At 71.0% G+C, this 57,671-nt stretch carries 48 protein-coding genes (2 of these 48 cut by a window edge); 28 read left to right on the top strand and 20 right to left on the bottom strand.

All coding sequences use genetic code 11. The annotated features are described in order from the left end of the window. The 5 genes from ACI2L1_RS14085 to ACI2L1_RS14105 form a co-directional block, all read right to left on the bottom strand. A protein-coding gene (locus tag ACI2L1_RS14085; RefSeq protein ID WP_404739591.1) for an SDR family NAD(P)-dependent oxidoreductase crosses the window boundary here: on the bottom strand, positions 1-6,690 show its 5' portion. 1,005 nt of this gene lie to the left of the window's left edge; 6,690 of the gene's 7,695 nt are visible here — the first part of the coding sequence; it begins with the start codon at positions 6,688-6,690; its stop codon lies off the left edge, out of view. Positions 6,691-6,942: 252 nt separating this feature from the next. Beyond that, positions 6,943-7,350, bottom strand: a complete 408-nt coding sequence (gene msrB, locus ACI2L1_RS14090; RefSeq protein ID WP_404739592.1) for a peptide-methionine (R)-S-oxide reductase MsrB — start codon at positions 7,348-7,350, stop codon at positions 6,943-6,945. A 13-nt stretch (positions 7,351-7,363) separates the two neighbouring features. Then, positions 7,364-8,755, bottom strand: a complete 1,392-nt coding sequence (gene murC / locus ACI2L1_RS14095) for a UDP-N-acetylmuramate--L-alanine ligase (protein ID WP_404739593.1) — start codon at positions 8,753-8,755, stop codon at positions 7,364-7,366. 45 nt (positions 8,756-8,800) lie between these two features. Further along, entirely contained in the window at positions 8,801-9,274 is a 474-nt protein-coding gene (locus ACI2L1_RS14100) for an indole-3-glycerol phosphate synthase (protein WP_404739594.1), read from the bottom strand. A gap of 161 nt (positions 9,275-9,435) precedes the next feature. After that, entirely contained in the window at positions 9,436-10,191 is a 756-nt protein-coding gene (locus tag ACI2L1_RS14105) for a pyrimidine reductase family protein (protein ID WP_404739595.1), read from the bottom strand. 325 nt (positions 10,192-10,516) lie between these two features. On the opposite strand from ACI2L1_RS14105, the gene zapE reads away from it, so the two are divergent. From zapE to ACI2L1_RS14190, 17 genes are all read left to right on the top strand, one after another. Then, positions 10,517-11,620 carry a cell division protein ZapE gene (zapE, locus tag ACI2L1_RS14110; RefSeq protein WP_404739596.1) on the top strand — a complete coding sequence of 368 codons (1,104 nt, stop codon included), beginning with the start codon at positions 10,517-10,519 and terminating at the stop codon, positions 11,618-11,620. Positions 11,621-11,804: 184 nt separating this feature from the next. After that, positions 11,805-12,200: a hypothetical protein gene (locus tag ACI2L1_RS14115; RefSeq protein WP_404739597.1), complete on the top strand. Its 396-nt coding sequence runs from the start codon at positions 11,805-11,807 to the stop codon at positions 12,198-12,200. Between the two features lie 87 nt (positions 12,201-12,287). Further along, complete coding sequence (locus ACI2L1_RS14120; RefSeq protein WP_404739598.1) at positions 12,288-12,866, top strand: carbonic anhydrase; 579 nt, start codon at positions 12,288-12,290, stop codon at positions 12,864-12,866. Positions 12,867-12,871: 5 nt separating this feature from the next. Further along, positions 12,872-14,353 carry a SulP family inorganic anion transporter gene (locus ACI2L1_RS14125; protein ID WP_404739599.1) on the top strand — a complete coding sequence of 494 codons (1,482 nt, stop codon included), beginning with the start codon at positions 12,872-12,874 and terminating at the stop codon, positions 14,351-14,353. Between the two features lie 149 nt (positions 14,354-14,502). Further along, complete coding sequence (locus tag ACI2L1_RS14130; protein ID WP_404739600.1) at positions 14,503-15,279, top strand: slipin family protein; 777 nt, start codon at positions 14,503-14,505, stop codon at positions 15,277-15,279. Between the two features lie 100 nt (positions 15,280-15,379). Further along, a complete protein-coding gene (locus ACI2L1_RS14135) occupies positions 15,380-16,759 on the top strand; it encodes a PhoX family protein (protein WP_404739601.1) in 1,380 nt (459 codons plus the stop codon). Positions 16,760-16,839: 80 nt separating this feature from the next. Further along, complete coding sequence (locus ACI2L1_RS14140) at positions 16,840-17,736, top strand: PPK2 family polyphosphate kinase (RefSeq protein WP_404739602.1); 897 nt, start codon at positions 16,840-16,842, stop codon at positions 17,734-17,736. Positions 17,737-17,757: 21 nt separating this feature from the next. Beyond that, positions 17,758-19,275, top strand: a complete 1,518-nt coding sequence (locus tag ACI2L1_RS14145) for an FAD-dependent oxidoreductase (protein WP_404739603.1) — start codon at positions 17,758-17,760, stop codon at positions 19,273-19,275. Positions 19,276-19,332: 57 nt separating this feature from the next. Further along, the gene (locus ACI2L1_RS14150; protein WP_404739604.1) at positions 19,333-20,154 is read left to right on the top strand and encodes a polysaccharide deacetylase family protein; all 822 of its coding nucleotides are present in this window, start codon (positions 19,333-19,335) and stop codon (positions 20,152-20,154) included. Between the two features lie 24 nt (positions 20,155-20,178). Next, positions 20,179-20,895, top strand: coding sequence for a peptidyl-tRNA hydrolase (locus ACI2L1_RS14155; RefSeq protein WP_404739605.1), 717 nt, complete (start codon positions 20,179-20,181; stop codon positions 20,893-20,895). Continuing rightward, complete coding sequence (locus ACI2L1_RS14160; RefSeq protein ID WP_404739606.1) at positions 20,892-21,494, top strand: TetR/AcrR family transcriptional regulator; 603 nt, start codon at positions 20,892-20,894, stop codon at positions 21,492-21,494. The genes ACI2L1_RS14155 and ACI2L1_RS14160 overlap by 4 nt, the downstream gene beginning before the upstream one ends. A gap of 95 nt (positions 21,495-21,589) precedes the next feature. Then, a complete protein-coding gene (locus ACI2L1_RS14165; protein ID WP_404739607.1) occupies positions 21,590-22,003 on the top strand; it encodes a hypothetical protein in 414 nt (137 codons plus the stop codon). Then, complete coding sequence (locus ACI2L1_RS14170) at positions 22,003-22,590, top strand: TIGR03086 family metal-binding protein (RefSeq protein ID WP_404739608.1); 588 nt, start codon at positions 22,003-22,005, stop codon at positions 22,588-22,590. The genes ACI2L1_RS14165 and ACI2L1_RS14170 overlap by 1 nt, the downstream gene beginning before the upstream one ends. Before the next feature lie 149 nt (positions 22,591-22,739). Beyond that, the gene (locus ACI2L1_RS14175) at positions 22,740-24,041 is read left to right on the top strand and encodes a DUF692 domain-containing protein (protein ID WP_404739609.1); all 1,302 of its coding nucleotides are present in this window, start codon (positions 22,740-22,742) and stop codon (positions 24,039-24,041) included. Between the two features lie 289 nt (positions 24,042-24,330). Continuing rightward, positions 24,331-25,119 (top strand): DUF4142 domain-containing protein, encoded by a 789-nt coding sequence (locus ACI2L1_RS14180; protein WP_404739610.1) that lies wholly within the window; start codon positions 24,331-24,333, stop codon positions 25,117-25,119. Positions 25,120-25,219: 100 nt separating this feature from the next. After that, positions 25,220-26,062 carry a TIGR04222 domain-containing membrane protein gene (locus ACI2L1_RS14185; protein ID WP_404739611.1) on the top strand — a complete coding sequence of 281 codons (843 nt, stop codon included), beginning with the start codon at positions 25,220-25,222 and terminating at the stop codon, positions 26,060-26,062. Between the two features lie 116 nt (positions 26,063-26,178). Next, positions 26,179-27,789 (top strand): alpha/beta hydrolase, encoded by a 1,611-nt coding sequence (locus tag ACI2L1_RS14190; RefSeq protein ID WP_404739612.1) that lies wholly within the window; start codon positions 26,179-26,181, stop codon positions 27,787-27,789. On the opposite strand, the gene hemQ is transcribed toward ACI2L1_RS14190, so the two are convergent. Both hemQ and hemG read right to left on the bottom strand, forming a co-directional pair. Beyond that, positions 27,790-28,521: a hydrogen peroxide-dependent heme synthase gene (gene hemQ, locus ACI2L1_RS14195; protein WP_402272953.1), complete on the bottom strand. Its 732-nt coding sequence runs from the start codon at positions 28,519-28,521 to the stop codon at positions 27,790-27,792. A gap of 5 nt (positions 28,522-28,526) precedes the next feature. After that, a complete protein-coding gene (gene hemG, locus ACI2L1_RS14200; protein WP_404739613.1) occupies positions 28,527-29,966 on the bottom strand; it encodes a protoporphyrinogen oxidase in 1,440 nt (479 codons plus the stop codon). 157 nt (positions 29,967-30,123) lie between these two features. Between hemG and ACI2L1_RS14205 the strand changes: the two genes are divergently transcribed. After that, positions 30,124-31,122 carry a DUF4349 domain-containing protein gene (locus tag ACI2L1_RS14205; protein WP_404739614.1) on the top strand — a complete coding sequence of 333 codons (999 nt, stop codon included), beginning with the start codon at positions 30,124-30,126 and terminating at the stop codon, positions 31,120-31,122. Between the two features lie 55 nt (positions 31,123-31,177). Further along, positions 31,178-32,572 carry an FAD-dependent oxidoreductase gene (locus ACI2L1_RS14210; RefSeq protein WP_404739615.1) on the top strand — a complete coding sequence of 465 codons (1,395 nt, stop codon included), beginning with the start codon at positions 31,178-31,180 and terminating at the stop codon, positions 32,570-32,572. A 158-nt stretch (positions 32,573-32,730) separates the two neighbouring features. Here ACI2L1_RS14210 and ACI2L1_RS14215 read toward each other — a convergent pair whose 3' ends face one another. Beyond that, positions 32,731-33,051 (bottom strand): hypothetical protein, encoded by a 321-nt coding sequence (locus ACI2L1_RS14215; RefSeq protein WP_404739616.1) that lies wholly within the window; start codon positions 33,049-33,051, stop codon positions 32,731-32,733. Between the two features lie 137 nt (positions 33,052-33,188). Between ACI2L1_RS14215 and ACI2L1_RS14220 the strand changes: the two genes are divergently transcribed. Continuing rightward, positions 33,189-34,016 (top strand): rhomboid family intramembrane serine protease, encoded by an 828-nt coding sequence (locus ACI2L1_RS14220; protein WP_404739707.1) that lies wholly within the window; start codon positions 33,189-33,191, stop codon positions 34,014-34,016. A gap of 1 nt (position 34,017) precedes the next feature. Here ACI2L1_RS14220 and hemE read toward each other — a convergent pair whose 3' ends face one another. Then, positions 34,018-35,085 carry a uroporphyrinogen decarboxylase gene (gene hemE / locus ACI2L1_RS14225; protein WP_404739617.1) on the bottom strand — a complete coding sequence of 356 codons (1,068 nt, stop codon included), beginning with the start codon at positions 35,083-35,085 and terminating at the stop codon, positions 34,018-34,020. A gap of 158 nt (positions 35,086-35,243) precedes the next feature. On the opposite strand from hemE, the gene ACI2L1_RS14230 reads away from it, so the two are divergent. From ACI2L1_RS14230 to ACI2L1_RS14240, 3 genes are all read left to right on the top strand, one after another. Then, on the top strand, positions 35,244-35,870 hold the full coding sequence (locus ACI2L1_RS14230; protein ID WP_404739708.1) for a DUF3000 domain-containing protein: 627 nt from the start codon (positions 35,244-35,246) through the stop codon (positions 35,868-35,870). Positions 35,871-36,107: 237 nt separating this feature from the next. Beyond that, on the top strand, positions 36,108-36,770 hold the full coding sequence (locus ACI2L1_RS14235) for a LuxR C-terminal-related transcriptional regulator (protein WP_404739618.1): 663 nt from the start codon (positions 36,108-36,110) through the stop codon (positions 36,768-36,770). Between the two features lie 151 nt (positions 36,771-36,921). Continuing rightward, a complete protein-coding gene (locus tag ACI2L1_RS14240; RefSeq protein ID WP_404739619.1) occupies positions 36,922-38,202 on the top strand; it encodes an HRDC domain-containing protein in 1,281 nt (426 codons plus the stop codon). 84 nt (positions 38,203-38,286) lie between these two features. Here ACI2L1_RS14240 and ACI2L1_RS14245 read toward each other — a convergent pair whose 3' ends face one another. Genes ACI2L1_RS14245 through ACI2L1_RS14255 form a run of 3 tightly spaced genes read right to left on the bottom strand, consistent with a single transcriptional unit; the run spans position 38,287 to position 41,368 of the window. Continuing rightward, complete coding sequence (locus tag ACI2L1_RS14245) at positions 38,287-39,117, bottom strand: carbohydrate ABC transporter permease (protein ID WP_404739620.1); 831 nt, start codon at positions 39,115-39,117, stop codon at positions 38,287-38,289. Beyond that, positions 39,114-40,055: a carbohydrate ABC transporter permease gene (locus ACI2L1_RS14250; protein WP_404739621.1), complete on the bottom strand. Its 942-nt coding sequence runs from the start codon at positions 40,053-40,055 to the stop codon at positions 39,114-39,116. Before ACI2L1_RS14250 ends, ACI2L1_RS14245 begins: the two co-directional genes overlap by 4 nt. Beyond that, positions 40,055-41,368, bottom strand: coding sequence for an extracellular solute-binding protein (locus ACI2L1_RS14255; protein ID WP_404739622.1), 1,314 nt, complete (start codon positions 41,366-41,368; stop codon positions 40,055-40,057). Before ACI2L1_RS14255 ends, ACI2L1_RS14250 begins: the two co-directional genes overlap by 1 nt. Positions 41,369-41,522: 154 nt before the next feature. Between ACI2L1_RS14255 and ACI2L1_RS14260 the strand changes: the two genes are divergently transcribed. From ACI2L1_RS14260 to ACI2L1_RS14275, 4 genes are all read left to right on the top strand, one after another. Continuing rightward, entirely contained in the window at positions 41,523-43,892 is a 2,370-nt protein-coding gene (locus tag ACI2L1_RS14260) for a glycoside hydrolase family 2 protein (protein ID WP_404739623.1), read from the top strand. Next, positions 43,889-44,926 carry a LacI family DNA-binding transcriptional regulator gene (locus ACI2L1_RS14265; RefSeq protein WP_404739624.1) on the top strand — a complete coding sequence of 346 codons (1,038 nt, stop codon included), beginning with the start codon at positions 43,889-43,891 and terminating at the stop codon, positions 44,924-44,926. Before ACI2L1_RS14260 ends, ACI2L1_RS14265 begins: the two co-directional genes overlap by 4 nt. 118 nt (positions 44,927-45,044) lie before the next feature. Continuing rightward, positions 45,045-46,271 carry a thiolase family protein gene (locus ACI2L1_RS14270; protein WP_404739625.1) on the top strand — a complete coding sequence of 409 codons (1,227 nt, stop codon included), beginning with the start codon at positions 45,045-45,047 and terminating at the stop codon, positions 46,269-46,271. Further along, positions 46,268-48,394 (top strand): 3-hydroxyacyl-CoA dehydrogenase NAD-binding domain-containing protein, encoded by a 2,127-nt coding sequence (locus tag ACI2L1_RS14275; RefSeq protein ID WP_404739626.1) that lies wholly within the window; start codon positions 46,268-46,270, stop codon positions 48,392-48,394. The genes ACI2L1_RS14270 and ACI2L1_RS14275 overlap by 4 nt, the downstream gene beginning before the upstream one ends. 51 nt (positions 48,395-48,445) lie before the next feature. Here the strand turns inward: ACI2L1_RS14275 and ACI2L1_RS14280 are convergent, their stop codons facing one another. The 3 genes from ACI2L1_RS14280 to ACI2L1_RS14290 all read right to left on the bottom strand — a co-directional run bounded on the left by ACI2L1_RS14280 (position 48,446) and on the right by ACI2L1_RS14290 (position 50,444). Beyond that, on the bottom strand, positions 48,446-48,586 hold the full coding sequence (locus tag ACI2L1_RS14280) for a hypothetical protein (protein ID WP_404739627.1): 141 nt from the start codon (positions 48,584-48,586) through the stop codon (positions 48,446-48,448). A gap of 11 nt (positions 48,587-48,597) precedes the next feature. Beyond that, positions 48,598-49,311, bottom strand: a complete 714-nt coding sequence (locus tag ACI2L1_RS14285) for a hyaluronoglucosaminidase (RefSeq protein ID WP_404739628.1) — start codon at positions 49,309-49,311, stop codon at positions 48,598-48,600. 104 nt (positions 49,312-49,415) lie between these two features. Further along, a complete protein-coding gene (locus tag ACI2L1_RS14290; protein ID WP_404739709.1) occupies positions 49,416-50,444 on the bottom strand; it encodes a hypothetical protein in 1,029 nt (342 codons plus the stop codon). Between the two features lie 70 nt (positions 50,445-50,514). Here ACI2L1_RS14290 and ACI2L1_RS14295 point away from each other — a divergent pair, with 70 nt between their 5' ends. After that, positions 50,515-50,880 (top strand): NTP pyrophosphohydrolase, encoded by a 366-nt coding sequence (locus ACI2L1_RS14295; RefSeq protein WP_404739629.1) that lies wholly within the window; start codon positions 50,515-50,517, stop codon positions 50,878-50,880. A gap of 121 nt (positions 50,881-51,001) precedes the next feature. Here ACI2L1_RS14295 and ACI2L1_RS14300 read toward each other — a convergent pair whose 3' ends face one another. The 5 genes from ACI2L1_RS14300 to ACI2L1_RS14320 all read right to left on the bottom strand — a co-directional run. After that, entirely contained in the window at positions 51,002-52,486 is a 1,485-nt protein-coding gene (locus ACI2L1_RS14300; RefSeq protein ID WP_404739630.1) for an amino acid permease, read from the bottom strand. Positions 52,487-52,623: 137 nt separating this feature from the next. Further along, complete coding sequence (gene dxs, locus ACI2L1_RS14305; RefSeq protein ID WP_404739631.1) at positions 52,624-54,543, bottom strand: 1-deoxy-D-xylulose-5-phosphate synthase; 1,920 nt, start codon at positions 54,541-54,543, stop codon at positions 52,624-52,626. 131 nt (positions 54,544-54,674) lie between these two features. After that, positions 54,675-55,997, bottom strand: coding sequence for a sugar ABC transporter permease (locus ACI2L1_RS14310; protein WP_404739632.1), 1,323 nt, complete (start codon positions 55,995-55,997; stop codon positions 54,675-54,677). Then, on the bottom strand, positions 55,994-56,785 hold the full coding sequence (locus ACI2L1_RS14315; protein WP_404739633.1) for an ATP-binding cassette domain-containing protein: 792 nt from the start codon (positions 56,783-56,785) through the stop codon (positions 55,994-55,996). The genes ACI2L1_RS14310 and ACI2L1_RS14315 overlap by 4 nt, the downstream gene beginning before the upstream one ends. A gap of 289 nt (positions 56,786-57,074) precedes the next feature. Then, positions 57,075-57,671 carry the 3' portion of a sugar ABC transporter substrate-binding protein gene (locus tag ACI2L1_RS14320; RefSeq protein ID WP_404739710.1) on the bottom strand. Its footprint extends 495 nt past the window's final position, so the window shows 597 of its 1,092 coding nt (coding positions 496-1,092); the start codon falls outside the window, past its right edge; its stop codon occupies positions 57,075-57,077.

Below are 57,671 nucleotides of genomic sequence, written 5' to 3' on the forward strand. Positions count from 1 at the left end.
GCGGAACTGAAGGGCCGTCAGTGAGTCGAAGCCGAGCTGCCCGAACTCGCGGTCGGCGGGGAACGCGTCCTGGTCCAGGAAGCCCAGTACCGCGGCCAGTTCCGCCCGGAGCAGCCCGGCCAGTACGGTCTCGCGGTCGCCCTCGGGTGTCGCCGCGAGTCTCTTGCGCCAGGAACCGGGGGTTTGGGCGGCCGCGGACGCGACGGCGGCCGGGGCCGGGCGCGCCGGAAGCAGGTCCGAGAGCACCGGCGGCATGGCCGATCCGCTCGCGGTCGCCCGGCCGAACGGCACGGGTACCAGCGCCGGTTCCGCCGTGCGCAGCGCCGCGTCCAGCAGTTCGATGCCCTCCTGCTCGGTGACCGCGGGCACGCCTCCCTCGGCCAGCAGGTTCGGTGCGACCCGGCCGGCCATGCCCTCGTCGTGCGCGGTGGCCCACGGACCCCACGCCAGCGACCGCGCGGGAAGGCCACGGGCGGCCCGGTACTCGGCCAGCGCGTCGAGGAAGCCGTTGGCGGCCGCGTAGTTGGACTGCCCCGGTCGGCCCAGCACCCCGGCGGCCGAGGAGTACAGGACGAACGCGGACAACTCCAGGGCCGCCGTCGCCTCGTGCAGATGCCAGGCGGCGTCCGCCTTGGGCGCCAGCGCCTCCGTCAGCCGCTCCGGCGTCATCCCGTCCACCACACCGTCGGCCACCACTCCGGCGAGATGGAACACCGCGGTCAGGGGCGGCTCGCAGGACGCGACCAGTGCGTCGACGGCGGTCCGGTCGCTCACGTCACAGGCCACCACCCGTACGTTCGCGGGCAGTTCGGCCACCCAGTCGGGGGTACGACCGCTGCGGCTCGCCAACAGCAGGTGCCGTACGCCGTGTTCGGCCACGAGATACCGGGCGAGGCTCGCGCCGAGCGCTCCGGTGCCGCCGGTGATCAGCACGGTGCCGTCGGGGTCGAGAGCGGGTGGCTCCGCGGTCGCCGCGCCCGTGGTGGTCAGCCTGGGCACCATGACCGTGCCGTCGTGCAGGGCGAGTTGGGGCTCACCGGTGCGCAGGGCCGCGTCCAGTGCGGCGGGAGTGGCGGTACCGCCTCGGAGGTCGATCTGCACCAGCCGGCCGGGATGCTCGGACTGGGCGCTGCGCACGAGTCCGGCCACCGCTGCCTCGGCCGGGTCCGGTTGGTCTCCGGTGGCGTGGTGGGTGAGCACCAGCAGACGGCCGGGGCGGGCGTCGGCGACCCAGTCGCGTACGCGGGTGAGGGTGGCCGTGAGGAGGCTCCGGACGCGGCTCGGCATGTCGTCGGACGGGCCGTCCGGCAGGGCTGCCACATCGAACAGTTCGTGCTCGGTGCCGGCCTGTCCTGCCTCGACGGCGGGCCGCCAGGCCACCTTGTGGAGCTGCGCGGACCGGACCTTGATCACCCGGGTGACCAGGGACTCGACGGTGGCCAGCGGTCGCCCGTCCACACCGGTCAGCGTCACCCGTACCTCGTCCGGCCCGAGCCGCTCCAGACGGGCCCTCGCCGCGGTGGCCCCGGTCGCGTGCACGGTCACACCGGTACAGGCGAGCGGGACCCGTGCCTCGCCCGGCCCCTCGGCCAGCAGTGCGGCGTGCAGGGCAGCGTCGAACAGGGCCGGATGCAGGGCGTACTTGCCGACGTCCGCCGCCTCGGTGGGCCGGAGCGCCAACTCGGCGTAGATCTCGGTGTTCCGCCGCCACAGCCCGGTGACCGCGCGGAACGCCGTTCCGTAGTGGTGGCCGTACCCGGCGATCCGCTCGTAGTCGACCACGACCTCCTCGGCGCCGACGGGGGGCCATGTCTCGTCGGTGGTCGTGGCGGGGGTGGTGTGGACGGCTGCCGGAGCAACCGCCGCGCGGGCGTGGCGAGTCCACGCTCCCGCCGTCCTCGCCCAGACGGAGAGCGGGCGGTTCCCGTCCTGATCGGGCGCTTCGGCGACCACCTGGATCCGCACCTCGTCCGACGCGGGCAGCACCAGCGGCTCGTGGAAGGACAGTTCGGCCAGCCGTACGGAGCCCTCGGCGGCCCGGAACGCCAGTTCGGCGAAGACCGTCGCGGGCACCAGCACCCGCTCACCGATCACATGGTCCGCGAGCCACGGCTGACGCTTCGTGGACAGCACCCCGCTGTACCGGGTCCCGGGCCCGTCGGCGTCGGGCTGCGCCTCGCCCACGAGCGGGTGGCCGTCACCGTCCTGGCTCCGGCGGACGTCCAGCCAGTAGCGCTGCCGCTGGAAGGGGTACGTCGGCAAGGGACGCCGCCGGGCACCGGTACCGGCGTACACGTTCCGCCAGTCCACCGGCACCCCGTGCACATGCAGCTCCGCCAGCGCCACGGCCGTATCGGCAGCCGAGGTGAACAGCGCCCCGGCGTCCGGCTCGACGCACTCCTCGGCCGCCGCGGTCAGCGCCGCTGACGGACCTGCCTCCACATACGCCGTCACCCCCGCCCGCGCCAGCCACTCCACCGCGTCGGCGAAGCGCACGGTCTCGCGCGCCTGTCGTACCCAGTACTCGGCGGTCCCGAAGGCGTCCGGCTCCGGGCGACCGGTCAGCGTCGACACCAGCGGTACGGACGGCCGGTGGTAGGTCACCGACTCGGCGACCTCCCGGAACCCGTCCAGCATCGGGTCGAGCAGCGGCGAGTGGAAGGCGTGACCGACCCGCAACCGGGTCGCCGTACGCCCGAGTCGACCGGCCAGGGCGGTCACCGCCTCGTCGTCGCCGGACAGCACCACGGACTCGGGCCCGTTGACGGCTGACACGGCGACCCGGGCACCGGGCATCTCGTCGAGCCGCTTGAGCACGTCGGCCAGCGGCGCCCGTACGGCGATCATGGCGCCCCCTGCGGGCAGTTCGGCCATCAGCCGGCCCCGCGCCGCGACCAGCCGCACCGCGTCGGCGCGCGAGAACACGCCCGCGATGTGGGCGGCGGCCAGTTCGCCGACGGAGTGGCCGACCAGGAAGTCCGGCCGTACGCCGCAGTCGGCGAGCAGGGCGTGCAGCGCGACCTCGTAGGCGAACAGGGCCGGTTGGGCGTAGTCGGTGCGGTGCAGCAGGTCGCTGTTGTCGGGGTCGTCGATCACCTCGCGCAGGGGCCGGTCGAGCAACGGAGTGAACGCGTCGCACAGTTCGGTGAAAACGGTGGCGAACACGGGGAAGGCGGCGGACAGTTCACGTCCCATTCCGGTGCGTTGGGTGCCCTGCCCCGCGCAGAGCAGCGCCGCCTTGGGGTTGCCGCGTACGGTGCCCCTGCGCAGTGCGGGGCTGTCGACGCCGTCGGCCAACTCCCGCAGCCCGGCGAGGAGTCCGTGGGCGTCGGCGGCCAGCACTGCGGCGCGGCGAGGCAGCGCGGTCCTGGTGGTCGCGAGCGAGTGGGCGAAGTCCAGTGCGTCCGCCTTCCCGTCCACATCCGCCAATGCGACCGCCAACTCGCGTGCGTGGGCGCGGAGTCCGGCCTCGTCGCTGCCGCTGACAAGCCAGCTGACGGCACCGGACGGGCCGGAACGGATGTCCTCGGCCTGCTCCGGCTGCCGGGGCTCCTCGATGATCACGTGCGCGTTGGTCCCGCCGATACCGAAGGACGACACCGCCGCCCGGCGCGGCCGGTCCCGTTCCGGCCAGGGCCGGGCCCGGTCCAGCAGCCGTACCGCCCCGTCGGCCCAGTCCACGTGCCGCGAGGGCCGCTCCGCGTACAGCGACCGGGGCAGTTCGCCGTGGCGCATCGCCTCGATCATCTTGATGACACCGGCGACTCCGGCCGCGGCCTGGGTGTGCCCGAAGTTCGACTTGACCGAGCCGAGCCAGACGGGGTCGGCCGGGTCGCGGTCCTGGCCGTAGGTGGCGAGCAGGGCGCCCGCCTCGATGGGGTCGCCGAGCGCGGTCCCGGTGCCGTGGCCCTCGACGACGTCGACGTCGGCGGAGTCCAGCCCGGCGTCGGCCAACGCCAGCCGGATCAGCTCCCGTTGGGCCTCGCCGTTGGGTGCGGTCAGGCCGTTGGACGCGCCGTCCTGGTTGACGGCGGAGCCGCGCAGCACGGCAAGGACGGGGTGGCCGTTCCGGCGGGCGTCGGACAGCTTCTCCAGCAGCACCAGGCCGACGCCCTCGGCCCACGCGGTGCCCTCCGCGCCGTCCGCGTAGGACCGGCACCGGCCGTCCGCGGACAGCCCCCGTTGCCGGCTGAACACGACGAACGGCTTGGGACTGGCCAGCACGGTCACCCCGCCGGCCAGCGCGAGCGTGCACTCGCCCGCCCGCAGCGCCGCGGCGGCCAGGTCCATGGCGACCAGCGAGGACGAGCAGGCCGTGTCGACGGTCAGGGCCGGGCCGCGCAGTCCCAGCACATAGGAGATCCGCCCGGAGGCCACGCTGCCCGCCGACCCGACGCCGATGTGCGACTCCAGCGCGTGCGCCGAGGCCCCGCCGCCGTATCCGCCGTGCATCAGACCGACGTAGACACCGGTGGCGCTGCCCCGCAGCGCGGGCGCGGGGATACCGGCCCGCTCCAGCGTCTCCCAGGCGACCTCGAGCAGCAGCCGGTGCTGCGGGTCGGTGGCCGTCGCCTCGCGGGGCGAGATACCGAAGAACAGCGGGTCGAAGTCGGCGGCGTCGGTGAGGAAACCGCCGCGTCGGGTGTACGTCGTCCCGAGCCGGTCGGGGTCGGGGTCGTACAGGGCGTCGACGTCCCATCCGCGGTCGGTGGGGAACTCCCCGGTGGCGTCCACACCGTCGGACACCAGCCGCCAGAGGTCCTCGGGGGAGCGCACCCCGCCCGGGTAACGGCAGCCGACGGCCACGATCGCGATCGGCTCGGCGGCCGGTCCGCGGCGCGGGGCCGAGGTCGCGGGCGCGCCCCCGTGCAGCCGCGCGTCCAGGTGGGCGGCGACCGCGGCGGGCGTCGGGTGGTCCCAGACCAGGGTGGCGGGCAGCCGCAGCCCGGTACGGAGACCGAGCCGGTGCCACAGGGTCATCGCCCCCATGGAGGTGAGCCCGAGATCGGCGAAGGCGGTGTGGGGGTCGATCGCCGCCGCGTCGGTCACGGGCGCCTCGGGGCCGCCCACCGCCCCACCGATCGCCGCCGTCTCCGCGCACACCAGCTCGGTCAGCGCCGCCTGCCGCTCCCCCGGGGACAGGTCGGCGAGCCCCGCGAGGGCCTCCTCGGCCGGGCGTGCGGCGAGGCCCTCCCGGAGGACGGCCCGCCGTGTCTTGCCGGCCGCGGTGCGAGGGATGGCCGGGATGAACGACACCTCGTCGGGCACCTTGTGCGCGGAGAGCACCTCGGCGCAGGCCCGCAGCAGACCGCCCGTGTCCAGAGCCCGTTCCCCCGGTACGACGAACGCGACCGGGACCTCGCCGAGCAGCGGATGCGGCCGCGCCACCACGGCCGCGTCCAGCACTCCGGGCAGTGCGCGCAGCACCTGCTCCACCTCGACGGGGTCGACGTTCTCGCCGCCGCGGACGATACGGTCGTTCGCGCGCCCGGTGATGGTGAGCGTCCCGTGCTCGCCGAACCGCCCCAGGTCACCGGTGCGGTACCAGCCGTCGCCGCCCGCCCCGGCTCCGTCGTGGTAGCCCAGCATCATGCCGGGCCCGCGCACGCAGATCTCCCCCTCGGCGCCGACGACCTCCTCCCCGCTCCCGGGATCGAGGAGCCGCACCTCCATCCCGGGAAGCACCGCCCCACTGCTCCCCCGCACCCGCGGCCCCGCCAGGGATTCCATCGCGATCTTGCCGCAGGTCTCGGTGCTGCCGTACCCGTCGAGCAGCGGTGCCCCGAACCGTCGCTCGACCAGCTCCCGCAGCTCCGGCCCGCTGGGCGCCCCGGCGGTGACACACACCCGCAGCGAGGGCACCTGCACCTCGCTGAGCCCGGCGTCGAGCAACTGCTGATACGTGAGCGGCACTCCCCCCAGCACGGTCGGCCGGAATTCCCCGATGAGCCCGACCAGAGCCGCCGGTTCACGCGCGGCGGTGATCCGCGCGCTCGCCCCCGCCACGGTCGTGCCGAGCAGACAGAGCGAGTGGGCGTAGGTGTGGGCGAGTGGCAGCGGCCACAGCAGCCGGTCGTCCGCCGAGAGGCCCAGCCGGGGCACATAGCAGGCGACCGGCGACCAGAGCGCGGACCGCTGACTGGCGACGGCGGCCCGCGGGGTCCCCGAGGTGCCGGAGGTGTAGAGCAGCCAGGCGGGCTCGTCCAGCCCGAGGTCGTCACGGGGTTCAGGTGAACGGCTGTCCGCCACCAGGTCGTCGAAGTGCACGACCCCCTCCGGCACCGGCCCCTCCCCGGTCACCACCAGCCGCGGCGACCGCTCCCCGAGCACACTGGCGATCCGCGCCAACTGCCGCCGGTCGACGACCAGTACGTCCGGATCGCAGTCGGTGAGCAGTGCCGCGAGCTCGGCATGGGTCCCGCGCGGACTCAACGGCACCCCGACCGCGGCGGCTCGGACGGTGGCGAGCAACCCCTCGACCAATTCCACGCAGTTGTCGAGACAGAACGCCACCCGGGCCCCCCGCCCGACGCCGAGCGCTCCTGCCAACCGCCGCGTCCGCGCCTCCAGTTCGGCCCAGCTCACCTCCCGTCGATCATCGGCGAACGCGAGCTTCCCGCCGTACCGGGAGGAGTTCCCCACCAGTGACTCCACCACGGGCCCAACCTCGGCCACTCCCCCGACACGCATCCGGGCCCTCCCTCTGGATCACCGAGTCCGTACCGTATCCCGCCCGCACGGCGGACACCGCGTCGCAAAGGGTGTGCGCAGGCCGGAGTTGACCGGTCGGTGTCAAGGACCCAGGTAACCGTCGGCCGCCCGGGGCCGACCCACCCCATGCCGCAGCACCCCGTGGCGGGTATCACGGCCAGGCCCCGACCGCACGGCCGCGGCCCTCCGCGCCCGCGAGGCGGGCCTGGGCCGTGACCCCTTAACGCTCGCTCAGTCCTCGGCCGACGTCAGCCGGAGCGAGATGCTGTTGATGCAGTACCGCTGGTCCGTGGGCGTCGCGTACCCCTCGCCCGCGAACACGTGTCCGAGGTGCGAGCCACACCGGGCGCAGCGCACCTCGGTGCGGACCATTCCATGCGACCGGTCCTCGATCAGCTCGACCGCGTCGGTGTCCTTCGGGTCGTAGAAGGACGGCCAGCCGCAGTGGGACTCGAACTTCGTGGTGGAGGTGAAGAGTTCGGCGCCGCAGGCGCGACAGGAGTACACGCCCTCGGTCTTGGTGTTGGTGTACTCACCGGTGAAGGCGGGCTCGGTGCCGGCCTGGCGGAGTACGGCGTACTCGGCCGGGCTCAGCTTCGCGCGCCACTCCTCGTCCGGCTTTTCGACGTCGTACGACATGAAGATCGGCCCCTTACTTCGCGAGACGGTCCAGGATCAGTGGGCCGAGGTCCGTGACGTCGCCCGCGCCCATGGTGAGAACGAGATCACCGGCCTTCGCCATTCCCGCTACCACGGACGGCACGTCCGCCTTGTCATGGACCGGCGTCACGTCCGCGCCCGCGGCCCGGGCCGCCTCGATGATCAGCTCGCTGGTCACCCCGGGGATCGGGTCCTCGCGGGCCGGGTAGATGTCCAGGACGACCGAGGCGTCCGCGAGCCCCAGCGCCTCGCCCATCTCCTTGCCGAGCTCCTGCGTCCGCGAGAACAGATGGGGCTGGAAGACGACGAGGATGCGGGCGTCACCGGCCGCCGCGCGCATGGCCTCCAGGTCCGCCGTCATCTCGGTGGGGTGGTGGGCGTAGGAGTCGATGACCTGCACCCCCGCCGCCTCGCCCTTCAACTGGAGGCGCCGCTTGACGCCGGTGTAGGCGGCCAGGGCCGGCGCCAGCTCGGCGGCAGGGACCCCGAGGGCCACACCGGCGGCCAGGGCGGCCACCGCGTTGTGCGCGTAGTGACGGCCGGGGACGGAGACCGTGAAGGTGAGCTCCACGCCGTCGAGGAGCACGGTGACCTCGCTCTTCAGGCCTTGCGGGACGACCGACAGGACGCGTACGTCGGCGTCCTCGGCGTCGCCGTACGTCACCACGCTCACGTCGCCCGCCGTCACGCGCCGGGTCAGCTCCCGTGCCCCCTCGTGGTCGGCGTTGATCACCAGCGTGCCGGCCTCGGCGACGCGGTCCACGAAGGTCTCGAAGGACTCGTAGATCTCGTCCATCGACGCGTAGTTGGCGTGGTGGTCGAGCTCGACGTTGAGGACGATCGCGACCTCGGGGGCGTACTTGTGGAAGCTGCGGTCCGATTCGTCCGCCTCGGCGACGAAGATCTCGCCCTCGCCGTGCAGGGCGTTGGAGCCGGGGGCGTCCAGGTCGCCGCCGATCGCGTACGACGGCTTCAGGCCCAGCTCGGACAGGGAGACCGCCAGCATCGAGGTGGTGGTCGTCTTGCCGTGCGTGCCCGCGACCGCGATCGGCCGCAGGCCGTCCATCAGCGAGGCGAGGGCGTCCGACCGGTGGACGACCGGGATGCCCAGCTCGGCCGCGCGGGCCAGCTCGGGGTTGTCGGCCCGGATCGCCGACGACACGACCACGCAGGTGGCGTCGGACGCCAGATGCTCCGCCGCGTGCCCGATGTGCACGGTCGCACCGAGCGCGCGCAGGGCTTCGGCGGTCGCCGACTCCTTGGCGTCACTGCCCGCCACCTCGGCCCCGCGCTGGGCGAGGATCTTCGCGATCCCCGACATCCCGGCCCCACCGATCCCGATGAAGTGCGGTCGGTCCATGGCGGTAGGAAGGCCGGGTGCCATGCGTGTGTCTCCCCAGAGTGGTGCGGTACGGATGCGGGGGCCAGCCTATGCCTTGCTGTGCGAGAACAGCTTCAGCACCGGGACGCCCACCTTGTGACGGGCCCGGGAGGCCCAGTCCCGGTGGAAGAACTCCTCCACATAGTGGGGGTCGGTCAGCACGATCACCTCGTCGGCGCCGATCTCCTCGACGACGGCCTTCAGCGCGTCCAGAGGGTGGTCCTCGATGAGCCGCCCCTCGGCCTGGCTCCCGGAGGCTCTGAGAGCCTGCAGGGACACTTCGAGGGCCCGCTCCCCCATTCCCTTCGCGGCCTCGCCCTCGGGCGTCTCCCGCTCCCGTACGGCCTCGTCCAGCTCGCCCAGCGCCACGTCGTCGATGGCCCGCAGCAGGCGGTCGGCCTGATCCCCCCGCGGCTGGAGCAGCACATGGAACGCGACCGACTCGTCGCCGTGCAAGGTGGTGACGAACTCCACGTCGGCGGACGTCAGGGCCTTCTCGATCATCAAAACGCTTGTGAACACCGGGCGTCCCCTTCTCTGCGCTCTGCGGAAACCATCCTGCCCCGTGATCGCACGGGTACTGCCGGTTTCAGTGTGCCCGCCGGAAACTAAACGGAACGGTGGATTCCATCGATGTCGGCTACTGCGGTACCAATCGAACCCCTATACCCACCCGCGGGCGCTCAAGGCCTGCGGTACCTGCTGAAGAGGAATCCGTCCTCCTCCAGCAGGGAGTCCAGTACGAACCGCGCCGGGACCGCGACCGACGGCCCCCCGGCGATCCGCTGCGCGTCCCCCGCGGTCAGCATCGGGGACAGGGTCAGACAGAGCTCGTCGAGTACGCCGGCGGCCACCAGCTGCCCGAGCAGCCGGGGGCCGCCCTCGGTCAGCAGCCGGGTGTGCCCGAGCTCGGCCAGCGCCCGTACGGCCCGCACGGGGTCCACGCCGACGCCGTCGCCCGCGATCACCACCCGGGCCCCCGCCTTCTCGGCCGCGGCGATCCGGTCCGGGGCCGCCGCGGCACCCGTGAGGATCAGCGTGGGCACCAGGGGCGAGGTGTACAGCGGAAGCGAGAAGTCCAGGTCCAGGCTCGCGGTGATCACCGCGATCGCCGGGACCGGGCCCTGTCCGGCCGCCTCCCGCATCTCCGCGAACTCGGCACGCACGCGTGCGGGCCGGTACCCCTCCTGGCGGACCGTTTCCGCACCGGCGATCACCACGTCCGCCAGCGCCCGCAGCGTCCCGAAGATCCGCATGTCGGTCGCGGTGGAGATGGGCTGCGAGCGGCCGTCGTGCTGGGCTGCACCGTCGAGCGTGGAGACCATGTTGGCGCGCAGCCAGACCTCCGGAGCACCGGAGCCGGGCCCGAGCTCGGGGTACGCGTAGGCGGCGGCCAGCTCGGCGAGGCTCCACTCGCGCTCTCCGGCACCAGGGGTCACGCCGGCGCCGGAGCCCCCGCCGGTCCCGGAGGCTTCCTCAGCCCCGGAAATCCCGCCTGCCCCGGCGGCTCCACCAGACTCGCCGGCCCCCATAGCTCCACCAGACCCGCCGGCCCCCATGGCTCCACCAGACCCATCTGCCCCGATGGCTCCACCAGACCGGTCGGCGCCAGGAATCCGGCCGCCCCCGGAGGTAACGTCGGCCCCGCCGACCCCGGGGGCCCCACCGCCCGCCTCCTCCGAGGTCCGGGCCACTGTCTCGTCGATCACAGGGAACAGGCGTCGCATGTCGTGCAGTGTGGCACGGCCCTTAGCATGGTGAACCGTGTCTACTTCCCCCGCCGCGTCCGGGTTCGGCCCGACAGCCGACACCGCCCCGCTGTCCCTGTGCGCCCGTGAGCCGCACGTCCCCGCGGACCGGCTGGTCGCCGAGATGGTGCCGCCGCCGCGGTTCGACTCGGTGCGCTTCGACACGTACATCCCGGATCCGAACCAGCCCAGCCAGACCGAGGCCGTACGGGTCCTGGAGGGCTTCGCGACAGGCCTCGGCGGCGCGCACGCGATCGGCGGCGGCAAGCGCGGCTTCTTCGGTCTCGGCAGGTCCCGCGACCGGGCCAAGGCCCCGACGGGCCCCCGCGGCGTCTACCTCGACGGCGGCTACGGCGTCGGCAAGACCCACCTGCTGGCCTCCCTGTGGCACGCCACCCCGGCCGAGCCCTCCCTGAAGGCCTTCGGCACCTTCGTGGAGCTGACCAACCTGGTCGGTGCCCTCGGCTTCCAGAAGACGGTCCAGACGCTCTCCGGCCACCGCCTCCTGTGCATCGACGAGTTCGAGCTGGACGACCCCGGCGACACCGTCCTCGTCTCCACCCTGCTCGGCAAGCTGGTCGACGCGGGCGTGGCGCTCGCCGCCACCTCCAACACCCTGCCGGGCAAGCTCGGCGAGGGCCGGTTCGCGGCCGCCGACTTCCTGCGCGAGATCCAGGGGCTCGCGGCGCGCTTCCGTCCCCTGCGCATCGACGGCGAGGACTATCGCCACCGAGGGCTGCCCGAGGCGCCCGCCCCGTTCGCCGACGAGGAGGTCACCAAGGCGGCGCACGCAACCGAGGGCGCCTCGCTCGACGACTTCCCGCAGCTGCTCGCACACCTCGCCAAGGTCCACCCCAGCCGGTACGGCGCTCTGACCGACGGCCTGAGGGCGGTGTGCCTCACGGACGTCCAGCCGGTTCCCGACCAGTCCACGGCGCTGCGCCTAGTGGTGCTCGCGGACCGCCTCTACGACCGCGAGGTCCCGGTCCTGGCCTCCGGCCTGCCCTTCGACCGGCTGTTCAGCGAGGAGATGCTGAACGGCGGCTACCGCAAGAAGTACTTCCGTGCGATATCGCGGCTGACCGCGCTCGCCCGCGACGCCAAGGGTCTCGTCGCATAACCACGCCGAAAGCCCGCACGTCAAGGGCCATTTCGCGTCAACCACCCCGTACGCTTCAGCCTCTCTTCAGCCGGAAACGTTGAGTTAACCCTGCAAACAACTTTGCCGGGCTAATGTGTTTCTTGACCAGTCATTGACCGGGCTTTGGTCCGGACTAGAAGTGCGAGTTGACGAAGGGGGGCGCATGTTCCGAGGTAAGACGGTGCGGACTGCGCTCGCGACCCTCGCCGCCCTCCTGTTCGCCCTCCAGTTCTTCGCACCCGTCGAGTGCTTCGCATCCGCGCACACAGGCCGTCAGGTTGAGGCCAAAGCCCCTGCCGGAATCAAACTCTCCGGCAAGGCCCTGCGCGCCGAAGCCGCCACCAAGCGCCACTGCAACCCGGCCGGGGATCCGACCGGTCCCCTGCACGCCCGCGACCGGCATCGCGCCGTCGACTTCGCCCCCGGGGGGCCCGAGCGCCCACTGCCGGCCAAGGAGTCGGCGACCGCACCCAGAAAACAGGTCGTACCGGGCGGCTTCCCGCTGTCGAGATCCTCGACAGCCCATGCTCCGGCGGCACTTCAGGTCTTCCGCTGCTGACAGCGGAGCAGTCCCCCCCCCACATCACCTGATCACCTGTCATGTAAGTCCGACGCGCCTTCAGTGCGCGCCAGGAGGAGTCACCACATGCAGCCCCTCATCGACAACGCCCGTACGTTCGGACAGCGCCCTGAGGAGTTCGCCAAGCTGGCCGAAGGCCAGTCCCCCCAGGTTCTGTTCATCACCTGCTCGGATTCCAGGGTCGTCCCGGCCCTGATCACGGGCGCCCGCCCGGGCGAGCTCTTCGAGCTGCGCACCGCGGGCAACATCGTTCCCCCCTACGCCTCCGAGCACCCCACCAGCGAGGCGGCCACCATCGAGTACGCCGTGGAGGTGCTGGGCGTCCGCGACATCGTGGTCTGCGGACACTCGCACTGCGGCGCCGTCGGCGCCCTCGTCCGGGGCGACGACCTGGACGCCGTACCGGCCGTCCGCGACTGGCTCCGTCACGCCACTCCGCGTCCCGCCGGAGCGGCCGAGGACCCCGAGGTGGCCGAGGGCGTGCAGAGCCACGTCCTGGCCCAGGTACTGCGCCTGAGGTCGTACCCGTTCATCGACAAGAAGCTGGCGGAAGAGCAACTGACCCTGCACGCCTGGTACTACGAGGTGCACACCGGCGGAGTGCGCGTCCACCGCGCCGAGACCGACGCGTTCGAGGGTCTGTGATCGGCATGATGACCAAATACCCTCACCTGCGGCAGGACTTCGCCGCCTCCCTGGTCGTCTTCCTGGTCGCGCTCCCGCTCTGCGTGGGCGTGGCCGTCGCCTCCGGTGTCCCGGCAGAGCTCGGGCTCGTCACCGGGATCGTCGGCGGTCTGGTCACCGGTTTCCTGCGGGGCAGCAGCCTGCAGGTCTCCGGTCCCGCCGCCGGTCTGACCGTCCTCGTCTTCGAGGCGGTCCACGAGTTCGGACTGTCCGCGCTCGGTGTGATCGTGCTGTCCGCCGGTCTGATCCAGCTCGCCATGGGCGCTCTCAGGCTGGGCCGCTGGTTCCGGGCGATATCCGTGTCCGTCGTCGAGGGCATGCTGGCCGGTATCGGCCTCGTGCTCATCGCCGGTCAGCTGTACTCGGCGGCCGGCCTGAAGGCGCCCACCACCGGTATCGACAAGATCCTGGGGCTGCCCGGTGCCGCCGCCGACGCGCTCGGCAGCACCACCGCGCTAGCCTCGCTCGCCGTCGGCGCGGGCACCATCGCGGTGCTGGTGCTGTGGAAGAAACTGCCCAAGAAGGCGCAGACCGTGCCGGGCGCACTCGCCGCGGTCCTGCTGGCCACCCTGGTCACCCAGGTCTTCGGTCTGTCGATCGCCACCGTCGAGGTGAACGGCCTGCTGGACTCCATCCAGCCGCCCGGCACAGAGGCGTTCGGCGAGCTGGCCAACCCGGCCATCTTCGGCACCATCCTCGCGTTCACCCTGATCGCCTCCGCCGAGAGCCTCTTCAGCGCCGCCGCGGTGGACCGGCTGCACGACGGTCCGCGCACCGAGTACGACAAGGAGCTCATGGCCCAGGGCGCGGGCAACGCGGTCTGCGGCGCTCTCGGCGCCCTGCCGATGACCGCGGTCATCGTGCGCAGCTCCGCCAACGTCCAGGCGGGCGCGAAGACCAAGGCGTCCCGGGTCCTGCACGGCGTGTGGCTGCTGCTGTTCGCAGCTCTGCTGCCGTCGACCCTGGCGCTGATCCCGCTGCCCGCGCTCGCCGGCATCCTGGTCCACGCGGGCTTCAAGCTGATCCCCTTCCGCGGGATCGTGTCGATGTGGCGCGGCCACCGCGGTGAGGCACTGATCCTGGTGGTCACGGCCGTCTCAATCGTCGCGGTGAACATGTTCGAGGGCGTGCTGATCGGTCTGGCGCTGTCCGTGGCCAAGACCGCCTGGGAGGCCTCGCACCTCAAGCTGGAGGTCATCGACAAGGGCGCCGGCCCCGTCCAGGCCTACCTGTCGGGCAACGCGACCTTCCTCAGGCTGCCGAAGATCCTCGACAGCCTGGAGGCGCTGCCCCAGGACCGGCCCGTGGAGCTGGACCTCTCCGGTCTGCACCACCTGGACCACGCCTGCCGTACGGCGCTGGAGAACTGGGCCGAGCGGCACAGCTCGGTCGGCACGGAACCGGTCCGGGTCACCGAGCCGGAGCCGGTGGTCCCCACCGCCCCGTAGCCGGTGAGGGCCACCACCCCGTAGCCGGTGGGGGCCACCGCCCCGTGACCCCCACCCGCCTGGTCCGGAGCCGTTCGTGGCCCCGGACCAGGCATCGGGCATATCGTTGCAGGAGCAGACATAAGCGCCTCTCGACAAGGAGGGTCGCGATGCTCCCAGAGCTGTTGACGGCGGCCGTGGCGACCGCTACCGCGGGGCTGGTCTATATCGGGGCGGCGGCACGCGTCGTCAAGCAGTACGAGCGCGGGGTGGTCTTCCGTCTCGGGCGTCTCGCGGGCCAGGTGCGCGAGCCGGGGTTCACTCTGATCGTGCCGTTCGCGGACCGGCTGCACAAAGTGAACATGCAGATCGTCACGCTGCCGGTACCTGCCCAGGAGGGCATCACCCGGGACAACGTGACGGTGCGCGTGGACGCGGTCGTCTACTTCCGGGTGGTCGACGCGGCGAGTGCCCTCGTCAAGGTCGAGGACTACAAGTTCGCCGTCTCCCAGATGGCCCAGACCTCACTGCGGTCGATCATCGGCAAGAGCGAGCTGGACGACCTGCTGTCCAACCGCGAGAAGCTCAACGAGGGCCTGGAGCTGATGATCGACAGCCCGGCCGTCGGCTGGGGCGTACAGGTCGACCGCGTCGAGATCAAGGACGTCTCCCTGCCGGACACGATGAAGCGCTCGATGGCCCGCCAGGCCGAGGCCGACCGTGAGCGGCGGGCCCGGATCATCAACGCCGACGCCGAACTCCAGGCCTCCAAGAAACTCGCGGAGGCCGCCAAGGAGATGTCCGAGCAGCCCGCCGCCCTCCAACTCAGGCTGCTCCAGACGGTGGTGGCCGTGGCCGCCGAGAAGAACTCGACGCTCGTCCTGCCCTTCCCGGTGGAGCTGCTGCGGTTCCTGGAGAGGGCGCAGGAACACCCGCCCGGGACGTGAGCGGCGAGGACACGCCATGCGCGTGGTTCCCGGAGTCCGACCCAGGTGATAGACACTGCGGAGTCACAGTCCTGTCCGCCAGCAGGAAGGTTGCTTCGTCATGTCCGCAACACGACGTCAGGTCCTCTCCCGCTCGGCCGCCGTAGGGGCCGGCATCGCCTTCAGCGGGGCTCTCTCCGAACTCTTCGCCGGCACCGCCGCCGCCCAGTCCGTCGGCCACACCGGCTACGGCCCCCTCGTACCCGACCCGAAGGGCCTGCTGGACCTGCCGAAGGGCTTCCGCCACAAGGTCCTCTCCCGCGAGGGCGACCAACTCCGCTCCGGCGAGGGCAAGGTCCCCTCCAACCACGACGGCATGGCTGCCATCGCCGGGGCCTCGCCCGGCAGACACGGTCGTGTGCACCTCGTCCGCAACCACGAGAACCGCCCCACCGCCGCCATCGCCGTCCCGACCGTCGCGGGCCTCACCTACGACCCGGCGGGCAAGGGCGGTTGTACGGCCCTCACGCTGGACTCCCGCAACAACGTGCTGTCGGAGCGGGTCGCCATCGCCGGTACGGCCGTCAACTGCGCGGGCGGGCCCACCCCTTGGGGCACCTGGCTGACCTGCGAGGAGACCGAGGACAAGGCCGGCACCAACGGCTACACCAAGGACCACGGCTTCATCTTCGAGGTCGACCCGGCCGACCCGCACCGCTCAGGGGCCGTACCGCTGACCGCGATGGGCCGCTTCCAGCACGAGGCCATCGCGATCGACCCGAGGCGCGGCATCGTCTACGAGACCGAGGACGCCTTCCTCAAGCCCTTCGGCCTCTTCTACCGCTTCCTGCCCAACCGGCCCGAGGGCGGCCTCGGTTCGCTGCGCGCGGGTGGCCGGCTCCAGGCGATGCGGGTGCCCGGCGTACCGGACCTGTCCGTGGTCCAGGAGACCGGTGCCTCTTTCGAGGGCATCGAATGGGTCGACGTACCGGACCCGCTGGCCGCCGAAACCCCCGTCCGCCTCCAGGACTTCGGCCCCAAGGGCATCACGCACGCCCAGAAGCTGGAGGGCTGCTACTGGGGCGGGAAGTCCGTCTACTTCGTGTCCTCCTTCGCGCACAGCGCCGAGGGTTCGGCCGCCGACCACTACGGGCAGATCTGGCGCTACGACCCCTCGGCGCGCCGGCTGACCCTGGTGATCGTCTTCGGCCCGGACACCGACGTCCAGCTGCCCGGCGAGTCCCCCGACAACATCTGTCTCGCCCCCAGCGGCGGCCTGATGGTGTGCGAGGACGGCAACGGCGCCCAGCACGTCTTCGGTGTGACGAGGCACGGTGAGGTGTACGCGATGGCCCGCAACGCGCAGAACATCGGGACGGCGGACGCCCCGGAGTGGGGAGAATTCGCCGGCGTCACCTTCTCCCCCGACGGGCAGACGATGTACGTCAACTGCTACACGCCCGGGACGACCTTCGCGGTGACGGGCCCCTGGCGCGGGTAGCCGCCCTCCGCGACGGCTGGCGCGCCCCGGTCCCCCGGCGCAGGATCGAGGGACCGGACCCGGACCGGAAGGGGTACCCCATGGCGAAGAAGGGCTCGAAGTCCCGGGCCACCGCGAAAGGCTCGAAGTCCCGCGGCGACCTCGCCCTGCGCGAGCTGCTGCGGGTACCCGGAGGCAAGCCGGTGGACCTGGCCGCGTACGACGCCCGGGAGACCCCCGCCGGGCCCCGCGACAAGCAGACGGGTCTGGCCTCGATGACCGACCTGGCCACTCCGCTCGCCGACCTCCAGGAACGTCTGTGGGCGGCGAGCACGGCGGGCGACCGGCGCCGGATCCTGCTGGTGCTGCAGGGCATGGACACCAGTGGCAAGGGAGGCACGGTCAAGCACGTCATCGGCCTGTTCAACCCGTCCGGCTGCCGTATTCAGGCCTTCAAGGCCCCCACGCCCAAGGAACTCGAACACCCCTTCCTCTGGCGCGTGAAGCGGGCCCTGCCGAACGCCGGCGAGCTGGGCATCTTCGACCGTTCGCACTACGAGGACGTCCTCATCGCCCGGGTCCGCGAACTCGTCGAGCACGCCGAGATCGAGCGTCGCTACGACGAGATCAACCGCTTCGAGAAGTCCCTCGCCGACGACGGCGTCACGGTGATCAAGTGCTTCCTGCACATCTCGTACGACGAACAGCGCGACCGCCTGCTCAAGCGGCTGGACCGCCCGGACAAGCACTGGAAGTTCAACGTCTCGGACATCGACGAGCGCGCCCTGTGGCCCGCGTACCAGCGGGCGTACGAAATCGCCCTCGAACGCTGCTCGGCATCGCACGCCCCCTGGTACGTGATCCCCGCCGACCGCAAGTGGTACCGCAACTGGGCGGTGAGCCGTCTCCTCCTGGAACACCTTTCGGAGCTGGACCCGCGCTATCCGGAGGCGGACTTCGATGTGTCGGAGGCCCGGAAGCGGCTGCTGGAACGGTGAATCCCGGGGTACTCGGCCCGCATGACCGAGAACCGGCACGTCAAGGGCTCGTACTGGCTTCAGACGGCACCCGGCGGACCCCAGCCGCCACTGACCGAGGACCTCGACGTCGACGTGGCCGTGATCGGCGCGGGCATCGCCGGGCTGAGCACGGCGTGGGAGCTGGCACGGGCGGGCCGGCGGGTGGCGGTCCTTGAGGCCGGAAAGGTGGCCGCCGGGGTGACCGGGCACACCACCGCCAAGCTGACGGCCCTGCACACCCTGATCTACGACAGGCTGCGCCGCACCCGCGGCCCCGAGGGCGCCCGGCTGTACGCCCGCTCCCAGTCCGAGGCGATCGAACGGGCTGCCGAGATCGCGGACGAGCTGGGTGTCGACTGCGACTGGGAGCGCCGTAGCGCCTACACCTACGCCGGTGACACGGGCCGGGTCGAGGAGCTGCGGGCCGAGGCGGCGGCCGCCCGGGAGGCGGGGCTGCCGGCGTCGTTCGTGACGGAGACCGGGCTGCCGTTCCCGGTGGCGGGCGCGGTGCGGGTCACGGATCAGGCGCAGTTCCATCCGCGCAAGTACCTGCTGGCCCTGGCCGAGGATCTGGTCGCCTCCGGAGCGGCCGTCCACGAGCACACCGCGGTCCTCGGCCTCGACGAGGGCGAGCCGTGCCGCCTGACGACCGACACCCGGGCGACGGTCACGGCGCGTGATGTCGTGGTCGCCACGCACTACCCGATCTTCGACCGGGCTCTCCTGTTCACCCGGCTCTCCCCCCGCCGCGAGCTGGTGGTCGCCGGCACGATCGACCGGGCCCAGGACCCGGACGGCATGTACATCACGCCGGACGAGGGCACCCGCTCGATCCGTACGGCTCCCTTGGACGACGACCGACGCCTGCTCATCGTCACGGGCGAGCACTTCACGCCCGGCACGGGCGACACCCGGACCCGTTTCGACCATCTCGCCGCCTGGGCCACCCGGCACTTCCCGGACGTGGACCTCACCCACGCCTGGGCCACCCAGGACAACGATCCCACCGACACCGTGCCCCTGGTCGGCCTCCTGCATCCGGGCGCCCGGCACACCTACGTCGCCACCGGCTTCGGCGGCTGGGGCCTGAGCGGCGGAATCATGTCGGGCCGACTGCTCACGGCGTTGATCACCGGCGAGGAATGCGCGTGGAGCGAGCTGTACGACCCCCGCCGCCTGCGCTCGACAGTCCGCGAGGCCCCGTCCTTCCTCAGGCACCAGGCACAGGTCGCCCGTCACTTCGTCGGCGACCGCCTGCGCCCCGCACCCCCGCTGGAGTCCCTCCCGCCCGGCGAGGGCGCGGTCGTCCGCGTGAACGGCGACCGTCTCGCGGTCTACCGCGACGACGCAGGCACCCTGCACGCCGTCTCCCCCCGCTGCACCCACCTCGGCTGCATGGTCTCCTTCAACACGGCCGAGGACGCCTGGGAATGCCCCTGCCACGGCTCCCGCTTCGACACGAACGGCAAGGTGATCCAGGGCCCTGCGACCAAGGCGCTGGAGCGGCGGGACATCTGAGCGGGTGACGCCCCGGCGGGGATAAAGGGCAAATGGAGCGGTTCACCATATTTTCATATGGTGATCACTCTTGTACGTCGAGTCGCCGCCGCCTGTGTCCTCGGCGCCGCCCTCACGGCCTGCGCCGCCACCCCACAGACCCCCCGGTTGGCTCGTCCGGCCCCCTCCGCGACCACCGCGCCGCCCACTCTCGCCCCCGGCCCTGGCGGTCTGACCCCCGTCTTCAAGAACGGCTCCCGTACCCACGGCAGGACCGTCGCGCTCACCTTCGACGCCGACATGACCGCGGACCAGGGCGTGCGGGCGGCAAGAGGCGAGCACTTCGACAATCCCGGACTGATCTCCGCGCTGCGGGCGCTGGAGGTGCCGGCCACCGTGTTCATGACCGGGCGGTGGGCCGAGCAGTATCCGGAGCAGGCCCGTTCCATCGGGCGGGACCCGCTCTTCGAGGTCGCCAACCACTCCTACAGCCACTACGCCTTCACCGACGACTGCTACGGCCTGCCGACGGTCTCCGGTGACAAGATGCGGGCGGATGTGGAGCGGGCGTACACGGCGTTCCGGAAGGCGGGCGTGCCGGACACGATGCCGTACTTCCGCTTTCCCGGCGGGTGCTACGACCGACGGGCGCTGAAGGCGCTCACCCCGGCCGGTGTGACCGCCGTCCAGTGGGACGTGGTGAGCGGGGACGCGTTCGCGACGGATGCGGAGGCGGTTTCCCGGCAGGTGCTGGAGGGGGTGCGGCCGGGGTCGGTGGTGGTGCTGCACTGCACGCGGAGTGCCGCCCCCACGACGGAGCGGGTGGTGCGGACCGTGGTGCCCGAACTGCGTCGGAAGGGGTTCCGGTTCGTGAAGGTGTCCGAGCTGATCGGGTCCTGAGGTCGCCCCTTAGGGTTGGTCCACGTGAGCCCTGATTCCCATACCCCCGCTGACAGCCCTTTTCGTTCTGAGCGCACCGTCCGCGACGAGGCGCCGCAGTTTGTGATGCCCCTCGTGGTGCGGATCGAGCGAGGGGCTCCACCCGCCCGTACCGATGCCCTGGAGACCGCCGCTCGTGCCGTGCTCGTCATGCTCAGCGACGAGCGGTCCGTCGGGGACGGCGAGTGGGCCGAGGTCATGCGGGACTGGCAGGACGCCCGGATTCGCAAGGTCGTACGGCGGGCCCGGGGGGCCGAGTGGCGGCGGGCCGAGACGTTGCCCGGGATCACCGTGACGGGGAAGTCGGCGGAGGTGCGCGTGTTTCCGCCGGTGCCGCTCGACGGGTGGCCCAAGGAGCTGGCCAAGCTGCAGGTCTCCGGGACCGATCTCGACGATCCCGAGCCGCCGGTGGAGGCGGATGCGGCGGCGCCCGTCCTGTGGCTCAGCCCTGACCTCGACATGTCGGCCGGCAAGGCGATGGCCCAGGCCGGTCACGGTGCCCAACTGGCCTGGTGGGCACTGTCGGAGGAGGAGCGGAGCGCTTGGCGGGACGCCGGGTTCCCGCTCGCCGTACGGACCGCGGATCCCGGGCGCTGGGGTGAACTCACCGGCAGCGGGCTGCCGTTGGTGCGTGACGCCGGTTTCACCGAGATCGCGCCCGGCTCCTGCACGGTCGTCGCCGACCATCCGGCGCTGCGATGACCCGGCCGGACGGTCGCGTCGAGCGCGGCAACCGGACCCGGCGCACGGTGCTGCGACGGGCCGTCGACATCGCCTCCGTGGAGGGGCTGGAGGCGTTGTCCGTGGGTCGGTTGGCCGGGGAGCTGGAGCTGAGCAAGAGCGGGGTGTTCGCCCTGTTCGGGTCCAAGCAGGAGCTGCAACTGGCGACCGTGCGGGAGGCCTCGCGCATCTTCGTCGCCGAGGTGCTGGAGCCCGTCTCCGAGGCGGCCGAGGGGATCGCCCGACTGTGGGGGCTGTGCGAGGGCTGGCTGCGGTACTCGGAGCAGCGCGTCTTCCCCGGGGGTTGCTTCTTCTACGGCGTGATGGCCGAGTTCGACGCACGTGAGGGGCCGGTTCACGACGCCCTGGTGGCGGCCCAGCGGGCCTGGCTCGCGGAGTTGGAGAGGTGCGCCGAGCAGGCAAGAGCGGCGGGTGAGCTGAGCGCGGACTCCGATCCGGCGCAACTCGCCTTCGAGGCGGTCGCGTTGATGGAGACGGCGAACGCGATGTCGGTGCTGCACGGCGAGTCCACGCCCTACGTCAGGGCTCGGCGGGGCATCGCCTCCCGGTTGCACATCTGACCCCCTGGGCACTCCGGGCCTTCGGCCGGTCACCCCGGTTGTTCCGAGGTCGAAAACTAGTAGCACGATCGTTCGTTTAGTTTTATGGTCGGGACATGAGTACTCCCCGACCGCGCATCCTTCGCTCCCGCTGGAAATCCGGGCCCGCGATCCCGCTCGACGGTCCCGTACTGGTCGGCGCCACCGACTTCACCGCCCTCGGCCATGGACAGTCGGTCGCCGTCGCGATGGCCGGGATGCGGTTGCGCCGCACCTGGCCTTCGACTCCCGGCGCGGTCGGGATGTGGCTGTGGACGGACCCGTTCCGCCGGCGCTCCGGGTCCGTGTCCGTGTCCGTGTGGGCCGACGAGCGGGGGCTGAAGGAGTTCACCGGCCGCCCCGACCATGTGCGGATCGTCCGCGCGCATCGTGGGCGCGGTGAACTGCGGTCGGCGCAGCGGGAGTTCGAGACGTTCGATCCCGATGCCGTGTGGGCGTACGCCCTGGATCTGATCACCGAGGAGCGCTGATGGATGTCGTGGAGCTGGACCGGATGGCCGTACAGGAGGCTGTCCGGGTGGTGGAGGCGGCCCGGGACGGGGACTGGGAGCGGGACACGCCTTGTGCCGGGTGGACCCTGCGGCGGCTCGTGGCACATATGACCGCGCAGCACCACGGGTTCGCGGCCGCCGCCCGGGGCGCGGGCCGCGAGCCGGGGTACTGGCGCGAGCCGGAAGGTGCGGGTGAGCCGGCCCGGGCGCATCGGGCGGCCGCGGACGACGTGCTCGGGGCGTTCGCCGGACCGGGCGTGCGGGAGCGGGAGTTCGTGCTGCCGGAACTGGGCGGAGGGTTCTCCGGTCGTACGGCGATCGGCTTTCACTTCGTCGACTACGTGGTGCACGCGTGGGACGTGGCGGCCACGCTCGGCGTGCCGCTCCGGCTGGCGGATGACGTTCTCGTCGCGGCGTCGGCCGTGGCCCGGCTGGTTCCGACGGATCCGGCCGGCCGTGGACCGGGGTTCGCGTTCGCGCCCGCGCTGAAGGTCCCGGACGGGGCCGGGCCGCTGGAGGAGACGCTGCGGCTGCTGGGCCGGGAGCCCGAGGCGTGGCCCGTGTGAGGTGGCCGGCCGCTCGTGCCCGAACCTCAAATGTTGCTCTGAAGGCCCCCCGGGCACGGTTCGGGCCCGGCACCCGGGGCCATACCTCCGTCACGCCGCGCGGGCGGCCACCGGAGCGGATGCGGGAGCGGCCGAGGAGGGGACGGACCATGCAGCGACTGGGAACGGGTATCGGATGGCGGCCGGAGATCGCGGACGCCGTGGAGAACATGCCGGGCATCGACTGGGTCGAGGCCGTGGCCGAGAACGTCTGTCCCGGGCATCTGCCCGAGTCGCTGCGGCGGCTGCGCGAGCGCGGGGTGACCGTGGTGCCGCACGGCGTGTCGCTCGGGCTCGGCGGAGCGGACCGGCCCGACGAGGGACGGCTGGTCGCTCTCGCCGAGCGCGCCGAGGCGCTCGGCTCGCCGCTGGTCACCGAGCACATCGCGTTCGTCCGTGCGGGCGGCCCGCTGACCGCATCCCCGCGCCTGGAGGCCGGGCACCTGCTGCCGGTCCCCCGCACCCGGGACGCCCTCGACGTCCTGTGCGAGAACGTCCGTATCGCCCAGGACGCGCTGCCGGTGCCGCTCGCCGTCGAGAACATCGCCGCGCTGGTCTCGTGGCCGGGCGAGGAGATGACCGAGGCGCAGTTCCTGTACGACCTCGCGGACCGGACGGGAGTGCGGCTGTTGATCGACGTGGCCAACCTGCACACCAACCACGTCAACCGCGGTGAGGACCCGGCCGAGGCGCTCGCCGGACTTCCCCTGGAGGCCATCGCGTACGTCCATGTCGCGGGCGGGTTCGAGCGGGACGGGGTGTGGCACGACAGCCACGCCCACCCGGTCCCGCGGCCGGTGCTCGACATCCTCACCGACCTGGCGTCCCGGATCTCGCCGCCGGGTGTGCTGCTGGAGCGGGACGAGAACTTCCCCGAACCGGCCGAGCTGGAGCAGGAGTTGGGGGCGATTCGGGAGGCGGTGGAGAAGGGCGGGGCGAAGAGGGGCGGCGTGTGGCGCGCTGCCGTCCCCGAGGTGCCGTCGGGTGTCCCCACCGACTCCGCCCGTCAGCGGCTCGCCCTCGCCCAGACCTCACTGCTGTCCGCGCTGGTCGCAGGGACGCCGGTGCCGGAGGGGTTCGACCGGGTGCGGCTGGGGGTGCAGGCGCGGGCACTCGCGGGAAAGCGGGCGGATGTGGTGGCGAAGGTGGCGCCGGAATTGCCGGTGATTCTCGGGGCGGGGTACCGGTCGGCGTTTCTGGCGTATGCGCAGGGGGCGCCGATGACGGACGGGTATCGGCGGGATGCGTTGAGCTTTGTGGAACATCTGTTGCTGGGTGGGGAGTTGGGGGACGCGGGGGTACGGGCGGAGTTGCGGGGGTGGTGGCTGGAGCGGTCGGGGCCGGTACCGAGGTCCCGGCGACCGGTGGTTCGGTTGGCGCGGGCCACGCGAAGGGTGTTGCTGCGGCACTGAGGCCAACTGCACCCACCTAGGGGGTGCGATGTCGGCTGCGGGCCCGGCGGGGGCTGGTCGCGCAGTTCCCCGCGCCCCTGAGTGGGTGCAGTCAAGGCACAGCCAGCTGTACCCGCCTAGGGGCGCGGGGCCTTGTCGATGTGCGGCTCCGCCGGTGGGCGCGACCAGCCACGACGCACCCGCACCCGGCAAAGGAAAACCGCTCGACGCCGGCGCGGCCGGACCCGGCAGTAATATGTCAACCCCGCACCTGAGACCACTAGCGTGCGGTGCCGCAACAGGAGGCACCATGCGATCGCGACCGCCCGTCAAGGGACGAGGCATCTTCACCGGCACCGGAATCATCATCACCGGGCTGACGGCGACCCTGGTGGCGTTGCTCGTTCCGATCTGGTCGTACGCCGACCGCTCGGACACCGGCCTGAGCGTGCTCAACGCCGGGACCGTTGCCACACCGTACGGGCCGCTCTCCGCACTGGACCGGGAGTTCGTCGAGAAGGTGCGTCTCGCGGGGCTGTGGGAACTGCCCGCCGGTCAGCAGGCGGAGCAGAAGGGGACAACACAGGCCGTACGGACGGCCGGTGAGCACCTCGTCGAGGGACACACCTTCCTGGACGCGCGCGCACGCGACGTCGCGTCGAAGCTCGGCCTCGCCCTGCCCAACGAGCCCAACGAGCAGCAGAAGCAGTGGCTCACCACCCTGGACCAGGCCCAGGGCGTCGACTACGACCGCCGGTTCGCCAACATCCTGCGCCTCGCGCACGGCAAGGTGTTCTCGGTCGTCGCCCAGGTCCGCGCGAGCACCCAGAACTCCCTGGTCCGCGCCCTGGCCGACGACGCCAACACCACGGTCCTCGACCACATCAAGATCCTGGAGGCCACGGGGTACGTCGACTTCGGCGCCCTGGCCCGGGACCTGGCCGGCAACAGCGCCCCGCCGCTCGTCAGTTCCCCGGCCCCGCCCGGCCCGACGACCGACCCGGGCCCGGTCGTTCCGGTCACCCCGTCGCCGTACGCGACGATCTACACCCCGCCCTCGGCCGCCTCCAGCCCGGCTCCGGTGCCCGTCCCGTCATAGGCGACTTCCGGACAAGCGGAACGTCACACGCCGACAACACTCCGTCCGGATTGTGAACAGGCCATGGCGCCCGCGGGAGCCTTTGGCATAGAAACGCGGCATGTTCTGGGTTCTTCTCCTGCTGCTGGCCTGGGCCGCCGCCGGCACCGCGTGTACGCGGCTGTGCCTGGCCGCCGTACACGGGGCGGCCGCGGACACGGATGCCCGGGCACACGATCTGACGCTGTATGAGGCCGCGTTCCTGTCCGGCGGGCCCCGGCGCGTCGCCGATCTGACGCTGGTCTCCATGGCCCGGCAGAGACGGCTGCTGCTGGCCCACACCGGCTGGGCGACCGTCGTCGATCCACGGGGGCGGGACGAGATGGAGCGCACGGTCATAGGTGTCATCGGTCCTGAGGGGCAGTCCCGGATCGCGCCGGTGCGCGCGGACGCGGCCTCGGCGGACGCGGTGCGCAGTCTCGCCGACCGGCTGGTGGACGCGGGTCTCGCCGTGCCGGACGGCGCCCGGTCCGGTATCGCGGCGGCGGTCCGCCAGGTGCAGCTTGCCGCGGCGGCCGCGGTCGCGCTGGGCGCGATCGCGCTGCTGGCCCCCGCCCCGTCGCAGATGCCGCGGCATCTGGTCGCCCTCTGGTTCGCGCTGCCGCTCGCGCTCACCCTGAGCTGCCTGGCCATCGCGCGGGTGGAGGTCCACCCGTACTCGCGCTGGGCCTCGCCGGCCGGCCAGCGGCTGCTCGGCGCCCTGACCCGGCGCTCCGGCGGCACGGACGAGCGGACGTATCTCACCTCTGTCGCGGTCCGCGGTATCAGCGCGATCGGCGAACCGGACCTGCGCGCGGCCTTCGCCCACGGTGGGCCGCACCTCGGCTCTCACCGCGAGGAGCCGCAAGGGGAACGGCGCCGCGGACACGGCGAGGAGCACCGCCGACCACACGGGCGCGACTGAGCGCGCCCGGGGGCGCACGGGGGCATTGCGGACGACACCCGCGGTCGGTGCTTGCCTTCGCCCACACCCGAACCAAACATCCCTTTTGTCGCTGCCGCGCACCGAAGGGATACCCGATGAGAGCTCCCGCCCTCTACACGGCCGCCGGGTCCTTGCTCCTGACCACGCTCGCCGCCGCTCCGGCCGGGGGCGCTCCGGCCGCCCCCGGTGCGCCGGAGCTGCACGGCACCGCGCTCGCCGCCGCCCGCGCCGGGGCTGCCGGGATCCGCTTCGGCGCCTGCCCGGAGGTGGAGGACCTGCCGGACACCGTGCGGTGCGGCACGGTGTCCGTCCCGCTCGACTACGCCCACCCCGACGGCAAGCAGATCAAACTGACCGTCAGCCAGGTGCCGGCCACCCACCGGGACCCGCACAACAGCAAACGCCGGGTACCCCGGCAGGGCGCCCTGCTCTACAACCCCGGCGGACCCGGCGCCTCCGGCATGTACTTCCCGCTGATCGGAGCGCTGCCCGAGTGGAAGGGGCTCGCGGCGGCGTACGACCTCGTCGGCTACGCCCCGCGCGGAGTGGGCCGTTCGGCGCCGCTGTCATGCACCGACCCGAAGCAGTTCTTCAAGGCGCCCACGCAGGCACCGACGCACCCTTCGGAGTCGTACAAGAAGGAGCGCATCGCGCAGGCGAAGGCGTACGCACGCGGGTGCGCCAAGCGGGCGGGTGCGGAGCTGCGGCACTACACCTCGCTGAACAACGCCCGGGACCTGGACGTCCTGCGGGCCGCGCTGGGCGAACGGAAGCTGACGTTCATGGGGGCGTCGTACGGGACCTACCTCGGTGCGCTGTACGCGACGCTCTTCCCCTCCCATGTACGGCGGATGGTGTTCGACGCGGCGGTGAACCCGGACCCGGAGCAGATCTGGTACCGCAACAACCTCGACCAGTCGGCCGCGTTCGAGGGACGCTGGGCGGACTTCCGGGAGTGGGCCGCCAGGCACGACGATGTGTACGGGCTCGGGGACACGGCCGAGAAGGTGCTGCGCAGCTACGAGAAGGCGGCGGCGCAGCTGGCGGCGGAGCCGGCCGGCGGGAAGGTCGGGCCGGGCCAGCTCCGGGGGGCGTTCCTGTCGACCGGGTACTACGACGACTTCTGGCCGCATCGGGCACAGGCGCTGTCGGCCTATCTCAAGGGCGACCCGAAGCCGCTGATCCAACAGGCCGGGCCGCATCAGGAGGCGGCGAAGGAGGCGGAGAACTCCAGCGCGGTCTATATGGCCGTCGAGTGCAACGACGCGTCCTGGCCGACGGATTGGGCGGTGTGGGACCGGGACAACACACGCCTGGCGCGGGTGGCGCCGTTCGAGACGTGGGACAACGTGTGGACGAACCTGCCGTGTGCGTACTGGCCCGCGGCCCGGCAGGAGCCGTTGGACGTGCGGACCGGGCCCACCGAGTTGCCGCCGGCGCTGATCCTGGCGGCCGAGAGGGACGCGGCGACTCCGTACGACGGCGCCCTTGAGCTGCACCGGAGGCTGTCCGGATCGGTGCTGGTGACCGAGCGGGACGCGGGCACGCACGGCATCGCGGGCGGCCCGAACCCCTGCGTCAACGGGTACATGGACGCCTACCTGCTGGAGGGTCGCCTTCCGGTGCGGCGCGCCGCATGTGCCCCGCACCCAGAGCCGAAGCCGAGGGCCGGCTCCCGGAAGGCGACCGTCAGACCCGCTCGCTGATCAGGCGAGACCCGCCACGAGGTCGCCGATGTCCTTGCGACGGCCCGTGTAGAACGGGACCTCCTCGCGGACGTGCATCCGGGCCTCCGAGGCGCGCAGGTGACGCATGAGGTCGACGATGCGGTAGAGCTCGTCGGCCTCGAACGCCAGGATCCACTCGTAGTCACCCAGTGAGAACGAGGCGACCGTGTTGGCGCGGACGTCCGGGTAGCCGCGGGCCATCTTGCCGTGGTCGGCGAGCATACGGCGGCGGTCCTCGTCGGGGAGGAGATACCAGTCGTAGGACCGGACGAAGGGGTACACGCTCACGTAGTCGCGGGGGTTCTCGTCCGCCAGGAACGCCGGGATGTGCGAGCGGTTGAACTCGGCGGGCCGGTGCAGCGCCATGTTCGACCAGACCGGCTCCAGGGCGCGGCCCAGCTTCGTGCGGCGGAAGAGGTTGTACGCCTCCTGGAGCTGGTCGCTGGTCTCCGCGTGCCACCAGATCATGACGTCGGCGTCGGCGCGCAGCCCGGACACGTCGTAGGTGCCGCGGATCGTGACGTCCTTGGCGGCGAGCTGGTCGAACAGCTCCTGGACCTCGTCGGCGTAGCCCGTGCGGTCCTCGGGAAGCACGTCCTTCAGCTTGAAGACGGACCAGAGCGTGTAACGGATGACCTCGTTGAGGTCCTTGGCCAGCTTGCCCTTGTTCGGGACCCTGCCGGACTCGGGGGTGGGGGCGTCGTTGCTCATGGGCCCTATTCTCCCGCTCCGCCGTGCAGACTCTGCACCGGGTTGGCCGTCAGCTGCCGTACGGCGGTCAGGTCGCCCTCGATCTGGTCCACCGCGGCATGGGCGCTCGCGATGCAGGCCGGGATGCCGACGCCGTCGTACTGCGCGCCGCACACCGCGAGGCCCGGCAGCTTGGTGACGTGCTCGCGGATGCGGGCCACGCGCGCGTGGTGGCCGACGGGGTACTGGGGCAGGCCGTCGGTCCAGCGGGTGACGCGGGTCTCGATGGGGGTGGCGTCGAGACCCGTGGCCGCCTTCAGATCGGTGCGGGAGACGTCCACCAGGTCGGCGTCGTCGCGCTCCAGGATTCTCGTCTCGCCATAGCGGCCCACGGAGGTGCGCAGGACGACGACGTCCGGGTTCTCGTCGGCGATCCAGCCCCACTTCTGGGAAGCGAAGGTGGACGCCTTGATGGTGCGGCCGTCGACCGGCGGGACGAGGAAGCCGCTGCCGGCGGGCAGGGCGGTGTCTGAGCGGCGGTAGGCGAGGGTGACCAGGGCCATGGAGGCGTACTCGACGGTGTCGAGCTCCGTGGCGGCCTCGGGGGCCTCGGCGCGCAGGAGGCCCGCGGCGGCCGGGGCGGGGGTGGCGACGATCACGGCGTCGGCATGCAGGACACGGTCCCCGGCGACGACCTTCCAGCCACCGGACACCTCGCGGCGCAGCTCGCTCACCGAAGCGCCGGTGACGATCTCGCCGCCCCGCGCGCGCACCGAGTCGGCGACGGCGAGCGGGAGGGTGCCCACGCCGCCCTCGATGCCCATGAACACCGGCCCCGTCTGCTGGTTGGCGGCCATCCTCGCCTGGATCTCGCGGACGCCCTCCGTGAGCGAGGTGTGGGTCCTCGCGACCTGGAAGAGCTGCGGGACCGCCGAGCGCATCGAGATGCGGTAGGCGTCGCCCGCGTACACCCCGCCCAGCAGGGGCTCGATGAGGCGGTCGACGACCTCGCGGCCCAGGCGTGCCGCGACGTACTCGCCGACCGCGACGTCGTCGCCGACCTCCGTGCGGGGCAGTTCCGCGTCCTGCTCGATGCGGGCGAGGCCCTCGTCGGAGAGCACTCCGGCCAGGGCGTCGGCGGTGCCGGGGACGCCCATGACATGCCCCTTGGGCATGGGGCGCAGGGCGCCGCGGGTCCAGATCGAGGCCGTCGCGGTGGCGGGGGGCTGGAGGCGCTCGTCGAGGCCCACCTCGCGCGCGAGGGCGATCGCCTCCGGCCTGCGGGCCAGCATCGACTCGGCGCCGAAGTCGACGCGCGCGCCCGCGATCTCGCCGGGCAGCAGCTTGCCGCCGACACGGTCGGACGCCTCCAGCACGGTGACGCGCGCGCCGTGCTCCAGCAGCCGGTGGGCCGCGGCCAGTCCCGCGATGCCGGCCCCGATGACGACGACCTGTGATCCGCTCATGGCCCCAGCCTCTCAGACCCCTCTGACAGTCGACCGGCGACCCGGTGTCCTTCACGAGTCCTGACCGTGACCACATCGGGACCGCCGGGGTCCAACGTCCGGGCCCGCTCCGGCGTCGAAGGAGCGTCAGTTGTTCACGACCCTCGGGGGGACGCCCATGCGCACATCACGTTCACGCCGTACACGAGGCTCGGTACGCCCCGTCCAGGCTCTTGCCGGACTTCTGCTGGCCGCGGCCCTCGCGCTGACCGGGTGCAGCGGGGCCGACGACTCCAGCACCGACGGCGGCAGCCTCGCCAAGGACGGCCAGGCCGCGTCCCAGGCGGACGGCAAGGGCGCGGCCGGCGCCGAGGACAGCGCGGGCGGCAGGCAGGCCACCTCCGCACCCCAGCCCGCCACCAGCCACATCATCCGCACCGCCGGACTGACCGTGCAGGTCAAGGACGTACCGAAGGCGCTCGCCGCCGCCCGCACCACCACCGAGAACGCGGGCGGGTTCGTCGGCAAGGAGTCCACCTCCCGCGACGAGGAGGGCCACGAGCGGACGGACGTGGTGCTGCGGGTGCCCGTCGAGAAGTACGACGAGGTCCTCGCCGAACTGGAGGGCGCGGGCAAGCTCCTGGAGCGCACCGCGAACGCGCAGGACGTCACCGACCAGGTCGTCGACGTGGAGAGCCGGATCGCGACGCAGCGCGCGAGCGTGGCGCGGATCCGCGAGCTGATGGACAAGGCGACCAAGCTGACCGACGTGGTGACCCTGGAGGGCGAACTGAGCACCCGCCAGGCCGACCTGGAGTCGCTGCTCGCCCGCCAGGCGTCCCTGAAGGACCGCACGACGCTGGCCACCATCACCCTGTCCCTGTCCGAGACGCCGATCGCGAAGGCCGAGGACGAGGACCCGGGGGTCGTGGACGCGCTGGCGGGCGGCTGGGACGCGTTCGTGACCATGCTGCGCTGGATCGTGGTGGCGCTGGCCGCGGTGCTGCCGTTCCTGGCGGGGATCGCGCTGATCGTGCTGGTGTGGCTGCGGCTGGTCCGGCCCCGGCTGCCGCGCAGGCCCGAACCTGCGGCCGCCTCGACCGCGCTGGGCCCGCTGCCCACCGCGCGACCCGTCCCCGACCCGGGGCGCGCGCAGGAGCGGGACGAGCGTGACTGACGCGCGATGGCGGGGCGAGCGGAACTGAAATGCCCCGCCCTCGTAGCGTGTTCGCATGAACATGAGCCGTACGCGGGACACGAGGGAACGTCTGGTCGTGATCGGCGGCGACGCCGCGGGGATGTCCGCGGCGTCGCAGGCACGCCGGATGAAGGGCCCCGACGAGCTGGAGATCGTGGCGTTCGAGCGGGGCCACTTCACCTCCTACTCGGCGTGCGGCATCCCGTACTGGGTGGGCGGGGACGTCAACGGCCCGGACGAGTTGATCGCCCGTTCGCCCGAGGAGCACCGGGCCCGTGACATCGACCTGCGCATGCGCACCGAGGTCACGGAGATCGACGTCGACCGGCGGCGGGTACGCGCGCGTGACCTCGGTTCGGGGGACGAGTCCTGGACGTCGTACGACAAGCTCGTGATCGCGACCGGTGCCCGCCCGATCCGCCCTGACATGCCGGGCGTCGACGCCCCCGGTGTGCACGGGGTGCAGTCCCTCGACGACGGTCAGGCGCTGATCGACACGCTGGCACGCACGCGTGGCCGGCGGGCGGTGGTGGTCGGGGCCGGGTACATCGGCGTGGAGATGGCCGAGGCACTGATCAACCGGGGCTATCGGGTGACGGTCGTCAACCGGGGCAGTGAGCCCATGTCGACGCTCGACCCGGACATGGGCCGCCTGGTGCACGAGGCCATGGAGGGCCTGGGCATCACCATGGTCGACGACGCCGAGGTGACCAAGGTGCTCACGGGCGAGGACGGCCGGGTGCGCGCGGTGGCCACGCAGGACGCCGAGTACCCGGCGGACGTGGTGGTGCTCGGCATCGGCGTGCGCCCGGAGACGGCGCTCGCGAAGGCGGCAGGTCTGCCGCTCGGCGGCCACGGCGGCCTTCTGACCGACCTGGCGATGCGGGTGCGCGGCCACGAGAACATCTGGGCGGGCGGCGACTGTGTGGAGGTCCTCGACCTCGTGTCGGGGCAGGAGCGGCACATCGCACTCGGTACCCACGCGAACAAGCACGGCCAGGTCATCGGCACGGGCGTCGGCGGCGGCTACGCCACCTTCCCCGGCGTCGTCGGCACGGCCGTCAGCAAGGTCTGCGACCTGGAGATCGCCCGCACCGGACTGCGTGAGAAGGACGCCCGTCGGGTGGGCCTCCAGTTCGTCTCGGTCACGATCGAGTCCACCAGCCGCGCCGGCTACTACCCGGGCGCCTCCTCCATGACGGTGAAGATGCTCGCCGAGCGCCGCACGGGGCGGCTGCTCGGCGTGCAGATCGTCGGGAGAGAGGGCGCGGGCAAGCGGGTCGACATCGCCGCGGTGGCCCTGACGGCCGGTATGACGGTGGAGGAGATGACGGCGCTTGACCTGGGCTACGCCCCACCGTTCAGCCCGGTCTGGGACCCCGTGCTGGTGGCGGCCCGCAAGGCCGCAGCGAAGGCACGGGCCTCCTGACGGCCAGGCGGAGGAGAGCACTGACGCGATGCCGCCCTCCCGCGCGAGGTGGTTCGAGCATGAAGGAGTCGGCGACCCACGACAACGCCGCCGCGGGCACCCCCTCTGGCTGAGGGAGTGCCGGGCCCCGCGGCGCCGACATGATCCGCCGGGCAGGCCTACGCCGTGCCGTTGATCCGTTCGATGGCCTGGCGGGCCTGGTCGGCCGGTGGCCGGGGCGGCAGCGAGGAGACGGAGGCGCTGGCGGGCATCGCGGCCGGCTGCTCGCCCGCCGGCTTCGCGTGCGCCGCCGGCCGGGTGGACCTGAGCCGGTTGCTCACCGCCTCGTCGAGCGTCACCGGACGCTGCATCTGGGCGGCCAGCCGCCCGGCCTCCTGGCCGAGCCTGGCCACGTCCTCCCACGGCAGTCGCACCACCAGGGAGATCTCGGCCTCACCGTCGGGAAGAGCGTGCATCGGAGGAGTAATACGGTCGTTCATCGCCTGTTCCTCACGTAAGTCCCCGCGGCCCGCCTTCCCCGTGCCGCGGGCGGTTGAGGAGTCATACGCACGCGTGCGTGCGGGCGTTCACCGGTACGCCACCGATTCGCCGGTCCCATCGCGGGCAGTACTTCCTTGTGGTCATCCCCGTCCATGACGTGAACCCGGTGCGCCGCACCCCCTGGGTGACGTACGCGCTCATCGCCGCGAACGTCCTCGTGTTCCTGTACACGCCCGGCCTGGCCGGCTCCGTGGCGGGCGACAGCAGCCTGTCCCAGCTGTGCCACCTCCAGGCGTTCCTGGACCACTACGCGGCGGTCCCACAGGAGTTGATCCACCATCAGATGCCGCGGCTCGTCCCCACCGGCGAGGTCGGCACCGGTGCGCAGGGCGCCGCGGGCTGTGTGGTGGCCCCGCCGGACTACGACAAGTCCCCTGCGCTGTCGGTCCTGACGGCGATGTTCCTGCACGGCGGCTGGCTGCACCTGCTGGGCAACATGCTGTTCCTGCTGATCTTCGGCAACAACGTCGAGGACCGCATGGGGCATGTGCGCTACGCGCTGTTCTACGTCGTCTGCGGCTACGCGGCGTCGTACGGCTTCGCGCTTCTCAACGACGACTCGGGCGACCCGCTGATCGGCGCCTCGGGGGCCATCGCCGGTGTCCTGGGCGCCTATCTGGTGCTGTATCCGAAGGCCAGGGTGTGGGTCCTGGTGCCCTTCCTGGTCTTCCTGCCGCTGCGGCTGCCCGCCTGGCTGGTGCTGGGCTTCTGGTTCGCGCTGCAGGCGGTGTACTCGTCCGGCGAGGGCATCTCCGCCGCGGGCACCGTGGCGTACGCGGCGCACGTGGTCGGTTTCCTCGTCGGGATGCTGCTCGCCTGGCCGCTCAAGGCCGGCACTCCCCCGCCGCCGGAACCGCGCGGCCTGCTGTTCGGCAGGCGGGCGCGGCCCCGGCACACATGGTGACTCAGCGGGCGGTGCGGGTGTGGACGTACTCCACGAGGCGGGTCAGCGCGTCCGGGTCGGTGGACGGCATGACGCCGTGGCCGAGGTTGAAGACGTGGCCCTCCAGGCCCTCGGCGGAGTCCAGGACCTCGCGGGTCTTGGCCTCGACGGCCTCCGTGGAGGCGAACAGGACCGTCGGGTCGAGGTTGCCCTGGAGCGCCTTGCCGGGGCCGACGCGGCGGGCCGCCTCGTCGAGCGGGACGCGCCAGTCGACGCCGACGACGTCCGCGCCGGCCTCGCCCATCAGCTTGAGCAGCTCACCGGTGCCGACGCCGAAGTGGATGCGGGGAACGCCGTAGCCCTCGACCGCCTTGAAGACCTTCGCGGAGGCGGGCAGTACCGAGCGGCGGTAGTCGGCGGGGGCGAGGGCGCCGGCCCACGAGTCGAAGAGCTGGACGGCGGAGGCGCCGGCCTCGATCTGGACCTTCAGGAAGGCGGCCGTGATCTCGGCGAGGCGGTCGAGGAGGTCGGCCCACAGTTCGGGGTCGCCGTACATCATCGACTTGGCGTTCTCGTACGTGCGGGACGGTCCGCCCTCGACGAGGTAACTCGCGAGGGTGAAAGGTGCGCCCGCGAAACCGATGAGGGGGGTCGGGCCGAGCTCGCTGGTCAGAAGCCCGATGGCCTCGGTGACGTAGGTGACGTCCTCGGTGGTGAGGTCACGCAGCTGGGCCAGGTCTGCGCGGGTGCGGATGGGGCGCTCGACGACCGGGCCGACGCCGGGCTTGATGTCCAGGTCGATGCCGATGGCCTTGAGCGGGACGACGATGTCGCTGTAGTAGATCGCCGCGTCCACGTCGTGCCGGCGGACCGGCTGGAGGGTGATCTCGGTGACCAGCTCGGGCCGCGTGCAGGACTCGAGCATCGGGATGCCCTCGCGGACCTTGCGGTACTCCGGCAGTGAACGCCCGGCCTGGCGCATGAACCAGACGGGGGTGTGCGGCACGGGTTCGCGCCGGCAGGCCTTGAGGAAGGCGGATTCGTACGTGGCCGTCGGCGGCTTGCCCGTGGGGGTCTCGTTGGCGCTCACGGGGCAAGTCTCGCATGAGGCCGACGGGGCTCGGACGGGGCGTGGGCTCTGCCACGTAGGCCGAAGAGCGGGTGTCTAGGCCCGCACCGGGCCTGAGTTCCCCTTAACCTTCCCGCATGGCTGCGGCTCAGGAACGACTGTCGGACGGCACTGGCGGGATGGACGACGAGAAAGAGGAGGACCGGCATGTGAGCAGTACGGCTCCGCCGGCCTTCCGGGCCGCGGTCCAGGCGCTGCGCACCAGCCGGTTGCGGCCGCAGATCGAGATCGAGCCGACGCGGGCGCCACAGCGGCTCGCTCCGCACGCGTACGCGCTGGAGGCCACCGTCGTCGACGGCGACCAGGACCTCGCGGACGGCCGCTTGGTGCTGCTGCACGACCCCGACGGGCACGACGCCTGGCGCGGCACCTTCCGGCTGGTGACGCTGGTGCGCGCGGAGCTGGAGCCGGAGATGGCGGCCGACCCGCTGCTGCCCGAGGTGTGCTGGTCATGGCTGACCGGGGCGCTCGCGGGGCGCGGGCTGTCGTACGGCGAACCGAGCGGCACCGTCACGCGCGCGAGCTCGCACTACTTCGGCGGGCTGTCCGAGCGCCCGGCGGCCTCACAGATCGAGATCCGGGCCTCCTGGACGCCCCGCGAGGGCCTGGGCGGGGTGCCGGACGCGGGGGCGCATCTGGCGTCCTGGTGCGATCTGCTGGCCCAGGTCGCGGGCCTGCCGCCGGCCGGTCCTGGCGACGCGTCGGTGGTGACGCTGCCGCAGCGCCGGGATCCGCAGGCGCGCTGACCGATCGGTGTACAGCAGGAAACCGTCCCCCCATCCGGAGCATCAATTTGTCGATACGGCCACTTTCAGTCAGGAGTGACACCTCGAACGAAGCGATACGTTCACCGAACGATCGATCGCACGTCTGAATTGCACCAATTGTTACTCACTAGATCGTGATCATTTCCTAAAGGACGCCGGGTTCGGTGCCGAAGACGTCTGTGACCTTCCAAGCCGTCCCGCACCCCAGGAGGCCCGGTGTCCGTTCTCCTCGAGCAGCCCGCAAGCCTGGTCGCCTACCGCCCGAACAAGCCCACCGCCATGGTGGTCGTGGCCGACCCACGTGTCCGCTCCACCGTCACCCGTCATCTCTGGGCGCTCGGTGTGCGCGATGTCATCGAGGCCTCGTCCGTGGCGGAGGCCCGTCCCCGTATCGGCAACCCCCGTGACATCTGCGTCGCCGACGTCCACCTCCCCGACGGCTCCGGCCTGACCCTGCTGTCCGAGACCCGCGCCGCGGGCTGGCCCAACGGCCTCGCCCTCTCCGCGGCCGACGACATCGGCGCCGTGCGCAACGCCCTCGCGGGCGGCGTCAAGGGCTACGTCGTCACCGGCACCCGTACCAATCTCGGGCTCCCCACCCGACCCGGCGCCGCCCCCATCGGCGCCGCGGCCGCCCGCATGCACCGCCGCCCCCCGGGTTCCCCGAGCCACCCGGGTGGCTACCGCGAGCTCTCCGGCCGTGAGGTCGAAGTGCTCCGACTGGTGGCCGAAGGACAGTCCAACAAGGCCATCGGCGTCTCGATGGGCCTGTCCGCACTGACCGTCAAGAGCCACCTCGCCCGTATCGCCCGCAAGCTCGGCACGGGAGACCGCGCCGGCATGGTGGCGGTGGCCCTGCGCACCGGCATCATCCACTGAGGCCACCAAGCACCACCGAGCACCACCGGGCCTCGCTGTTCACGGACGTGAACCAGAGCCTTCACCGAGCTGACTGGTTTACGACCCCGAAGCGCCTGCCGACGGAACGTTCCGTCGGCAGGCGCTGTCCATACACAGATACCCTTGACATGTGACCGACGCCCAAGAGACCGCAGCAGACATTTCACTGCGAACCACCGGAGGCGCCCCTCCGGACGACGGCGGATCTTCTGCAGCGGAGGCGCCGATCCCTCTGCTGGAGCCGCGCGAGGGAATTCCGCCCGTGATCGCCGACGAGGACTCGCTGGCCGAGATGATCGCCGCCTTCGCCGCGGGTTCCGGGCCTGTCGCCGTCGACGCCGAGCGGGCCTCCGGCTACCGCTACGGGCAGCGCGCGTATCTCGTGCAGCTGCGCCGCGCGGGCGCGGGTACCGCGCTGATCGACCCCGTGGCCTGTCCCGATCTGTCGGGGCTCGGCGAGGCCCTCTCCGGTGTGGAGTGGGTGCTGCACGCCGCCACACAGGATCTCCCCTGTCTGCGCGAGATAGGCATGATTCCCTCACGCCTCTTCGACACCGAGCTGGCCGGGCGGATCGCCGGGTTCCCCCGGGTCGGGCTCGGCGCGATGGTCGAGGGTGTGCTGGGCTTCGTACTGGAGAAGGGCCACTCGGCCGTCGACTGGTCGACCCGTCCGCTGCCCGAGCCGTGGCTGCGGTACGCCGCCCTCGACGTGGAGCTTCTCGTCGATCTGCGGGACGCGCTGGAGAAGGAGCTGGACCGGCAGGGGAAGCTGGAGTGGGCGCTTCAGGAGTTCGACGCGATCGCTTCCGCTCCGCCCGCCGAGCCTCGCAAGGACCCCTGGCGCCGGACCTCCGGGATGCACAAGGTGCGGCGGCGTCGGCAGTTGGCCGTCGTGCGGGAGCTGTGGGAGGCGCGGGACCGGATCGCCCAGCGACGGGACGTGTCCCCGGGCAAGGTGCTGTCCGACGCGGCGATCGTCGAGGCGGCGCTCGCCCTTCCGCTGAACGTGCACGCGCTGGCCGCGTTGAACGGGTTCGGGCATCGGATGGGGCGGCGGCAGCTGGAGCAGTGGCAGGCGGGCGTTGATCGGGCCAAGGCCCTGCCCGAGGTGCAGTTGCCGCAGCCGGGGCAGCCGGTCACGGGGCCTCCGCCGCCGCGCGCTTGGGCCGACAAGGATCCTGCGGCGGCCGCGAGGTTGTCCGCTGCGCGGGCTGCGGTTTCCGCGTTGGCCGAGTCGCTGAACATGCCTCAGGAGAACCTGATCACTCCGGACACGGTGCGGCGGGTCTGCTGGGAGCCGCCGGCTGTTGTCAGTGCGGAATCGGTCGGGGCGGCGCTCGCCGGGTTGGGGGCTCGGGCCTGGCAGGTCGAGCAGGTGACTCCCGTGTTGGTGGCTGCGCTTTCCGCCTAGCCGCCGTGTTGGCTTTCTGAGACACGGCGGCTGCGGGTTCGTGGTGGCTTGTCGCGCGGTTCCCCGCGCCCCTGAAGGGGCGCTCTACCTGGTCGCTCCTCTCATGAAGCCGTTGTAGATGAAGCGCTGCAGCGACAGGAAGACGATCAGGGTCGGCAGGATGACCAGGACCGCTCCTGCCGAGATGACCTCCCAGTGGGCCGCGTACGGGCCTCTGAAGCGGAACAGCGACGTCGAGATCACGCCAAGATCTTCCGAGGGCATGTAGAGGAAGGGAATGTAGAAGTCGTTGTAAACGGTGATTCCCTTCACGATCACCACTGTCGCTGTCGCCGGCTTCAGCAGTGGGAAGATGATCTTTCGGTAGATCGTGAAGGCGGTGGCGCCGTCCAGGCGGGCCGATTCGTCCAGGGAGATCGGGATCGAGCGGACGAACTGCAGGAAGATGTAGATCGAGACGATGTCCGTGCCCATGTAGAGGGCGATCGGCGCCCAGAGGCTGTCGAACATGCCGAAGCTGTTGACTATCTGGAAGGTCGCCACCTGGGTGGTGACGCCGGGGACCAGGGCGGCCGTCAGGAAGAGCGCCACCACCAGCTTCTTGAAGCGGAAGGTGAAGCGGTCGATGGCGTAGGCCGTCATCGAGCCGATGAGGACCGTGCCGCCGATGGAGACCAGCAGGATGATCGCCGTGTTGGTGAAGGCGGAGAGCATCTCGCCGTCCTGGAACGCCGTCACGTAGTTGTGGAAGTTCAGCAGGTCGTGGGGGAGTTCGAGCGCACCGCTCGTGTCCGCCATCTCCTTCTCAGACTTGAGGGAGGTCAGGAGCACGACCACGAGCGGGAGCAGGACGACCAGCGTCGCGGCGATCAGCGACAGATGGACGAGGGCGCGGACGGCCGTACGGCGGGTCATACGAGGTCCACCTTGTCGTCGGGGACCAGGCGCCGCTGCACCCAGGTCACCAGCAGGATGATCAGCAGGAGGACGATGGCGGCCGCCGAGGCCAGGCCCGTCTTGTTGAAGCGGAAGGCCAGGTTGACCGTCTGGATCACGAAGGTCTCGGTACCGGTCGCGCCGCCGGTCATGATGTACGGGATCTCGAAGACCGACAGCGAGCCGGAGATCGAGAGGATCACCGTCAGGGTCAGGACCGGCTTGATGCCCGGCGCGATGATGTAGCGGAACTGGTGCCAGCGGTTCGCGCCGTCCAGCTCCGCCGCCTCGTGCAGCTCCCCCGGGATCGACTGGATCGCGCCCAGGAAGAGGACGAAGTTCAGGCCCAGGTAGCGCCAGACGGAGACACCGGCCAGCGAGGTGTTCGCGGAGACCGGGGTGCCGAGCCAGGCGTGGTCGGTCTTCACTCCGAACAGGCTCAGCACCGAGTCGAGGGTGCCGCCGTCCTTGAAGAAGTAGAGGAACACGAAGCCGATCGCGACCCCGTTGATCAGGTACGGGAAGAAGAGCACGCCCTTGAAGAAGTTCCGGAAGCGGACGTTGAAGCTCAGGATCGTCGCGAAGTAGAGGGCCAGGGCTATTTGGACCGCGGAGGCGGCGAGGTAGTAGCCGCTGACCCAGAAGACCTCGAAGAGGTCGGGCCGGGTGAAGACCTCCCGGTAGTTCTCGGCGCCGGTGTAGTGCAGTTCGGGGCTGACACCGTCCCAGTCGGTGAAGCTGTACGCGACCATGTTGAGGATCGGCGCGTAGGTGAAGGTGATCAGCAGGGCGAGCGGGGCGATCAGGAACAGCCAGGGCGTGACGCCCCGCCAGGCACGGGTCCGGCGCGAGGCGGGCGCTGGGACGGGGGCAGCCGGGATCACCTCCACGGCCGCCTTCTGTGTCGTCTCCGTCATCAGGACCCCAGGTTCTTCTGGGCGTCCGTCCAGCGCTTGCTGAGGTCGGAGAGGAAGTCGTCGAGGCTGCCCTCGCGGGCTCCGCGGGCGAGGTCGACGAGGTTCTGTCGGTACTCGGGGGCGTAGATGCCGACCTCCGAGTCGCTGTCGAGCTGCTTGACCCGGGCGCCCTGCGCGTCGTCCACCTCGATGAGCCGCACGCCCTGCTCCTCGTACGGCTTCATCACCTCGGGCAGCGCGGCGTCCTTGAGCGGGGAGATCGCCAGGTTGTCCTCGACGTAGCCGGACTCGTCGGTGAACCAGTCGATCCAGGCGCGGGCGGCTTCCTTGTACTTGGAGTGGACGTTGACGGCCTGGTTGTAGTCCGGCGCCACGGTCGCGCAGAACTTGCCGTCCGTCTGGGACGGGAACGGCATGAAGCCGATGTCGTCCGGGTTCACCCCGGCCTTCTTGGCAGCGTCCTGGAACTGCACGATCGCCCAGGTGCCGAGCCACTGGGTGGCGATCTCGCCCTTGGCCGTCCGGGGCTTGGACTCCTCCCAGTTGCTGGTTGTCGGGTCCTTCTCGATCAGGCCCGCCTTCACGATGTCGTGGAGCAGGGTGTCGCCGACGCGCAGGTCGGCGTCCTTCGCCCACGGGTCGCCCTCGGCGAGCTTTGTGGTCGCCTGCGGATCGCAGTGGACGGCGCCGTCGACGTACGTCCACGACGTGAGCGTCCAGCCGGCCGCGAAGTTGGTGTAGTACGGGATCGCATCGGTCTTCGCCTTGATCGCCTTGAGGTCCTCGATGAACTCGGCCGGGGTGGTGGGCCATTCGGTGACCCCGGCCTCCTTCCAGATCCGCTTGTTGTAGACGAACCCGGGGGCCACCCCGACCGGGCTCTGTCCGTAGACCTTGCCGTCGACGGTGGTGTAGTCGGTGAAGCGGTACTTCTCGCTGCGCTCGGCCTCGGTGCCCAGCGAGGCGAAGAACCTCGGGTAGTCGGCCTTCTTGATGACCGCGGGGATCAGCAGGACGTCACCGTAATTCTCGGTGTTCATGCGGATCTTGACTTCGGCCTCGTAGTTCGTGAGGGCCTCGAACTCGACCTTGACCTTCGGATAGGTCTTGTTGAACGCGGCGGCGTACTTCTTCATCGTGCCGTCCTGCACGAGGTCCGTGCGGACGGTGAGGACCTTGATGGTGCCGCTGACCTTTGACGGGTCGTCAGGTGCCTTGGCGTCGGCCCCCTTCGACGAACCTCCGGTGCCGGTGCACCCCGGGATCAGCAGGGCGGCTCCCACGGCCAGGGCCAGGACTGTACGGCGGTTCATGTGCATCAGCTCCGTTCACGGGACGGACGAGCACGAGCGGGTTGGCTGGTTCGGTACTCTGACAACGTTTTCTTAACCGGTAAAGTCCCTATCTCGCCAACGATGGCAAAAGGTGTCCGCAGCACTGGACTTGACCGGTTTAGGGAGTGCGTACATGCTTCAGGCCACACCGCTCACCGAGGGCTGGATCCTGCGGCACGAGGGAGAGGCGCTGCCGGCCGTCGTGCCGGGCTGTGTGCACACCGATCTGCTGGCCGCCGGAGTGATCCCGGACCCCCTTCTCGGGCGCAACGAGACCGAGGTCGCGTGGGTGGGGCGGCGGGAGTGGACCTACGAGACCGACCTGGCTCCCGTGAACGGGCACGAGCAGACCGACCTCGTCCTCGACGGTCTGGACACCGCGGCCGAGATTCTGCTGGACGGCCAACTTCTGGGCCGGACAAGGAACATGCACCGCTCATACCGCTTCGACGTGACCGGCATGGCGGGGCGTCTCGCCGTGCGGTTCGCCTCCGCCTACGCCCAGGCCGAGGCGGTGCGCGGGAAGCTGGGCGAGCGGCCCGCCACGTACGCCGAGCCCTTTCAGTACATCCGCAAGATGGCCTGCTCGTTCGGCTGGGACTGGGGGCCCACGCTGGTGACGGCCGGGATCTGGCGGCCGGTGCGCCTGGAGCGCTGGTCGACGGCGCGGATCGCCCGGGTACGGCCGCTGGTGACCGTCGAACAGGGCTTGGGGGTCGTGGAGTTGGCGGTCGACGTGGAGCGCGCCAGGGTCGAGGCGCCGCTGACGGTAGAGGCCTCCGTGCGCGGAGTGCGGGTGCGCGCCTCGGTGGACGGCTCGCAGGGGGTCGTACGGCTGGAAGTGCCCTCCCCGCAGCTGTGGTGGCCGCGCGGCTACGGCGAACAGCCGTTGTACGACGTCGAGTTGATGCTGCTGCACGAGGACCGGCCACTGGACGTGTGGCGGCGCCGGATCGGCTTCCGCACCGTCGAGCTGGACCGGTCGGCCGATGAGCACGGCACCGGGTTCTGTCTTGTCGTCAACGGCGAGCGGCTCTTCGCGCGCGGTGTGAACTGGATCCCGGACGACGTGTTCCCCTCCCGGATCACCCGCGAGCGGTACCGGGAGCGGCTGCGGCAGGCGGCCGACGCCGGGGTGGACCTGGTGCGGGTCTGGGGCGGTGGGATCTATGAGAGCGAGGACTTCTACGACGCCTGCGACGAACTGGGGCTGCTGGTCTGGCAGGACTTCCCGTTCGCCTGCGCGGCCTATCCGGAGGAGCAGCCGCTGCGGGGCGAGGTGGAGGCGGAGGCCCGGGAGAACGTCGTACGGCTGATGCCGCATCCCTCGCTGGTGCTGTGGAACGGCAACAACGAGAACCTGTGGGGGTTCCGGGACTGGGGGTGGGAGGCGCGGCTCGCCGGGGACTCCTGGGGCGAGGGGTACTACCTGGGCGTACTGCCGCGGGTGCTCGCCGAGTTGGACCCTACGCGACCGTACACGGCGGGCAGCCCCTGGTCGGGGTCGTGGGAGCATCATCCGAACGACCCGGCGCACGGGACGCACCACTCATGGGAGGTGTGGAACCGTCTCGACTACGCCGAGTACCGCGGTGAAGTGCCGCGGTTCGTGGCCGAGTTCGGCTGGCAGGCGCCGCCCGCGTACGCCACGCTGGCGCGTGCGCTGCCCGGGGAGGAGCTCGCGGCGGACTCCCCCGGTGTGCTGCACCACCAGAAGGCGGACGACGGGAACGGCAAGCTGCGGCGGGGCCTTGAGCGGCATTTCACCTTCCCCGAGGGGGACTTCGACCGCTGGCACTACCTCATGCAGGTGAACCAGGCGCGAGCCGTGGCCGCCGGGGTCGAGCACTGGCGGTCCCACTGGCCGGTGTGCGCGGGGACGGTGGTGTGGCAGCTCAACGACTGCTGGCCGGTGACGAGTTGGGCGGCGGTGGACGGGGACGGCCGGGAGAAGCCGCTCTGGCACGAGCTGCGGCGGCTGTACGCGGACCGGCTGCTGACGCTTCAAGTGCGAGAGCAGGGGCTGGTGTTGGCCGTGGTCAACCAGGCGGCCGAGGAGTGGGCGGGTGCCGTGCGGCTGCGCCGGATGTCGGTCGAGGGGGCGGTGCTCGGCGAGGCGGACGTGGATTTCCGTGCGGGGCGGCGGGCCGTCGCCGAGGTACCGGTGCCGGGCGCGCTGGAGCCGGTGGGACCGAAGGAGTTCCTGGTGGCCGACGCGGACGAGCTGCGGGCCGTGCACTTTCCCTCGCCGGACCGTGAAATCCCCTACCCCCGGCCCGAGTTCGACGTCACGGTGATGCCGGGTGGCGTGGCGGTCACGGCCCGCACCCTCGTACGGGATCTGCTGTTGCAGGCGGATCGGCTGGATCCGGCGGCGCGGGCGGACCGGGGGCTGGTCACGCTGCTGCCCGGTGAGTGCGTGACCATCGGGGTCAGCGGCTGGAAGACTCCTGATCCGGATGGAGCCCGATCCGCCCTGTACTGCCTGGAGCCCAGCCGATGACAGCCCAGCCGGCCTCTCGCGTCACCATCAAGGACGTCGCGGCGCGCGCCGGTGTGTCCAAGGGGGCGGTGTCGCTCGCCTTCAACCACAAGCCGGGGCTGGCGGAGGCGACCCGGGACCGGATCTTCCGGGCCGCGCGGGAGCTGGGCTGGGCGCCGAACCTCACGGCGCGGACGCTGGCGGGGTCCCGGGTGGACGTGGTGGGGCTCGCGATCTGCCGGCCGGCACGGCTGCTGGGCCTTGAGCCCTTCTACATGGAGTTCGTGTCCGGAGTGGAGAGCGTGCTGATCGAGCGGAACTGCTCGCTGCTGCTGCGGCTCGTGCGGAATGTGGAGGAAGAGGTCGGCATTCAGCAGGCCTGGTGGCGTGGGCGGCAGGTCGGAGGGTCGATCCTGGTCGACTTCAGGGCGGACGATCCCCGGGTGGCGGCGGTGGAGCGGCTGGGGATGCCGGTGGTGGCCGTGGGGCATCCCTCGTTCACCGGGACGCTGACCTCGGTGTGGACCGATGACGCGACCGCTGTGACGGAGGCCGTGCGGTATCTCGCGGCGTTGGGGCATCGGCGGATCGCCCGGGTGGGGGGTGCGGCGGCCCTGGGACACACGACGATGCGGACGGCGGCGTTCGACGAGGCCGCGAGGGCGTTGGAGCTGGCGGGGGCCTGGCAGGTCACCACCGACTACTCGGGAGAGGCCGGCGCCCGGGCCACCCGGTCCCTGCTGACCGCGGCGCCTGCGGACCGGCCGACGGCGATCGTCTACGACAACGACATCATGGCGGTCGCAGGACTGTCGGTCGCGGCGGAGATGGGACTGGACGTTCCGCGTGACGTCTCACTGCTCGCCTGGGACGACTCCCAGCTGTGCCGGCTCACCCACCCCACCCTCTCCGCGATGAGCCATGACGTGCATGGATTCGGTGCGGAAGCGGCCCGTACGCTGTTCGGTGTGATCACCGGAGAGGGGCCGGGATCGCACGCCGTACCGACTCCCGTACTGACGCCGAGGGGTTCCACGGGACGTTCCGCGGTGTGACCTTCGCCGCTCCCTCCCCCAGGACTGGGCAGTCACGTTACCCATAAGTAGCATGGGTCCTGAGCGCGCGCTCAGCGCATCGCAGCAGTGCAGATCCCGCATCTGGAGGAGAGCCATCGTGCCTCGTACCGTCAGGGACGTCGTCTTCGTAGACGGCGTCCGCACCCCGTTCGGCAAGGCGGGCCCGAAGGGCATCTACCACGAGACCCGCGCCGACGACCTCGTCGTGAAGGCGATCCGGGAGCTGCTGCGCCGCAACCCGGGTCTCGACCCGAAGAAGATCGACGAGGTCGCCATCGCCGCGACCACGCAGATCGGTGACCAGGGGCTCACCATCGGCCGTACCGCCGGAATCCTCGCCGGTCTGCCGCAGTCCGTCCCCGGTTACTCCATCGACCGCATGTGTGCCGGCGCCCTGACCGCGGTCACCACGGTCGCCGGTTCCGTGGCCTTCGGTGCCTACGACATCGCCGTCGCCGGTGGTGTCGAGCACATGGGCCGTCACCCCATGGGTGAGGGCGTGGACCCGAACCCGCGGTTCGTGAGCGAGAAGCTGGTCGACGAGTCCGCCCTGTTCATGGGCATGACCGCCGAGAACCTGCACGACCGCTACCCGCAGATCACCAAGCAGCGCGCCGACGAATACGCCGTGCGCTCCCAGGAGAAGGCCGCCAAGGCGTACGCCAACGGCAAGATCCAGGCCGACCTGGTGCCGATCTCGGTGCGCCGCACCAACCCGGAGGCCGGTGAGACCGGCTGGGGTCTGGTCACCGCCGACGAGCCGATGCGTCCGGGCACCACCCTGGAGAACCTGTCCGGGCTGAAGACGCCGTTCCGTGTGCACGGCCGGGTCACCGCCGGTAACGCGGCCGGTCTGAACGACGGCGCCACCGCCTCCCTCATCGCCTCCGAGGACTTCGCCCGCGAGAACGACCTGCCGGTGAAGATGCGCCTGGTGGCGTACTCCTTCGCGGGTGTCGAGCCGGAGGTCATGGGCTACGGCCCGATCCCGGCCACGGAGAAGGCCCTCGCGCAGGCGGAGCTCTCCATCGAGGACATCGGTCTCTTCGAGATCAACGAGGCCTTCGCCGTCCAGGTCCTGGCCTTCCTCGACCACTACGGCATCGCGGACGACGACGAGCGCGTCAACCAGTACGGCGGCGCGATCGCCTTCGGCCACCCGCTGGCCTCCTCGGGTGTGCGTCTGATGACGCAGCTGGCCCGTCAGTTCGAGGAGCAGCCCGAGGTCCGCTACGGCCTGACCACCATGTGCGTCGGCTTCGGCATGGGCGCGACGGTCATCTGGGAGAACCCGAACCACAAGGACGCCGGAGGCAGCAAGTGAGCACCACTGAGCTCTTGAAGGGTGCGGCCGAGCTGTTCCCGGACGAGGTAGTCACCCAGGCGCACGTGCGTCACCTGGACCTGCCGTTCAACGCCGGGCGTTTCGCGCTCATCACGCTGGACAACGGCTTCGACCACACCAAGCCGACCACCTTCGGCCCCGCCTCGCTGGCGAACCTGAACACCGCCATCGACCAGGTGGAGAAGGAGGCGTCGGCCGGCGAGATCGTCGGTGTCGGCATCACCGGCAAGCCGTTCATCTTCGCCGTCGGCGCCGACCTCAAGGGCGTCGAGCTCCTCAAGGAGCACAAGGACGCGCTCGCCATCGGCAAGGGCGGCCACGAGGTCTTCAAGCGCCTCGCGGGCATCGCGGTGCCGACCTTCGCGTACTACAACGGCGCGGCGATGGGCGGTGGCGTCGAGGTCGGTCTGCACTGCACCTACCGCACGGTGTCCGCGGCCCTGCCCGCCTTCTCGCTCCCCGAGGTCTTCCTCGGCCTCGTCCCCGGCTGGGGCGGCTGCACGCTGCTGCCGAACCTGATCGGCGCCGAGAAGGCCGTCTCGGTCATCATCGAGAACTCCCTCAACCAGAACAAGCAGCTCAAGGGCGCCCAGGTCTACGAACTGGGCATCGCCGACGCGCTGTTCGAGGGCGCGGACTTCCTGGAGCAGTCCCTGCTGTGGACGGCGTCCGTCCTCAAGGGCGAGATCGTCGTCGACCGCCCGGTGATCGACCGCGGTGAGGCCTGGGACCAGGCCGTCGCCAAGGGCCGTTTCATCGCGGACTCCAAGGTGCACGGGGCCGCTCCGGCCGCCTACCGCGCCCTCGACATCATCGAGGCCGCCAAGAACGGCGACCTCCAGCAGGGCTACGACGCCGAGGACGTGGCGCTCGCCGACCTGATCATGGGTGGCGAACTGCGTTCCGGCATCTACGCGTTCAACCTGGTGCAGAAGCGCGGCAAGCGTCCCGCGGGCGCCCCGGACAAGAACCTGGCGCGTCCGGTCACCAAGGTCGGTGTCGTCGGTGCCGGTCTGATGGCCTCCCAGCTCGCGTTGCTCTTCCTGCGCCGCCTTGAGGTGCCGGTGGTGCTGACCGACATCGACCAGGAGCGCGTCGACAAGGGTGTGGGCTACGTCCACGCCGAGATCGAGAAGCTGCTCGGCAAGGGCCGTATCAACCAGGACAAGGCCAACCGCCTCAAGGCCCTGGTCACCGGTGTCCTCGACAAGGCCGAGGGCTTCTCCGACGCGGACTTCATCATCGAGGCCGTGTTCGAGGAGATCGGCGTCAAGCAGACCGTGTTCGCGGAGGTCGAGGCGGTCGCCCCGGCGCACGCGATCCTCGCCACCAACACCTCCTCGCTGTCCGTCTCCGAGATGGCGTCGAAGCTGAAGAACCCCGAGCGGGTCGTCGGATTCCACTTCTTCAACCCGGTCGCGATCCTCCCGCTCCTGGAGATCGTCCGCGGCGAGCAGACCGACGACGCCTCGCTGGCCACCGCCTTCGCCGTCGCCAAGAAGCTGAAGAAGACCGCGGTGCTGGTCAAGGACGCCCCGGCGTTCGTCGTGAACCGCATCCTCACCCGCTTCATGGGCGAGATCCAGAACGTCATCGACGAGGGCACCCCGGTCGAGGCGGCGGAGAAGGCGGTGGAGCCCCTGGGCCTGCCGATGTCGCCGCTGGTTCTCCTGGAGCTGGTCGGCCCGGCCATCGGTCTGCATGTCTCGGAGACCCTCAACCGGGCCTTCCCGGAGCGCTTCACGGTCTCCCCGAACCTCGCGGCCGTCGTCAAGGCGGGCAAGCGCGGCTTCTACGTCTACGACTCCGGCAAGCCCGAGCTGGACCCGGAGGTCGCCGCACTCCTCAAGCAGGGCGACTCCGTCCTCACCGAGGAGCAGGTCCGCGAGCGCGTCCTGGACGCGGTGGCGCAGGAGATCGGGCTCATGCTCGACGAGGGTGTCGTCGCCGAAGCGCAGGACATCGACCTCTGCCTGATCACGGGCGCCGGCTGGCCCTTCCACCTGGGCGGCATCACGCCGTACCTGGACCGCGAGGGTGTCTCCGAGCGTGTGAACGGCAAGAAGTTCCTGGCCCCGGGCGTGGCCTCGGTTCCGGCGTAGCTTCTCGTACGACCGTGAAGAGGGCCTCCGCTTTCGGGCGGAGGCCCTCTGTCATTCGGTCTCGGCCGCTGTCAGTCGCGCCTTCAACTCGGCGTTCTCCGCCTCCAGCCGCGCGATCCGCTTGCGGGCGAAGTACAGCTCCATCACGGCGTCCTGGAACTCGGCGACGAGCTGTTCGGGGGTCAGTTCCATCACGTGCCGCCCTACGCCGGGGCCAGCCGCGTGACCGTACCGCTGCCGCCCTTCCAGTACAGGGCGCCGTTCTGGGAGTAGAGAGAGCCACCGCCCAGCGCGGCGGGCGCGTTGTTCGGCGTGGCCGTGACGTCGGCGAGCCGTACGGCGCCCTCGGCGAGGATGGCGGAGGCCGCGTCCTGGGCCACCTGGACGACGTGGAGCTGGGACTGGGGGGTGTCGCCCCGGCCGACGCCGATGCCCACGCGGCCGCTGCCCTTGACGACCAGGTCGTCCAGTCCCTTGTTGTTGCGCAGGACGAGCAGGGCGCCCTTGGTCGCTCCGGTGCTGGCGGTGACGTAGATGCCCTGGGCGGCGGTGCCGCCGCTCTGGTCCGTGACGCCGTGCGTCTGGAGGTCGATGGACAGCGCGGAGCCGTCGGCGTCCGAACCGTCGACGTAACCGTCGTGGGTGATCTTCACCGTGCCGCGTGCGGTCTCCACGCCGGTGACGTTCAGAGCCGAGGTCTGCGGGTTCTTCGAGGCCACGTTGAGCGCGGCACCGGACCCGGAGGTGGCCGCCATGACGGCGGTGACCGTGTGCGCGGTGGTCGACTGGGTCCAGAACTGGGCGGGCGCCGTGTAGTCGGTGTAGTCGCCCACCGCGACCGCCTCGGTGCCGTTGGCGGCGACCGACACCGCCCCTGCCGTGAACGCGCCGAGGAACAGTCTTCGTCCCACTGCCATGGGGATCCCCCTTGCCCTTGCCGGATTGGATCACCATTCCATCACGAGCTCCGCACACCTGTGCGTTGCTTGGATGTTCGGGGCGGTGGGTGCTCAGACCACGCTCAGACCTCCTGCCAGGCCGCCAGCGCCAGGCCCGGCTCGTCCTTCTGCCGGGCAACTCGCAATGCGCCGTCAGGAGTCACCGACACGGCGACGACACGGCCGTCGGCGTCCTCGGCCAGGGCCACGGCCGTGTCCACGGGAAGCTGCGGTCCGGACTCCGTCCACCACACGCCCGCCGACTCCTGCTCGGAGGGGTAGGCGGCGAAGGCGACCCGGCCCGAGGCCGAGCGCTGGGCGAGCAGCGTGCAGTCGTGGCCGTCCAGGGTGCAGCGGAGCAGGGCCACCGGGCCGGGGCCGGCCGCGGCGAGCAGCGGCGCGGGCTCGGTGTCCGGGCGCCAGGCATAGAGCATGCCCTCGGGGTCCGCGAAGAAGAGCGTGGTGTGCTCCTTGGACGTCGGCAGCGCGCCGAGCGTGCCCGGCTCGACGCGGACCGGCAGCGAATCGGCCGGTACCGGAGGGGCGCCCGCCTCCTCCTGGAGCCACCGCAGAATGCCGGCGGGGCCGGTGCCGTACAGCTCGATCCGGCCCGACTCCCCTGTCACGGCGGCCAGTTGTTCATGCACGTCGGTGCCGGTGAGGCCGGACCAGGCGGTCCAGCCACCGCGCTCCTTCTGTACGAGGGCATGCACGCCGTTTCTCCGGTTGCCGACGAAGACATGGGCCCGGCCCTCCGCGTCGACGGCCACGGCGGGCACGCCGGTGCGCGCACCGGTCCGGTCGGGGTGGCCGACCGGGATCCAGTCGAGGGCGGCGAGGTGGACGCGGAAGTGGGTGGAGTGCACCAGGCCCGCCTCCTTGGCCTTGGTGGGGCGCCAGGAGACGAGGTGTGCGTAGCCGTCGGGGCCCTGGCCCACGGCGAGTCCGGGGTGCAGGCGTTGTTCTCCGCCGACCTTGCGCCAGGGCAGCCAGGTGTCGCCGCCCGGGCGGCGCTCTGCCCGGCACCACACGGCGTCGTCGCGGGTGGTGTAGACGCCGAGCCGGCCGTCACGGGCGCGGATGAGCCAGTTGCCGTTCACTGTACGGACCATGGACACGGGTCCACTCTAATCGGGCGGTTGTCGCCGACTCCGGGTGGGCCGGGCGTGGGACGCTGGGGCCATGAGTGACGTACTGCTGGTCGTCGTGGACGCCGCGAATGTCGTCGGATCGGTGCCGGACGGATGGTGGCGGGATCGCCGGGGCGCGGCGGAGCGGCTGCGGGACCGGCTGGCGACGGAGGGGGTGCCGGGGCGGGACGGGCCGGTGGAGATCGTGCTGGTGGTGGAGGGAGCGGCTCGGGGGGTGGAGTCGGTACCGGGGGTTCGGGTGGAGTCGGCGCCCGGGAGCGGTGACGATCACATGGTGGAGCTGGTGGCGGGAGCCGGCGAGCGCCGCGTACTGGTCGTGACCGCGGACCGGGAACTGCGGCGGCGGGTTGCCGAGTTGGGGGCGGAGGTGGCGGGGCCGCGGGCGGTTCGCCCCTGAGCGTCGGCGTCGCGCCCCTGAGTGGGTGCAGTCAATGCACGCCCAGCTGTACCCACCTAGGGGCGCGGGGAACTGCGCGACCAGCCCCCACGGCCCGCAGCCGACAACGAACCCCGAGGGGTTACTCCGGCTCGGTCCGCTGGTTGAGGCGGCTGTGTGTCCGGCCGTACAGGAAGTACACGGCGAACCCGATCACCATCCAGATCGCGAACCGCAACCACGTCTCCGCCGGCAGGTTGAGCATCAGCCAGAGCGAGGCGAGGACCGACAGGATGGGGATGACCGGGACCCATGGGGTACGGAAGGCGCGGGGCAGGTCGGGGCGGGACCTGCGCAGGATGACCACGCCGATGGCGACCACCACGAACGCGAACAGCGTGCCGATGTTGACCAGTTCGGCGAGTTCGCTGAGCGGCGTGAAGCCGGCGACGATCGCGATGATCACGCCGAGCAGGATGGTCGGGCGGTGCGGGGTCCGGAACTTCGGGTGGACGTGGGAGAAGAACGTGGGCAGCAGTCCGTCGCGGCTCATCGCGAAGAACACCCGGGTCTGGCCCAGGAGCAGGATCATGCAGACCGTCGTCAGTCCGACCGCGGCGCCGAAGCTGATGAAGCCCGCGAACCAGGGGTGTCCGGTGGCCTTGAAGGCGTCCGCGAGCGGGGCCGTGATGGAGAGGTCGGTGTACTTCTGCATGCCGGTCACGACGATCGACACGGCGACGTAGAGGGTCGTGCAGATCAGCAACGAGCCCAGGATGCCGCGCGGCATGTCGCGCTGCGGGTTGCGCGTCTCCTCCGCCGCCGTGGCGACGACGTCGAAGCCGATGAAGGCGAAGAAGACGACCGAGGCGGCCGTGAAGATGCCCATCACACCGAAGTTGGACGGGGCCCAGCCGAACATCAGCTGGATGAGCGGGGCTTGGAGGTCACCGCCCGCGTCGACCGGCTGGGACTTCGGGATGAACGGGTCGTAGTTGTCGCCCTTGATGAAGAAGGCGCCCGCGACGATCACGGTCAGGACGACCGTGACCTTGATGGCGACGACGATGGAGGTGACCCGCGCGGAGAGCTTGGTGCCGAGCACCAGGATGCCGGTGAGCACCAGGACGAGCGCGGCGGCGAGGATGTCGAAGCCGAAGCCGTCGGCGCCGTCCCGGCCACTGAGCGCCTCCGGCAGGTGAATGCCCGCGTTGTCGAGCAACGAGGCGATGTAGCCGGACCAGCCGACGGCGACCACCGCGGTGCCGAGCGCGAACTCCAGGACGAGGTCCCAGCCGATGATCCAGGCGGGCAGTTCGCCGAGGGAGGCGTAGGAGAAGGTGTACGCCGATCCCGCCACCGGGACGGTGGAGGCGAACTCGGCGTAGCAGAGCGCGGCGAGGGCGCAGACGACGCCGGCGACCACGAAGGCCAGGGCGACCGCCGGCCCTGCGTTGTTCTTGGCGACGGTGCCGGTCAGGACGAAGATGCCGGTGCCGATGATGACGCCGACGCCGAAGACCGTCAGATCCAGCGCGGACAAGGATTTCTTGAGCGCGTGCTCTGGCTCCTCGGTATCGAGGATGGACTGTTCGACCTTCTTCGTCCGGAAGAGGGTGCTGCTCACGGGTACCTCCCACGCTGTGTCGTCCTCGACATGATCGAGAGGGGGCGTAGGTCGTATGCCCCGGCACGGGCGGATTCACGCGAATGGGCCGGTCACACCACTGTCAAGAGTGGTGTGACCGGCCCGTACGGGTGTGTTCAGTCGCGCGCGGGCTCGGCCTCGGCCGGGGCCGTGTCGTACCGGCCGTCCAGCTTGGAGACCAGGCCCGTGACCTGGCGGGCGATGTCGGGCGCGGTCAGCCCGATCTCCGCCATGATCTCGGCGCGGGAGGCGTGGTCGAGGAAGCGCGGCGGGATGCCGAAGTCGCGCAGCGGGAGGTCGACGCCCGCGTCGCGCAGGACCTGTGCGATCGCCGAGCCGACGCCGCCGACACGGGAGTTGTCCTCGACGGTGACGACCACGCGGTGCCGCTCCGCGAGGGGGGCCATGGCCTCGTCGACCGGCTTGACCCAGCGCGGGTCGACGACGGTGGTGGAGATGCCCTGCTTGTCGAGGAGCACGGCGATCTCCAGGCACATGGGTGCCAGGGCGCCGACGGAGACGAGGAGCACGTCGGGCGTGTCCGTCCCCGGCTTGCGCAGCACGTCCATGCCGCCGACGGTGCCCACGGCGGGTACGGCGGGGCCGACGACGCCCTTGGAGTAGCGCAGCACGGTCGGCGCGTCCTTGACCTCGACGGCCTCGCGCAGCTGGGCGCGGAGCTGCTCGGCGTCGCGCGGGGCGGCGAGCCGGAGCGTCGGGACGATCTGGAGCATCGACATGTCCCACATGCCGTTGTGGGAGGCGCCGTCGTCGCCGGTGACGCCGGCCCGGTCGAGTACGAAGGTCACCCCGCACCTGTGCAGGGCGACGTCCATGAGGACCTGGTCGAAGGCGCGGTTGAGGAAGGTGGCGTAGACGGCGAAGACGGGGTGCAGTCCGCCGGTCGCGAGGCCGGCCGCGGAGACGGCGGCGTGCTGCTCGGCGATGCCGACGTCGTAGATGCGGTCCGGGAAGGTGTCCGCGAACTTCTTCAGGCCGACCGGCTGGAGCATGGCGGCGGTGATAGCGACGATGTCGTCCCGCTCCCGGCCCAGCTTGACCATCTCGTCGCCGAAGACGGAGGTCCAGCTGGCGGCGGAGGCCTTGATGGGCAGGCCGGTGTCCGGGTGGATGGGGCCGATGCCGTGGAAGCGGTCGGCCTCGTCCTGCTCGGCGGGTTCGTAGCCGCGGCCCTTCTCGGTGAGGCAGTGCACGATCACCGGGCCGCCGAACCGCTTGGCGCGGGCCAGCGCCGACTCCAGCGCCTCGATGTCGTGGCCGTCGATGGGGCCGACGTACTTCAGGCCGAGGTCCTCGAACATGCCCTGGGGCGCGATGAAGTCCTTGAGGCCCTTCTTGGCGCCGTGCAGGGTCTCGTACAGCGGTCGGCCGACGACGGGGGTGCGCTCCAGGAGGTCCTTGCCGCGGGCCAGGAAACGCTCGTAGCCGTCGGTGGTGCGCAGGGTGGCGAGGTGGTTGGCGAGGCCGCCGATGGTCGGCGCGTACGACCGCTCGTTGTCGTTGACGACGATGACCAGCGGCCGGTCCTTGGCGTCGGCGATGTTGTTGAGCGCCTCCCAGGCCATACCGCCGGTCAGGGCACCGTCACCGATCACGGCGACGACATGGTCGTCCCGTTTGAGCACCTGGTTGGCTTTCGCGAGCCCGTCGGCCCAGCCGAGAACGGTCGAGGCGTGGCTGTTCTCGATCACGTCGTGCTCGGACTCGGCGCGCGAGGGGTAGCCGGACAGGCCGCCCTTGGAGCGCAGCTTCGAGAAGTCGTGGCGCCCGGTGAGCAGCTTGTGCACATACGACTGGTGCCCTGTGTCGAAAAGCACCCGGTCCTTGGGCGAGTCGAAGACCCGGTGCAGCGCGATGGTCAGCTCGACCACACCGAGGTTGGGCCCCAGATGGCCGCCGGTCTTGGAGACGGCGCCGACGAGGAAGCTGCGGATCTCCTCCGCCAACTGGTCCAGCTCCTCAAGGCTGAGCCGGTCCAGATCACGCGGTCCCCTGATACGGGTCAGCAGCGGCACCCGTGCCTCCTTGCAGTAGAGCTGATCGAGCTTTGCCGGGCGTGTCGAGTCTAATGTTCTCCGACAGCAGACTTGCCCGGCACCTTGTGGGTGCCGGGCAAGTGGATCTTCCCCGAAGGGCGCCTACGGCGTTATCCGCGACCCGCGGCCTTCTGGGACCTGCGCGACACGGAGTCGATGACGACCGCGCCGAGCAGCACGCCACCGGTGATCATGTACTGGATCGAGGCGTTCATGTTCAGCAGGTCCAGACCGGTCGTGATGGACTGGATGACCAGCATGCCCAGGAGGGCGGACCACACCGAACCGCGGCCGCCGAAGAGGCTCGTACCGCCGATGACGGCCGCCGCGATGGCGAGCATCAGGGTGTTGCCGGCACCGGCGCTGAGCGTCGCGCTCGCGGTCTGGCCGGCGAAGAACATACCGCCGATCGCGGCGAAGCCGCCGGAGATGGCGAAGACGGTGATCCGGACCATCGGCACGTTGATACCGGCACGGCGCGCGGCCTCGATGCCGCCACCCACCGCGAAGACCTTACGGCCGTACGTGGTGCGGCGGAGCACGAAGTCGACGACCACGAGTGCCGCCAGGAAGATCACCAGCGAGTTGGAGACACCGGCCGAGTCGTTGAGCACGGCGGCGGCCACGAAGGACGCGACGGCGAGCGCGCCGACGCGCACCAGGATTTCGCCGGTCGGCCGGAAGGGCACGCCCGCGGCCTTGCGGCGGCGCTGCTCGTTGAGGTTGCCGACGAGCGTCAGCACGACAGCGAGGCCGGCCAGCAGGTACGCGCCGATGATGGCCTGGTTCATGAAGAACGAGCTCTGGCCGAACAGGTGGATCGGACCCGAGTCGGACGGGATGTTGATGGTGCCGCTGGAGCCCAGCAGCCACAGCATCAGACCGTTCCAGCCGAGGAGACCCGCCAGCGTGACGACGAACGCCGGTACACCGATCTTGGCGAAGAACCAGCCGTGCAGCGCGCCGACGGCGATACCGCAGAGGACCGCAAGGACCAGCGCCAGCCAGACGTTCATGCCGTGTTGGACCACCCACACGGCGAACAGGGTGGAGGCCAGGCCGCTGACGGAACCGACCGACAGGTCGATCTCGCCGAGCAGCAGCACGAACACCAGGCCGATGGCGATCATGCCGGTGGCCGACAGGTAGTAGCTGATGTTGGAGAGGTTGTCGGCGCTCAGGAAGCGGTCGTTCTGGAGCTGGAAGATCGCCCAGATGACGATCAGGCCGATGACCACGGGCAGCGAGCCCAGCTCACCGCCCTTGACCTTGCGCGTGAACTCGGTCAGGTAGCCCTTGAAGCCCTCTTCGCGGACCAGCAGCCGGGGGTCGACGACCGAGACCGGCGCTGCGGTGGGGTCGTCGGCGGGGGCGACGGTCTTCTGACCTTCCCTCGCCGCGTCCGCCTTGGAAACCTTCGATGTGTCGCTCACTTTGCCGCCTCCGCGTTGCGACGTCCCGCACGACGGGTGACGGCGTTGTCCGTGGCACCCGTGATCGCGGAGATGATTTCTTCCTGACTGGTGTCCTTCACCGGGAAGGCTCCGTTGTTCCTGCCCAGCCGCAGCACGGCGACGGTGTCGGCCACGGCCTTGACGTCGGCCATGTTGTGGCTGATGAGGATGACGGCGAGGTCGCGCTCGCGCAGCCGCTCGACCAGGTCGAGGACCTGTGCGGTCTGCTCGACGCCGAGAGCGGCGGTGGGCTCGTCGAGGATGACGAGCTTGGGGTCGCCGACCAGCGCTCGCGCGATGGCCACGACCTGGCGCTGGCCTCCGGAGAGGCTCGCGATCGGGATGCGCACGCTCGGGATGCGGATGGAGAGCGTGTCCAGCAGTTCGCGGGCCCGCTGCTCCATCGTGACCTCGTCGATGATGCCGCGGTGCAGCAACTCACGCCCGAGGAAGAGGTTGCCGACGACATCGAGGTTGTCGCACAGCGCGAGGTCCTGGTAGACCGTCGCGACGCCGAGTCCCTGGGCGTCGTGCGGCTTGTTGATGCTGACCGGCTTGCCGTTCCACTCGATGACACCCTCATCGATGGGATGCACACCGGCGATCGTCTTGACCAGCGTGGACTTTCCGGCGCCGTTGTCGCCGACCAGGGCGACCACTTCTCCGGCGTGGACCTCCAGCTCGACATCGGTGAGGGCCTGCACCGCACCGAATCGCTTGGAAACTCCGCGCAACGCCAACACGGGCGTAGCGGACACGTGAACCATCTCCTTCGCCGCCTGACCGGCGGGGATGCCGCGCTTGGGGTAAGGCGCGGAGGGGTTGTGCTCGCGACACTCAGCTCGTAGCACTCGACTGACGAGTTGTGCCGTAAGCACCGATTTACTAGTCGAACATGCGCGCGGCCGATGCCTCTTGGCAACGGCAGCGTCCGCCATGCTTCCGTCCGGTGCCCGCCCCGCAGCGGGGTATGAAGGCGGTGCGGGCACCGGACAGGCTCTGTGCCTGCCGTCGGGGCGGGTCCGTGGAAAGGACGCGCCCCGAGGCTCAGGCGGATTACTGCAGGCCGGCCGTCTTGCACTTGGCGGCGTAGTCCGCGGTGCAGATCTGGGCGACGGTGTACAGACCGTCCTTGACGACCGTGTCGTTGATGTTCTTCACGGTCACCGAGACCGGGGTCAGCAGCTTCGCCTGGACCTTGTCGCCGGAGCCGCTGGTGACCTCGGTGTCGGCCAGGGACTTGATGTCCTTGCCCTGGAGCAGGTTGACCGCGAGCTCGGCGGCGTTGTCGGCCTCCGGCTTGTAGGCCTTGTAGACCGTGGCGGACTGGGTACCGGCGACGATCCGCTGGATGGCGGCGAGCTCGGCGTCCTGACCGGTCAGCGGGATGGTGCTGATACCTGCGCCCTTGAGGGTGTTGGCGATACCACCGGCCATGCCGTCGTTGGCGGCGTAGACGCCCGCGATGTTCTTGGCGCCCAGCTGGGTGATGGCGGCGGACATCTTCTGCGCCGCGACGGTGTCCTTCCAGAGGCCGGACTGCTCGTAGGCGATGTCGACCTTGCCGTCGAGGACCTTGTGCGCGCCTTCCTTGAACTGCGCGGCGTTCGGGTCGGCGTCGTCACCGTTGATCATGACGACCTTCGACTTGGT

This window comes from Streptomyces sp. NPDC019531, from assembly GCF_044903305.1.
Classification (GTDB): Bacteria; Actinomycetota; Actinomycetes; order Streptomycetales; family Streptomycetaceae; genus Streptomyces.

What these genes read in the sequence shown, in the direction of transcription:
- msrB (WP_404739592.1), bottom strand. Translation starts at nt 7,350, where the DNA reads ATGTCGTACGACGTCGAAAAGCCGGACGAGGAGTGGCGCGCGAAGCTG.
- murC (WP_404739593.1), bottom strand. Translation starts at nt 8,755, where the DNA reads ATGGCACCCGGCCTTCCTACCGCCATGGACCGACCGCACTTCATCGGG.
- ACI2L1_RS14115 (WP_404739597.1), top strand. Translation starts at nt 11,805, where the DNA reads ATGTTCCGAGGTAAGACGGTGCGGACTGCGCTCGCGACCCTCGCCGCC.
- ACI2L1_RS14120 (WP_404739598.1), top strand. Translation starts at nt 12,288, where the DNA reads ATGCAGCCCCTCATCGACAACGCCCGTACGTTCGGACAGCGCCCTGAG.
- ACI2L1_RS14125 (WP_404739599.1), top strand. Translation starts at nt 12,872, where the DNA reads ATGATGACCAAATACCCTCACCTGCGGCAGGACTTCGCCGCCTCCCTG.
- ACI2L1_RS14130 (WP_404739600.1), top strand. Translation starts at nt 14,503, where the DNA reads ATGCTCCCAGAGCTGTTGACGGCGGCCGTGGCGACCGCTACCGCGGGG.
- ACI2L1_RS14135 (WP_404739601.1), top strand. Translation starts at nt 15,380, where the DNA reads ATGTCCGCAACACGACGTCAGGTCCTCTCCCGCTCGGCCGCCGTAGGG.
- ACI2L1_RS14140 (WP_404739602.1), top strand. Translation starts at nt 16,840, where the DNA reads ATGGCGAAGAAGGGCTCGAAGTCCCGGGCCACCGCGAAAGGCTCGAAG.
- ACI2L1_RS14145 (WP_404739603.1), top strand. Translation starts at nt 17,758, where the DNA reads ATGACCGAGAACCGGCACGTCAAGGGCTCGTACTGGCTTCAGACGGCA.
- ACI2L1_RS14150 (WP_404739604.1), top strand. Translation starts at nt 19,333, where the DNA reads ATGGTGATCACTCTTGTACGTCGAGTCGCCGCCGCCTGTGTCCTCGGC.
- ACI2L1_RS14160 (WP_404739606.1), top strand. Translation starts at nt 20,892, where the DNA reads ATGACCCGGCCGGACGGTCGCGTCGAGCGCGGCAACCGGACCCGGCGC.
- ACI2L1_RS14165 (WP_404739607.1), top strand. Translation starts at nt 21,590, where the DNA reads ATGAGTACTCCCCGACCGCGCATCCTTCGCTCCCGCTGGAAATCCGGG.
- ACI2L1_RS14170 (WP_404739608.1), top strand. Translation starts at nt 22,003, where the DNA reads ATGGATGTCGTGGAGCTGGACCGGATGGCCGTACAGGAGGCTGTCCGG.
- ACI2L1_RS14175 (WP_404739609.1), top strand. Translation starts at nt 22,740, where the DNA reads ATGCAGCGACTGGGAACGGGTATCGGATGGCGGCCGGAGATCGCGGAC.
- ACI2L1_RS14180 (WP_404739610.1), top strand. Translation starts at nt 24,331, where the DNA reads ATGCGATCGCGACCGCCCGTCAAGGGACGAGGCATCTTCACCGGCACC.
- ACI2L1_RS14185 (WP_404739611.1), top strand. Translation starts at nt 25,220, where the DNA reads ATGTTCTGGGTTCTTCTCCTGCTGCTGGCCTGGGCCGCCGCCGGCACC.
- ACI2L1_RS14190 (WP_404739612.1), top strand. Translation starts at nt 26,179, where the DNA reads ATGAGAGCTCCCGCCCTCTACACGGCCGCCGGGTCCTTGCTCCTGACC.
- hemQ (WP_402272953.1), bottom strand. Translation starts at nt 28,521, where the DNA reads ATGAGCAACGACGCCCCCACCCCCGAGTCCGGCAGGGTCCCGAACAAG.
- hemG (WP_404739613.1), bottom strand. Translation starts at nt 29,966, where the DNA reads ATGAGCGGATCACAGGTCGTCGTCATCGGGGCCGGCATCGCGGGACTG.
- ACI2L1_RS14205 (WP_404739614.1), top strand. Translation starts at nt 30,124, where the DNA reads ATGCGCACATCACGTTCACGCCGTACACGAGGCTCGGTACGCCCCGTC.
- ACI2L1_RS14210 (WP_404739615.1), top strand. Translation starts at nt 31,178, where the DNA reads ATGAACATGAGCCGTACGCGGGACACGAGGGAACGTCTGGTCGTGATC.
- ACI2L1_RS14215 (WP_404739616.1), bottom strand. Translation starts at nt 33,051, where the DNA reads ATGAACGACCGTATTACTCCTCCGATGCACGCTCTTCCCGACGGTGAG.
- ACI2L1_RS14230 (WP_404739708.1), top strand. Translation starts at nt 35,244, where the DNA reads ATGGACGACGAGAAAGAGGAGGACCGGCATGTGAGCAGTACGGCTCCG.
- ACI2L1_RS14245 (WP_404739620.1), bottom strand. Translation starts at nt 39,117, where the DNA reads ATGACCCGCCGTACGGCCGTCCGCGCCCTCGTCCATCTGTCGCTGATC.
- ACI2L1_RS14250 (WP_404739621.1), bottom strand. Translation starts at nt 40,055, where the DNA reads ATGACGGAGACGACACAGAAGGCGGCCGTGGAGGTGATCCCGGCTGCC.
- ACI2L1_RS14255 (WP_404739622.1), bottom strand. Translation starts at nt 41,368, where the DNA reads ATGAACCGCCGTACAGTCCTGGCCCTGGCCGTGGGAGCCGCCCTGCTG.
- ACI2L1_RS14260 (WP_404739623.1), top strand. Translation starts at nt 41,523, where the DNA reads ATGCTTCAGGCCACACCGCTCACCGAGGGCTGGATCCTGCGGCACGAG.
- ACI2L1_RS14265 (WP_404739624.1), top strand. Translation starts at nt 43,889, where the DNA reads ATGACAGCCCAGCCGGCCTCTCGCGTCACCATCAAGGACGTCGCGGCG.
- ACI2L1_RS14280 (WP_404739627.1), bottom strand. Translation starts at nt 48,586, where the DNA reads ATGGAACTGACCCCCGAACAGCTCGTCGCCGAGTTCCAGGACGCCGTG.
- ACI2L1_RS14285 (WP_404739628.1), bottom strand. Translation starts at nt 49,311, where the DNA reads ATGGCAGTGGGACGAAGACTGTTCCTCGGCGCGTTCACGGCAGGGGCG.
- ACI2L1_RS14290 (WP_404739709.1), bottom strand. Translation starts at nt 50,444, where the DNA reads ATGGTCCGTACAGTGAACGGCAACTGGCTCATCCGCGCCCGTGACGGC.
- ACI2L1_RS14295 (WP_404739629.1), top strand. Translation starts at nt 50,515, where the DNA reads ATGAGTGACGTACTGCTGGTCGTCGTGGACGCCGCGAATGTCGTCGGA.
- ACI2L1_RS14315 (WP_404739633.1), bottom strand. Translation starts at nt 56,785, where the DNA reads ATGGTTCACGTGTCCGCTACGCCCGTGTTGGCGTTGCGCGGAGTTTCC.